General features: G+C 72.4%; 45 protein-coding genes (2 of these 45 cut by a window edge). 22 read left to right on the plus strand and 23 right to left on the minus strand.

Annotation, left to right across the window (positions count from 1 at the left end; genetic code table 11):
• A protein-coding gene (locus tag ABZ930_RS12755) for a regulator (protein WP_361545857.1) crosses the window boundary here: on the minus strand, window positions 1-284 show its beginning. The gene continues 1,153 nt to the left of window position 1, outside the view; the window shows 284 of its 1,437 coding nt (coding positions 1-284); its start codon is at window positions 282-284; its stop codon lies beyond the left edge, outside the window.
• Window positions 285-497: 213 nt separating this feature from the next.
• Between ABZ930_RS12755 and ABZ930_RS12760 the strand changes: the two genes are divergently transcribed.
• The 5 genes from ABZ930_RS12760 (at window position 498) to ABZ930_RS12780 (ending at window position 4,046) form a co-directional block, all read left to right on the plus strand.
• Window positions 498-848 (plus strand): 5-carboxymethyl-2-hydroxymuconate delta isomerase, encoded by a 351-nt coding sequence (locus tag ABZ930_RS12760; protein ID WP_361545860.1) that lies wholly within the window; start codon window positions 498-500, stop codon window positions 846-848.
• A 69-nt stretch (window positions 849-917) separates the two neighbouring features.
• Window positions 918-1,730 carry a lipoyl(octanoyl) transferase LipB gene (lipB, locus tag ABZ930_RS12765; protein ID WP_361545863.1) on the plus strand — a complete coding sequence of 271 codons (813 nt, stop codon included), beginning with the start codon at window positions 918-920 and terminating at the stop codon, window positions 1,728-1,730.
• A 114-nt stretch (window positions 1,731-1,844) separates the two neighbouring features.
• Window positions 1,845-2,810 carry a lipoyl synthase gene (gene lipA, locus ABZ930_RS12770; RefSeq protein ID WP_111661885.1) on the plus strand — a complete coding sequence of 322 codons (966 nt, stop codon included), beginning with the start codon at window positions 1,845-1,847 and terminating at the stop codon, window positions 2,808-2,810.
• A gap of 278 nt (window positions 2,811-3,088) precedes the next feature.
• Window positions 3,089-3,286 carry a hypothetical protein gene (locus tag ABZ930_RS12775; protein ID WP_111661886.1) on the plus strand — a complete coding sequence of 66 codons (198 nt, stop codon included), beginning with the start codon at window positions 3,089-3,091 and terminating at the stop codon, window positions 3,284-3,286.
• A 58-nt stretch (window positions 3,287-3,344) separates the two neighbouring features.
• Complete coding sequence (locus ABZ930_RS12780; protein ID WP_361545867.1) at window positions 3,345-4,046, plus strand: DUF4191 domain-containing protein; 702 nt, start codon at window positions 3,345-3,347, stop codon at window positions 4,044-4,046.
• Between the two features lie 156 nt (window positions 4,047-4,202).
• On the opposite strand, the gene ABZ930_RS12785 is transcribed toward ABZ930_RS12780, so the two are convergent.
• Window positions 4,203-4,670, minus strand: a complete 468-nt coding sequence (locus tag ABZ930_RS12785; RefSeq protein WP_361545870.1) for an RDD family protein — start codon at window positions 4,668-4,670, stop codon at window positions 4,203-4,205.
• 189 nt (window positions 4,671-4,859) lie between these two features.
• Between ABZ930_RS12785 and glnA the strand changes: the two genes are divergently transcribed.
• Both glnA and ABZ930_RS12795 read left to right on the plus strand, forming a co-directional pair.
• Window positions 4,860-6,269 (plus strand): type I glutamate--ammonia ligase, encoded by a 1,410-nt coding sequence (gene glnA / locus ABZ930_RS12790; protein WP_361545873.1) that lies wholly within the window; start codon window positions 4,860-4,862, stop codon window positions 6,267-6,269.
• A gap of 221 nt (window positions 6,270-6,490) precedes the next feature.
• Entirely contained in the window at window positions 6,491-7,048 is a 558-nt protein-coding gene (locus tag ABZ930_RS12795) for a DUF1269 domain-containing protein (RefSeq protein WP_361545876.1), read from the plus strand.
• A 7-nt stretch (window positions 7,049-7,055) separates the two neighbouring features.
• On the opposite strand, the gene ABZ930_RS12800 is transcribed toward ABZ930_RS12795, so the two are convergent.
• From ABZ930_RS12800 to ABZ930_RS12825, 6 genes are read right to left on the minus strand one after another with little or no spacing between them, the layout of a single operon-like run.
• Window positions 7,056-7,781: a GAF and ANTAR domain-containing protein gene (locus ABZ930_RS12800; RefSeq protein ID WP_361545879.1), complete on the minus strand. Its 726-nt coding sequence runs from the start codon at window positions 7,779-7,781 to the stop codon at window positions 7,056-7,058.
• 14 nt (window positions 7,782-7,795) lie between these two features.
• Complete coding sequence (locus ABZ930_RS12805; protein ID WP_361545881.1) at window positions 7,796-8,644, minus strand: GAF and ANTAR domain-containing protein; 849 nt, start codon at window positions 8,642-8,644, stop codon at window positions 7,796-7,798.
• A 5-nt stretch (window positions 8,645-8,649) separates the two neighbouring features.
• The gene (locus ABZ930_RS12810; protein ID WP_361545884.1) at window positions 8,650-10,536 is read right to left on the minus strand and encodes a CheR family methyltransferase; all 1,887 of its coding nucleotides are present in this window, start codon (window positions 10,534-10,536) and stop codon (window positions 8,650-8,652) included.
• A 19-nt stretch (window positions 10,537-10,555) separates the two neighbouring features.
• The gene (locus ABZ930_RS12815; RefSeq protein ID WP_361545887.1) at window positions 10,556-11,149 is read right to left on the minus strand and encodes a chemotaxis protein CheB; all 594 of its coding nucleotides are present in this window, start codon (window positions 11,147-11,149) and stop codon (window positions 10,556-10,558) included.
• Between the two features lie 40 nt (window positions 11,150-11,189).
• Window positions 11,190-12,536 (minus strand): DUF2252 domain-containing protein, encoded by a 1,347-nt coding sequence (locus tag ABZ930_RS12820; RefSeq protein ID WP_361545890.1) that lies wholly within the window; start codon window positions 12,534-12,536, stop codon window positions 11,190-11,192.
• Between the two features lie 17 nt (window positions 12,537-12,553).
• The gene (locus tag ABZ930_RS12825; RefSeq protein WP_361545893.1) at window positions 12,554-13,042 is read right to left on the minus strand and encodes a hypothetical protein; all 489 of its coding nucleotides are present in this window, start codon (window positions 13,040-13,042) and stop codon (window positions 12,554-12,556) included.
• Window positions 13,043-13,156: 114 nt separating this feature from the next.
• On the opposite strand from ABZ930_RS12825, the gene ABZ930_RS12830 reads away from it, so the two are divergent.
• Complete coding sequence (locus ABZ930_RS12830) at window positions 13,157-14,344, plus strand: winged helix DNA-binding domain-containing protein (protein ID WP_361545896.1); 1,188 nt, start codon at window positions 13,157-13,159, stop codon at window positions 14,342-14,344.
• Window positions 14,345-14,588: 244 nt separating this feature from the next.
• Here ABZ930_RS12830 and ABZ930_RS12835 read toward each other — a convergent pair whose 3' ends face one another.
• Window positions 14,589-14,867 (minus strand): hypothetical protein, encoded by a 279-nt coding sequence (locus ABZ930_RS12835; protein ID WP_361545899.1) that lies wholly within the window; start codon window positions 14,865-14,867, stop codon window positions 14,589-14,591.
• 126 nt (window positions 14,868-14,993) lie between these two features.
• Between ABZ930_RS12835 and ABZ930_RS12840 the strand changes: the two genes are divergently transcribed.
• From ABZ930_RS12840 to ABZ930_RS12865, 6 genes are all read left to right on the plus strand, one after another.
• A complete protein-coding gene (locus ABZ930_RS12840) occupies window positions 14,994-15,359 on the plus strand; it encodes an arsenate reductase family protein (protein ID WP_361545902.1) in 366 nt (121 codons plus the stop codon).
• Window positions 15,360-15,530: 171 nt separating this feature from the next.
• Window positions 15,531-16,562, plus strand: coding sequence for a glutamine synthetase (gene glnII, locus ABZ930_RS12845; RefSeq protein ID WP_361545905.1), 1,032 nt, complete (start codon window positions 15,531-15,533; stop codon window positions 16,560-16,562).
• A gap of 303 nt (window positions 16,563-16,865) precedes the next feature.
• On the plus strand, window positions 16,866-17,429 hold the full coding sequence (locus ABZ930_RS12850) for a winged helix-turn-helix domain-containing protein (protein WP_361545908.1): 564 nt from the start codon (window positions 16,866-16,868) through the stop codon (window positions 17,427-17,429).
• A gap of 122 nt (window positions 17,430-17,551) precedes the next feature.
• Entirely contained in the window at window positions 17,552-18,817 is a 1,266-nt protein-coding gene (locus tag ABZ930_RS12855; RefSeq protein ID WP_361545911.1) for a sensor histidine kinase, read from the plus strand.
• Window positions 18,802-19,452, plus strand: a complete 651-nt coding sequence (locus tag ABZ930_RS12860) for a response regulator transcription factor (protein WP_361545914.1) — start codon at window positions 18,802-18,804, stop codon at window positions 19,450-19,452. Before ABZ930_RS12855 ends, ABZ930_RS12860 begins: the two co-directional genes overlap by 16 nt.
• Before the next feature lie 86 nt (window positions 19,453-19,538).
• Window positions 19,539-21,053 carry a DUF1996 domain-containing protein gene (locus ABZ930_RS12865; RefSeq protein WP_361545917.1) on the plus strand — a complete coding sequence of 505 codons (1,515 nt, stop codon included), beginning with the start codon at window positions 19,539-19,541 and terminating at the stop codon, window positions 21,051-21,053.
• A gap of 33 nt (window positions 21,054-21,086) precedes the next feature.
• Here ABZ930_RS12865 and ABZ930_RS12870 read toward each other — a convergent pair whose 3' ends face one another.
• Window positions 21,087-21,536 carry a hypothetical protein gene (locus ABZ930_RS12870; protein WP_361545920.1) on the minus strand — a complete coding sequence of 150 codons (450 nt, stop codon included), beginning with the start codon at window positions 21,534-21,536 and terminating at the stop codon, window positions 21,087-21,089.
• A gap of 130 nt (window positions 21,537-21,666) precedes the next feature.
• Between ABZ930_RS12870 and ABZ930_RS12875 the strand changes: the two genes are divergently transcribed.
• The 5 genes from ABZ930_RS12875 to ABZ930_RS12895 all read left to right on the plus strand — a co-directional run bounded on the left by ABZ930_RS12875 (window position 21,667) and on the right by ABZ930_RS12895 (window position 29,507).
• Window positions 21,667-24,774, plus strand: a complete 3,108-nt coding sequence (locus tag ABZ930_RS12875) for an alpha-N-acetylglucosaminidase (RefSeq protein WP_361545923.1) — start codon at window positions 21,667-21,669, stop codon at window positions 24,772-24,774.
• Window positions 24,775-24,833: 59 nt separating this feature from the next.
• A complete protein-coding gene (locus ABZ930_RS12880) occupies window positions 24,834-26,720 on the plus strand; it encodes a hypothetical protein (protein WP_361545926.1) in 1,887 nt (628 codons plus the stop codon).
• An 87-nt stretch (window positions 26,721-26,807) separates the two neighbouring features.
• Window positions 26,808-27,701 carry a metal-dependent hydrolase gene (locus ABZ930_RS12885; RefSeq protein ID WP_361545929.1) on the plus strand — a complete coding sequence of 298 codons (894 nt, stop codon included), beginning with the start codon at window positions 26,808-26,810 and terminating at the stop codon, window positions 27,699-27,701.
• Window positions 27,698-28,768, plus strand: a complete 1,071-nt coding sequence (locus tag ABZ930_RS12890; RefSeq protein ID WP_361545931.1) for a PDR/VanB family oxidoreductase — start codon at window positions 27,698-27,700, stop codon at window positions 28,766-28,768. The genes ABZ930_RS12885 and ABZ930_RS12890 overlap by 4 nt, the downstream gene beginning before the upstream one ends.
• A 46-nt stretch (window positions 28,769-28,814) precedes the next feature.
• Window positions 28,815-29,507: a TetR/AcrR family transcriptional regulator gene (locus tag ABZ930_RS12895; protein ID WP_361545934.1), complete on the plus strand. Its 693-nt coding sequence runs from the start codon at window positions 28,815-28,817 to the stop codon at window positions 29,505-29,507.
• Between the two features lie 28 nt (window positions 29,508-29,535).
• On the opposite strand, the gene ABZ930_RS12900 is transcribed toward ABZ930_RS12895, so the two are convergent.
• Entirely contained in the window at window positions 29,536-29,886 is a 351-nt protein-coding gene (locus tag ABZ930_RS12900; RefSeq protein WP_361545937.1) for a 5-carboxymethyl-2-hydroxymuconate Delta-isomerase, read from the minus strand.
• A gap of 44 nt (window positions 29,887-29,930) precedes the next feature.
• Entirely contained in the window at window positions 29,931-31,559 is a 1,629-nt protein-coding gene (locus tag ABZ930_RS12905; protein WP_361545940.1) for a SpoIIE family protein phosphatase, read from the minus strand.
• A 216-nt stretch (window positions 31,560-31,775) separates the two neighbouring features.
• Here ABZ930_RS12905 and ABZ930_RS12910 point away from each other — a divergent pair, with 216 nt between their 5' ends.
• Window positions 31,776-32,810, plus strand: coding sequence for a LacI family DNA-binding transcriptional regulator (locus ABZ930_RS12910; protein ID WP_361545943.1), 1,035 nt, complete (start codon window positions 31,776-31,778; stop codon window positions 32,808-32,810).
• A gap of 75 nt (window positions 32,811-32,885) precedes the next feature.
• Window positions 32,886-33,752, plus strand: a complete 867-nt coding sequence (locus ABZ930_RS12915; protein WP_361545946.1) for a phosphatase PAP2 family protein — start codon at window positions 32,886-32,888, stop codon at window positions 33,750-33,752.
• 39 nt (window positions 33,753-33,791) lie between these two features.
• Here the strand turns inward: ABZ930_RS12915 and ABZ930_RS12920 are convergent, their stop codons facing one another.
• Window positions 33,792-35,369 (minus strand): amidohydrolase, encoded by a 1,578-nt coding sequence (locus tag ABZ930_RS12920; RefSeq protein ID WP_361545949.1) that lies wholly within the window; start codon window positions 35,367-35,369, stop codon window positions 33,792-33,794.
• 142 nt (window positions 35,370-35,511) lie between these two features.
• Window positions 35,512-36,966: an APC family permease gene (locus ABZ930_RS12925; protein WP_361545952.1), complete on the minus strand. Its 1,455-nt coding sequence runs from the start codon at window positions 36,964-36,966 to the stop codon at window positions 35,512-35,514.
• A 178-nt stretch (window positions 36,967-37,144) separates the two neighbouring features.
• On the opposite strand from ABZ930_RS12925, the gene ABZ930_RS12930 reads away from it, so the two are divergent.
• Window positions 37,145-37,762 (plus strand): TetR/AcrR family transcriptional regulator C-terminal domain-containing protein, encoded by a 618-nt coding sequence (locus ABZ930_RS12930; RefSeq protein ID WP_361545955.1) that lies wholly within the window; start codon window positions 37,145-37,147, stop codon window positions 37,760-37,762.
• An 83-nt stretch (window positions 37,763-37,845) separates the two neighbouring features.
• On the opposite strand, the gene ABZ930_RS12935 is transcribed toward ABZ930_RS12930, so the two are convergent.
• The 9 genes from ABZ930_RS12935 to ABZ930_RS12975 form a co-directional block, all read right to left on the minus strand.
• Entirely contained in the window at window positions 37,846-38,340 is a 495-nt protein-coding gene (locus tag ABZ930_RS12935; RefSeq protein WP_361545958.1) for a cysteine dioxygenase family protein, read from the minus strand.
• A 241-nt stretch (window positions 38,341-38,581) separates the two neighbouring features.
• Window positions 38,582-39,334 (minus strand): alpha/beta fold hydrolase, encoded by a 753-nt coding sequence (locus ABZ930_RS12940; RefSeq protein WP_361545961.1) that lies wholly within the window; start codon window positions 39,332-39,334, stop codon window positions 38,582-38,584.
• A gap of 57 nt (window positions 39,335-39,391) precedes the next feature.
• Entirely contained in the window at window positions 39,392-40,624 is a 1,233-nt protein-coding gene (locus ABZ930_RS12945) for an aminotransferase class V-fold PLP-dependent enzyme (RefSeq protein WP_361545964.1), read from the minus strand.
• A complete protein-coding gene (locus tag ABZ930_RS12950; RefSeq protein WP_361545967.1) occupies window positions 40,624-41,907 on the minus strand; it encodes a hypothetical protein in 1,284 nt (427 codons plus the stop codon). The genes ABZ930_RS12945 and ABZ930_RS12950 overlap by 1 nt, the downstream gene beginning before the upstream one ends.
• Entirely contained in the window at window positions 41,904-42,920 is a 1,017-nt protein-coding gene (locus ABZ930_RS12955; RefSeq protein ID WP_361545969.1) for a TauD/TfdA family dioxygenase, read from the minus strand. The genes ABZ930_RS12950 and ABZ930_RS12955 overlap by 4 nt, the downstream gene beginning before the upstream one ends.
• Window positions 42,914-46,042 carry an amino acid adenylation domain-containing protein gene (locus ABZ930_RS12960; RefSeq protein ID WP_361545972.1) on the minus strand — a complete coding sequence of 1,043 codons (3,129 nt, stop codon included), beginning with the start codon at window positions 46,040-46,042 and terminating at the stop codon, window positions 42,914-42,916. The genes ABZ930_RS12955 and ABZ930_RS12960 overlap by 7 nt, the downstream gene beginning before the upstream one ends.
• Window positions 46,039-46,632, minus strand: a complete 594-nt coding sequence (locus ABZ930_RS12965; protein ID WP_361545975.1) for a DUF6817 domain-containing protein — start codon at window positions 46,630-46,632, stop codon at window positions 46,039-46,041. The genes ABZ930_RS12960 and ABZ930_RS12965 overlap by 4 nt, the downstream gene beginning before the upstream one ends.
• Before the next feature lie 65 nt (window positions 46,633-46,697).
• Window positions 46,698-54,290, minus strand: a complete 7,593-nt coding sequence (locus ABZ930_RS12970; protein WP_361545977.1) for an amino acid adenylation domain-containing protein — start codon at window positions 54,288-54,290, stop codon at window positions 46,698-46,700.
• A 23-nt stretch (window positions 54,291-54,313) separates the two neighbouring features.
• On the minus strand, window positions 54,314-57,671 hold the 3' portion of the coding sequence (locus tag ABZ930_RS12975; protein WP_361545980.1) for an amino acid adenylation domain-containing protein. 2,366 nt of this gene lie beyond the right edge of the window; the window shows 3,358 of its 5,724 coding nt (coding positions 2,367-5,724); its start codon lies off the right edge, out of view; it ends in the stop codon at window positions 54,314-54,316.

The following is a 57,671-nucleotide window of genomic DNA, read 5'->3' on the forward strand; positions in this document are numbered from 1 at the left end:
CCCGCGTACACGGGCGCGCACGCGTCGAGCCCGAGGTCCTGGGCGGAGAGGCGGCGGCCGAGCCGCCGGGTGAACACCTCGGCGATCAGTGCGGGGGTGGTCCCCCGCGGCTGCTGCCCGCGCAGCCATCTGGTCACCGAGGTCTTGTCGTAGCGCAGGTCGAGACCGTGTTCCAGCCCTAGCTGGTCCACGCGGCGCGCGAGCCCCGCATTGGAGAATCCCGCCTCCGCGATGAGCGCGGCGAGCTGGCGGTTCGGGGTGCGCTGCGGAGGTCGTTCCGTCATCAGCTGTGCGGTCTCCTGCCTTCCGGGCCGGGGTGCAGCCCTCATGGAACGGCGCGACTGTAACGACGAAATTCGGCCTCGACAGGGGCTTCCGGCACCCTTCATCCGATCGTGTGACGAACGGTGGGGAAGGTGGACAGGGGGCCGTGAGCGGCCCGGCCGGAAACAGTCATACGATGCGTGTGCGCTACACCGGAAGGTTCAAGGTTCCCCGTGCCTCATATCGACATCGACTACTCCGACCGTCTCGTCGGCGCGGACGGCGGCCTCGACGTATCCGCCCTGGTGGCGGAGCTGCACCCGCTCGTGGTCGACCGGGTCCGGTCGGTCGGGGTCGGCAAGACGTTCGCACGGCCCTCGGCCTCGTACGTGGACGGGGAGGCGGCTCCCTTCGTCCATGTGTCGGTCGGCCTGCTGCCCGGCCGTCCACAGGCGGTCAAGAACGCGCTCTCCGAGGACGTACTGGCTCTGCTCGACAAGCATCTGTCCCCGGTCCCCGGAGTGACGTACTCGGTCGAGGTTCGCGATCTGGACGCCTCGTACCGCCTCTACCCGACACATTGACGCGCCGTACGCTTGCCGTGGGCGCGACATGTGCACGGTGCAGGTTCTGTTCTTGAGGAGGCGCTTGCCGTGAGTGAGTTCCGGTTCGTCCGGCTGGGGTTCGGTGCGGACATGGTGGATTACCAGGCCGCGTGGGACGAGCAGCGCCGGGTGCACGCCGCCCGCTTCGCCGACGAGATCCCCGACACCTGTCTGCTCCTGGAGCACCCGCCGGTCTACACCGCGGGCCGCCGCACCGCCCCCGAGGAGCGCCCGCTGGACGGCACGCCCGTCATCGACGTGGACCGCGGCGGAAAGATCACCTGGCACGGCCCGGGCCAGCTCGTCGGCTACCCGATCCAGAAGCTGCCGCGCCCGGTGGACGTGGTCGCGCACCTGCGCCGCCTGGAGGACGCGGTGATCGCGGTCTGCGCCGAGTTCGGCATCGAGGCCGCGCGCGTGGAGGGCCGGGCGGGCGTCTGGGTCCTCGGCGACCCGATCGAGCGGCGTACGAACCTGGGCGGTTTGTCGCTGGACTTCAACCCCCGCCTGAGCAGCGAGGACGAGGAGTTCGACCACCGTCTGGTCGGCCCCGAGTACGCGCCCTCGAACGCGGGCCAGCGGCACGAGGACCGCAAGATCTGCGCGATGGGCATCCGGGTCGCCAAGGGCGTCACGATGCACGGCTTCGCGCTGAACGTGAATCCGGACACGTCGAACTTCGACAAGATCATCCCGTGCGGCATCCGGGACGCGGGCGTCACCTCGCTCTCGTACGAGCTGGGCCGCGAGGTCACCATGGACGAGGTGCTGCCGGTGGCGGAGAAGCACCTCCAGCACGTCCTGGGCGGAGCGGATCTCAAGCCGCGCTTCGTAGAGAAGGCCGAGCGGGCCACCGCCTGACCGCCCGGCGGGGAATGCACCCCGTTGGCCAGAGGTTGGCCACCCGTGAGGGCCATGCACATCACGGGCGTACCCTGATGTACGCCGAGGAATCGAAGCTGTAGGGAGCCGGTCGTGTCCGCAGTCGCACCCGACGGACGCAAGATGCTGCGCCTGGAGGTCCGCAACGCCCAGACCCCCATCGAGCGCAAGCCCGAGTGGATCAAGACCCGGGCGAAAATGGGCCCCGAGTACACCAAGATGCAGAACCTCGTGAAGTCCGAGGGTCTGCACACGGTCTGCCAGGAGGCGGGCTGTCCCAACATCTACGAGTGCTGGGAGGACCGCGAGGCCACGTTCCTCATCGGCGGTGACCAGTGCACGCGGCGTTGTGACTTCTGCCAGATCGACACCGGCAAGCCCGAGGCCCTCGACCGCGACGAGCCCCGCCGGGTCGGCGAGTCCGTCGTCACGATGGACCTGAACTACGCCACGATCACCGGCGTCGCCCGCGACGACCTGGAGGACGGCGGCGCCTGGCTGTACGCGGAGACGGTCCGCCAGATCCACGCGCAGACCGCCGAGCGGGCCGAGGGCCGCACCAAGGTCGAGCTGCTCGCCCCGGACTTCAACGCGGTGCCCGAGCAGCTGGCCGAGGTCTTCTCGTCCCGCCCCGAGGTCTTCGCGCACAACGTGGAGACGGTGCCGCGCATCTTCAAGCGCATCCGCCCCGGTTTCCGCTACGAGCGCTCGCTGAAGGTCATCACCGAGGCCCGCGAGTTCGGCCTGGTCACCAAGTCGAACCTGATCCTCGGCATGGGCGAGACCCGCGAGGAGATCTCCGAGGCGCTGCGCCAGCTGCACGACGCCGGCTGCGAGCTGGTCACCATCACGCAGTACCTGCGGCCGTCCGTGCGGCACCACCCCGTGGAGCGGTGGGTCAAGCCGGCCGAGTTCGTGGAGCTGAAGGACGAGGCCGAGCAGATCGGCTTCTCCGGCGTCATGTCGGGCCCGCTGGTCCGCTCCTCGTACCGCGCGGGCCGCCTCTACCAGATGGCGATCGAGAAGCGGGGCGCGTACGTCGCCTCTCAGGCGGTCTGACCGTCCGGTGAGAACGCGGGCCTCCGCCCGTGTGAATTCACGCACAAACCCCTACCGGCCAGTAGTGGCCGGTACGACGCGGCCCGCGCCGTCCTCGCAGATGAGGGCGGACGTCAGGGCCGCGTCAGCGTTTGCGGCGCGGGCGTCAAGGTTTCATGGGTGTTTGACCGTCCGGTCACGCCCTGGTAACACCAATCAGTGACCCTGAAATCACCGCTCGTGCACACCTGGCCGTCGCACCGACCGCACTGAACCGTCTCTGAGGGGGGACCTCAACCATGCAGGCCGCGCCCGTTCGCGCCACCGCCATCCCGACGTTCACCGACGCGCTGCGCGCCGTGGAGTCGCTGCTGATGAGCGGCGGCCAGCGTCACGCCCGCCGCAACGCCTGGACCTCCGTCCTGGAGGACCGCCGCCGCGCCAAGGACCGCGTCGAGGCCCAGCGGGTGCTCGAGGCCGTCTCCGCCCGCGGCTGACACTCGCCGGACCGTACTGCTGTTCATGCCCCGTCCCCGGCCACGTAGACTTCAGCACATGGCGAGGAAGGACACGGCAGCGGACGCTGCGAATCCAGGGCGACTCAAGCAGATCGCTCTGACCTACAAGATGACCAGCAAGGCCGACCCCAAGATCGGTCTTGTACTCGCGGCTGTGGGAATCGTCACCTTCGGTGTCCTTCTCGCGATCGGCTTCTTGATCGGTCACCCCATCTATCTCGGAATTCTCGGGCTCCTGCTCGCCTTCCTCGCGATGGCGATCGTCTTCGGACGCCGGGCCGAGCGAGCGGCCTTCGGCCAGATGGAAGGCCAGCCCGGAGCGGCGGCCGCGGTGCTCGACAACATCGGCCGCGGCTGGACGACGACCCCGGCGGTCGCGATGAACCGGAGCCAGGACGTCGTGCACCGCGCGGTCGGCAAGGCCGGCATCGTGCTCGTCGCGGAGGGCAACCCGAACCGGGTGAAGTCCCTGCTCGCGGCCGAGAAGCGCAAGATGGCCCGCATCGTGGCGGACGTCCCGGTGCACGACATCATGGTGGGCAACGGCGAGGGCCAGACCCCGCTGAAGAAGGTCCGCACCACGATGCTGAAGCTGCCCCGCGTGCTGAACGGCCCGCAGGTGACGTCGACCAACGACCGGCTCCGCGCGATGGGCGACCTGATGTCGAACATGCCGCTGCCGAAGGGTCCGATGCCCAAGGGGATGCGGATGCCGAAGGGTGGCGGCAAGGCTCGGTGACACCGCCGCTGTCTCCACGTGAATAAAGGCGGGCCGGAACCTTCGGGTTCCGGCCCGCCTTGTGTCTTCTGGGCCCCTGGAAGCGAGCGGAGCTCGCTTCCAGGGGCGCGGGGAACTGCGCGAGAAGCCCCACGGCCGTCAGTCGGCCGACAACGCTCAGATACGGACCTCGACGGACCTCGCGAGCCGATCGTGCAGCCCGCGGCCGTCCCGGTCCCAGATCAGCGCGGGGATCGCCACGCACAGGAGCAGCGTCCGCACGACGACCCACCCGATCCCGAGCCGCCCACCCCGCTCGGAGACGACCCGCAACCCGAACAGCCGCTTGCCCGGCGTGCAGCCGATGGTCCCGACGGTGAGCACCCCGAGCGCGAAGAAGATGAGCAGCGCCCAGTTCCCCGTAGCCTGGTTGTAGCCGTGCGTGACAAGGCCGTATGCGATCAGCATGCACAGCGCCCAGTCCACGACGAGCGCTCCGATGCGCCGCCCCGGCCGGGCGATCGAGCCGGGCCCGGACTCCGGGAGCCCGAGCTGTTCACCGCGGTAACCGAAGTCCGCTCCCGCGTTCTCCAACGCCTCACGCGGCCCCGACAGCCACGAACCCATTGCTTCCCTGTTGTCCACGGCTCCACGGTACTGCGCCGCGTCCCTCACCCGGCCTCGGGCCCTGGTCCGGTTAACTTCTGCGAAACAAATGGGTCATGCTTGAGAAATCACGTCTGCCTATGGTCGGGTCCCAGCGTGTGCCACCGCACTGGCCGCACCCCCGAGCAGCAACCCCGCCCCTCCCCGGGTGGGAGTAGGAGGAGTTGGATGTTCCAGAACGCCGATGACGCCAAGAAGTTCCTCGCGGACGAGGACGTCAAGTTCGTCGACGTCCGCTTCTGCGACCTGCCCGGGGTGATGCAGCACTTCACGATCCCGGCGGCGGCGTTCGACCCGACGGAGGAGCTCGCCTTCGACGGCTCGTCGATCCGCGGCTTCCAGGCGATCCACGAGTCGGACATGGCGCTGCGCGCGGACCTGTCGACGGCCCGGGTCGACCCCTTCCGCCGCGACAAGACCGTCAACATCAACTTCTTCATCCACGACCCGATCACGGGCGAGCAGTACAGCCGTGACCCGCGCAACGTGGCGAAGAAGGCCGAGGCCTACCTCGCCTCCACCGGCATCGCCGACACCGCGTACTTCGGCCCCGAGGCCGAGTTCTACGTGTTCGACTCGGTCCGCTTCGAGACCTCCGCGAACCGTTCGGTCTACGAGATCGACTCCGAGGCGGGCGCCTGGAACACCGGCGCCGTCGAGAACAACCGCGGTTACAAGGTCCGCTACAAGGGCGGCTACTTCCCGGCCCCGCCGGTCGACCACTTCGCCGACCTGCGCGCCGAGATCTCCCTGGAGCTGGACAAGAACGGCCTCCAGGTCGAGCGCCAGCACCACGAGGTCGGCACGGCCGGCCAGGCGGAGATCAACTACAAGTTCAACACGCTGCTCGCCGCGGCCGACGACCTGATGCTCTTCAAGTACATCGTGAAGAACGTCGCCTGGCGCAACAACAAGACCGCGACCTTCATGCCGAAGCCGATCTTCGGTGACAACGGCTCGGGCATGCACGTCCACCAGTCGCTGTGGTCCGGCGGCGACCCGCTGTTCTACGACGAGCAGGGCTACGCGGGCCTCTCGGACATCGCCCGCTACTACATCGGCGGCATCCTGAAGCACGCCCCGTCGCTGCTCGCCTTCACGAACCCGACGGTGAACTCGTACCACCGCCTGGTCCCCGGCTTCGAGGCCCCGGTCAACATGGTCTACTCGCAGCGCAACCGCTCCGCGGCCATGCGTATCCCGATCACGGGCTCGAACCCGAAGGCCAAGCGCGTCGAGTTCCGCGCGCCGGACCCGTCCTCGAACCCGTACCTCGCCTTCTCGGCGCTGCTGATGGCGGGCCTCGACGGCGTCAAGAACAAGATCGAGCCGGCCGAGCCGATCGACAAGGACCTGTACGAGCTGGCTCCCGAGGAGCACGCGAACGTCCAGCAGGTCCCGACCTCGCTCCCCGCGGTCCTCGACGCCCTGGAGGCGGACAACGAGTACCTGCAGGCCGGCGGCGTCTTCACGTCCGACCTGATCGAGACGTGGATCGACTACAAGCGCACGAACGAGATCGCCCCGATCCAGCTGCGCCCGCACCCGCACGAGTTCGAGCTGTACTTCGACATCTAGAAAACGCACGGGCCGGAGCAGCTTCACAGCGCTCCGGGCCGCGCAGGGTCCGTGGGCCGTGTCCTTCCCCGTAGAGGAGGAGGACACGGCCCACGGTCGTTGGACACGAGTGCGCTCGGCAGCCGCGGCCCTCTTCCTGAAATCCCGAAAGGCGTAAAACAGGCAAAAGCCTTAAACTCGGGCACGTCGCACACGCTGAAGCAGCCTCGGAGGAGTGCCCCATGAGCAATCTGTTCGTCGTCGCGTACAACGACCTCGCCACCGCCAATCAGGTCCGCGACAAGGTCCTTTCGATGACCCGGGAGCACCTGGTCGAGCTGGAGGACATCGTCGTGGTCGAGCGGCGTGAGAGCGACGGGAAGATCAAGCTGCATCAGGCCGTGAACCACACCGCGACCGGGGCCGCGGGCGGGGCGCTGTGGGGCGGGGTCATCGGGATGCTGTTCCTGGTGCCGTTCCTCGGCGCGGCCGTGGGTGCCGCCGCCGGGGCCGCGGGCGGGGCCGTGACGGACACCGGGATCAACGACGGCTTCATGAAGGAACTCGGGCAGAATCTGCGGCCGGGTGCCGCCGCCGTGTTCGCCCTGGTGAAGCAGGCGGCCCGGGACAAGGTCGTGCCGGAACTCGTGGTGTTCGGCGGCCAGTTGGTGCAGACGTCGCTGAGCACCGAGGAAGAGGAGGCGCTGCGCGAGATGGCGCAGGCGGCTCAGCGCAAGGCCCAGCAGCAGGCGCCGCAGGAGGAGCGGGTTCAGGACAGCGCTCAGGGCGCCGGGGCCTGATCGGCCCTCACTGGAACGGCAGTTCGTCCGGGCGCTCGGTGATCTGCCGGGCCACGTGCGCCACCTTCAGCTGACGGGAACGCGCGTACCTCCTTAACCGCTCGAACGCCTCGTCCAGCGGGATGTCGTGGCGGGCCGAGACGATGCCCTTGGCCTGTTCCACGACGACCCGGCTGGACAGCGCGTGCTCCAACTGGCCTGCCAGTACACGGCTTTCGGTCACTTCGCGCTGGAGCGCGAGAGTGTGCGCGGCGGCCTCGGCGAAGTGGCGGGCCAGGGTCAGGGCCCGCTCGTCCAGGCGGCGCCCCTGGGCGTCGAACAGGACGAGGGCGCCGGTCGGGCCACCCTTCGCGGGCAGCGGCAGCGCGGTGACCCGGCCGTGGCCCAGCGACGTGACGCGCGCGGTCCAGCGCGGCCAGCGGACGCGCGTGGGCGTCGTGGTCACGTCCACGTCGATGAGGGCGCAGCCGGTGGTGCGCGCGTCGTGGCCGGGACCCTCCTGCCAATCGGTGGCGTCTTCCTCCAAACCGCGCAGGGCGACGGCCGTGCCCTCGGTCTGGACGGCCCGGCCGGCCGCGGAGAGGTAGTGGACGCTCGCCCCCCGGGCGCCGAACAGCTTGCTGCCCCCTTCCACCAGGGCGGTCAGCAGATTCTGCGTGTCGAGCGGATCGCGGGCGGCCTCGCCCGTCAAGTGGGCGAAGATCGAAGCGAGTTCCTGCTCATGCAGCGCCACGGTACAAACCCTTCTCAGCCGAGTTCGAGTTGCCGGTCGACGATATCGGTCGCCACATCGCCGATGGGGCGTCCGTCGGCGAACGCCCGTGCTTTGACCAGTTCCAGTGCATCGCCGACGGAGCAGCCGACCTGGACGGCGACCACCCCCGCGGCCTGGTGCACCACCGCCCGGTGGTCGATGCCGCCGAACAGGCCGGGGACGGCGTCTCCGCCGAGCAGCACGCTGCGCGTCAGCGCGTCGGCGATCCGGCCGAAGAGTGCCGTGGACGCGATCTCCGGGAGCGGGTCGAAGACCGCGAGGGCGCCTATGCACTCACCGGGCGCCTGCAGCGGCACGGCCACCACCTTGCGGATGCCGAGGGCGGCGACGGCCGGACCGTATGCGGGCCAGCGGCGGCTGAGCGCGGCACCGGACGCCTCGATCGGAGCGCGGGCCGCCACGGCCTCCTGTGCGGGCCCTTCCCCCATGACGAACTCCAGGTCCTGCGCGTCGTGGGAGGACTGGTCGGACGAGGCGGTGGCGACCTGATTGCGGTCGTCGTCGACGAGGGTCACGGCGACGCTCCGGGTGCCGCACACCTCGGCGACGCCGGTCATGAAAAGGGGTGGCGGCCCCTCACCGACGGTCCACTGGGCGATCCGTCGGGCATGGGCCTCCAGGAGGTCCGCGGCGACCCGGTGGCGGGATGCGGTGCCGTGGTGGATCTCGGCCAGCCGCCGGAAGACGCCGCCGGCGGCACCTCCCGACAGTGACTCATAGCGCTCGGCGAGCAGCGAAGCGCGGTCGGCACGCTCACGCGCGCGAACCGAGCGCTGCCAAGCCAGCGCGGCCTGAGCGGGCGAATCGCCCCCGAGGTCCATGCCCCTCAGCGTACGCCTTCGGACCCCTCCGCACCCGAGGCACGGCCCTCTTCCATCAAAAGGACGACACCCCCGCGGTGGCCGTCGAACGGGCTGCACTGGACGAGGCAATTCATGCTGCGGCCAAGGCGGTTGACCGCGGCGATGTCCACGGGAGCACCGCGCCTGCGGGTCTTGACGCACTCGTCCACCACGGCGCGCAGCGACTGGGTGGGCAGCCCGAAGTCCAGGCCGAAGAAGGGCTCGTCGATCACTTCGTCCTGGCGCAGGCCCCACAGGTCGGCGGCGCCCCGGTTCCAGCTCTTGACGTTGAGTTCCTTGTCGAGGACGACGACGGCGGCGGCGATGGAGGTGAGGACGCCCTCGAGGAAGGCGCGGGTCTCGTCCAGTTCGTCGCTGCGGATCCGCATCTCCTCGTTCATGGTCTCCAGTTCCTCGTTCCCGGACTGGAGTTCCTCGTTCGTCGTCTCCAGTTCCTCGTTGGTCGACTGGAGTTCCTCGTTCGTCGTCTCCAACTCCTCGATGGAGGACTGGAGTTCTTCGTTCGTGGTCTCCAGCTCCTCGTTCGTCGACTGGAGTTCCTCGTACGCCGTCTCCAGGTCCTCGCGTACGCGCTTGACCTCGGCCTTGAGCTGGGTGGCGACGGTGACGTCGGTGAACGTGATGTTGGTGGCGGCGGGGAGTCCGCCGCCGCCGACCAGTGGCTGGACCAGGATGTCGAAGAACTGGACGTCCTCGCCGACCCTGCGCTCCGCCCCGTTGACCCGCAGGGTGCGGCGCTCGTGCGTGGCCTGGTCGATCAGGGAGCGCAGCTCGACCGGGCGGTAGGAGATCTCCAGGTCCTGGAAGGGGCGGCCGATGTCGTTGGCCGTCAGGCCGAACTGGACGCGGGCGTGGTTGTTGATGAGGACCACGATGCCCTCGGAGTCCACCGCGAGGGCGGCGCCGGGCGAGGCGTCGAGGATCAGATCGCGCAGCTGCCGGTTGCGCGCGACGTTCTGCATCTCGCCGGGGGCGCCGGGGCGCAGCTTCAGCGGGGCCGGCTGGTACGGCGTGGTGGCGCCGCCGGGGCGCCGGCGGAAGATGCGCTGGCGCATGCTGATCACGTCGAACCGGTCGGCGTCGTTGAGCAGCATCTCGGCCTTGCCGAGGAACAGGAAGGCGCTCTCGCGCAGCGCGAAGTGGAACCGGTCGATGATCTGGGTCTGCGCCTCCACGTTGAAGTACATCAGCGTGTTGCGGCACACCAGCAGGTCGAGCCGGGAGATCGGGGCGTCGCGGGTGATGTCGTGGCGGCCGAAGATGACCCGGCGGCGCAGGTCGGAGCGGAAGCTGTACTGCGAGCCGTTCTGCTCGAAGTACTTGTCGCGCAGTTCGGACGAGAGCGGTTCCAGGGTCCTGGCCGGGTAGAGGCCGGAGCGGGCGTCGCGCAGCGCCTCGTCGTCGATGTCGGTGCCGTAGATCTTCACCCGGTGCAGGGCTTCCTCGACGCCGAGGGCCTCCGCGAACATGATGGCCAGCGAGTAGGCCTCCTCGCCGCTGGAGCAGCCCGCGCTCCACACCCGGATCTCGTCCTCGGGGGCGAGCGAGGAGAGGATCTCGGGGACCACCTCGCGCTGGAGGTAGGTCCAGGCGTCGGTGTCGCGGAAGATCGAGGTGACGTTGATGAGGATGGTGTTGAAGAGCGCGCCGAACTCGTCGGCGTTCGTCTCCAGTTGGTCGCGGTAGTCCGCGTACGTGCTGATGCCGACGTCGGACATGCGCTTGCGGATCCGGCGGCCCAGGGACGACCGCTTGTACCCGGTGAAATCGAAACCACGGGCGTCCCGCAGAAAGCCGAGCAGCTCCTCGAGCTCCTCGTCCGTCTCCACGTCGCGCGGCGCCTCGCTCATCGTCCTCTACCTACTGCCTTCATCTGTCGACAAGTCCACGGATCACCGCGGGGATCTCCGCCAGAGGTAGCACAAAATCGACTGCTCCAGTGCCCACTGCGGCGTCCGGCATGCCCCCGAATTCGGCCGTTCTCGGATCCTGGACGATCACGGTACCGCCTCGTGACCGCACGGCGTCCACGCCCATCGCGCCGTCGTTTCCGGTGCCGGACAGGACCACCGCGACGGCGCGTGCGCCGTAGGTCCCGGCGACGGACTCGAAGAGCAGGTCGGCGGAGGGGCGCAGGAAATGGACGAGTTCGCTCTGGGAGAGCGAGAGGACGCCGTCGCTGCCGACCAGGAGGTGCCGGTCGGGCGGTGCGATGTAGACGGTGCCGGGGCGGGCCGTGTCGTCCTGCTCGGCGAGTTTGACCTGGAGGACCGTGCGGCGTCCCAGGATCCCGGCGAGCACCGTGCGGTGCCTGGGGTCCAGGTGCTGGACGACGAGGACGGGGACGGGGAAGTCCGCGTCCAGGCCGCCGAGGAACACGGTCAGGGCATGGATGCCGCCGGCCGACGCCGCGACGGCGACCACCTCGAAACTGTCGGAAGTGCGGTGTTCGGACTGCGGCACATCACTCAGGGTAGCGCTCCGGACGTGCCGTACGCAGGCACTACAGGCCGGTGTTCGCGCTCAGCACGCCGTCGGCGATGGCCCGGCGCAGGGCGGTGTGGTCGCGGGCGGTCTGATCCGCGTAGCGCAGGGCGAAGGAGGCGACGGCGCGGTCGAAGGTGTCCGCGCCGCCCAGATAGGCCGCGATGGCGATGCGGTCGCCGGAGCGGGCGTGGGCCCGGGCGAGGGCGGTGCCGCAGAGGCGGGCGTAGGCGAGGAGTTCGTCCGGGGGCATGCCGGCGACGTCGGCCGAGCCCTTCATGTCGCGCAGTTGCCGCCAGTAGAAGGCGCGGCCCTGCGGGCCCGTCATCCAGCCGAGGAAGATGTCGCCCGCGGCCTGCATGAGGCGCTGCCCGGAGACGACGCGGTGGCCGGGGTGGAGGGCGGCGCCGGTCTGCGGGACGTACTCCTCGACGACCGACCGGGTCGCCTCCTTGATCTGGAGGAAGAGCGGGTCGTCGGCGTCGCGTCCGGCGAGGAGGACGATGAAGCAGCGGGTGCCGACGCTGCCGACGCCGACCACTTTGCGGGCGGCGTCCACGAAGCGGTAGCGGTCGAGGAGGCGGCGGCGCTCCTCGGCGAGCGTGGAGCGGTAGTCGCCGAACATCTTGCGGATCGCGGCGGCGTCGGAGATGCCCGCCGGTTCGAGCAGCGGCGGGTCGTGGACGATGCGGCGGCGGCCGTCGGGGGTGGTCTCCGTGAGGCGGGCGAGGGCCTGCAGGCTGGTGCGCCGGGTGGCCTGGGCGAGGGTGCGCTCGGCGCGGGCCCGGTGGCGGGCGGAGCGGACCAGGGGCAGCAGCTCCTGGGCGTCTATTCGCTCGTACCAGACGGCGAGTTCGCCGAGGGCGGCCAGCCGCCGCATGGTGGTGCGGTACGCGGCCGTGCCCGCCCGTGCGGCCTGGTGGGCCTGCTTGTCGCTGTGGCCGTTGTCGCGGGCGGCGACGGCGACCGAGGCGGCGAGCCGTTTGACGTCCCACTCGAAGGGGCCGGGGCAGGTCTCGTCGAAGTCGTTCAGGTCGAAGAGCAGGGCGCGTTCGGGCGAGGCGAACAGGCCGAAGTTCAGCAGGTGGGCGTCGCCGCAGAGCTGGACGGTGAGGCCGGTGTGCGTACCGGTCGCGAGGTCTCCGGCCATGACGGCGGCGGCGCCCCGCAGGAACGCGAACGGGCCGGCCGCCATCCGTCCGTACCGGATGGGCAGCAGGTCGGCGAGGCGGTCGGCGCCCTGGCGTTCCAGGACCACGACGGGGTCGAGGCGGTCGGCGGACGGGATCCAGGGCGCGTGGGAGGAGCGGGGAACGGACTTGCGGGCGCGTCTTCCCTGGGCTGCCCGTTCGGCGGGGCTGCTCACGGCGGGCGCCCGGCCGCTCAGTGCTGCAGCGCGCGGGCGACGTCGGCGCGGACGTCGCCGCCGAGGGAGCGGTTGCTTTGGGCCGTGGCCTTCTCGCTCTTGCCGGCCGCGACATCGCTCACCGTGACCGCGACCGTGTCCAGCCGGTTGCCGCTGCTGTCCTTGAAGTCGACCTGGACCAGGAACGACTTGGTGGACGAGGCCTTGTTGGTGACGTTCACCGGCACCGCGGCGTAGCCGTCCTTGGTCTCCACGCTGCCGAGCGTCACGTCGTCCTTGGCGTTGACGCCGTTCTTGAACTCGTCGAACTTCTTGCCCGCCTCGGCCGTCGCGGACGCCACCGCGTCGCCCGCCCGGGAGGCCGCCGACGAGACGGCGGACGCCGCCTTCGAGGCCGAGCTGGAAGGACTGTTGTTGTCACTGTCGGAGCAGCCCGCCGCGCCGACGGCCAGGGCCGCCGTGAGCAGGGCCGCGCCCGTCGCTCGTACGCCACGCATGCTCGTCATTCCGAACACCTCCGCTCGCCGGTCCACTACCGGTCGACTCAGTCAACGGTGCGCCCGGCGGAGCCCGCATGCCAAGTGCGGCAAACAGGTGACGGCTCCGGCAGGATGAGCAGCATGACCACGAGGCACATCGGCACCGAGGAGCGGCGCGTTCGGCTCGCTCTCGCGCATCGTCTGTCCCCCGCGGCACGGGCCGCCGACGCGGAGGAGGTGGCCCGGTCCCTCGTGGCGCTGCACGGCACGGACCCGGCCACCGTGTATCTCGCGGTCGGCGCGCGGCTCGCGGACGCGGCCGGGACGGTCGCCGGCGTGGAGCGGGCACTGTACGAGAACCGGACGTTGGTGCGGATGCACGGGATGCGGCACACGGTCTTCGTCCTCCCGGCGGAGCTCGCGGCGACGGTCCACGCGTCGACCGGGCTCGCGGTCGCGGCGAAGGCGCGGGCGGCGCTGCACAAGGACATGGTGAGCGGCAGCGACGGACGGCTCACGCCCGAGTGGCTGGCGGAGGTGGAGGAGTCGGCGCTCGTCGCGCTGGCCCGGCGCGGGCAGGCCACGGTCACCGAGCTGGTCGCGGACGAGCCCCGGCTGCGCGAGCGGTTCACGTACGGCGTCGGGACGCGTCACGAGTCGCCGCACACGGTGTCGTCGCGGCTGATGCGGGTGCTCGGGGTGGAGGGGCGGGTGGTGCGGGGGCGGCCGCTCGGCTCCTGGACCTCGACGCAGTTCCGCTGGGCGGTCGCGCCGCCGCATCCCGAACTCCCGGTCGCCGAGGCCCAGTCGGAGCTGCTGCGGCGCTGGCTCGCGGTGTGCGGGCCCGCCACCGAAGCGGATCTGAAGTGGTGGACGGGGTGGAAGGTGACGGAGGTGCGCAGGGCGCTCGCCTCGGTGGGGGCGGTGGTGGTGTCCCTGGACGGGGGCGGTACCGGGTACGTCCTCGCGGAGGGGCTGGAGGCCCCGGCCGAGGCGCCGGAGCCTTGGGCGGCGCTGCTTCCCGGGCTCGATCCGACGGCCATGGGGTGGCAGGAGCGGGACTGGTACTGCCCGCCGGAGATGCGCTCCGCGCTCTTCGACGGCAGCGGGAACATCGGGCCGACCGTGTGGTGGAACGGGCGGATCGTGGGCGGGTGGGGGCAGCGGGACGGGGGTGAGGTGGTGTGGCGGTTGCTGGACGAGTCGGGCGGGACGGGTGCTGCGCGGGCTGTCGCGGAGGAGGCTTCCCGGCTCGGGGCGTGGCTCGGCGGGGTGCGGGTGACTCCGCGATTCCGGACGCCTCTGGAGCGGGAGCTTGCGGCGGGGTGAGGGCGGGTGCGGGTCGAGTGTGGCTGGTCGCGCAGTTCCCCGCGCCCCTGGTGGGTTGTCGTTCGGCTGCGGGCCGGTGGCCGCTTCTCGCGCAGTTCCCCGCGCCCCTGAAGGCATGCGCTGCGCGCAGCCTTCCCTGATGAGATGGCGCACGCAGTGCGCATCTCAGGGGCGCGGGGAACTGCGCGACCAGCCACGACGGTGGCGCGCGTGAGGGGCCCCGCCGGGGGCGGGGCCCGGACGGTCAGCGGCTGTAGCGCATCAGGGCTCGGACCATGTGGCACGTCGTGTCGGACGGCGGATGGATGCCGATGAGGTCGGCCGTGGAGCGGATCCTTCGGTTGTGGGCCTGCTGAGGGAGGTAGACGCCGGAGTCGAGCAGGGCGATCGCCAGGCGCATGGCCTTGAGGCGACGGTTGTGCGTGATGTACCAGTCGCGGGGCTGCCCCGCGGGCAGCGCCTTCTTCGCCATCGGTGTGTACGGAAGGTCGATCAGCACGGGTGCGGCAGCGGGCACGGGCATCCTCCTGTCGCGCATTCTCAAGAGCCCCCGAAGCTCTCGAACACTGCTTCTATTCTACTGCCCACCACTGACAAAAGCCGCTGGCCAAGCCCCAGTTGACGGCTTCCCTCGCGTACCTTTGGCCCCATGGAAATCTGGATCAACCCGGCCTGCTCGAAGTGCCGCAGCGCGCTCTCCCTGCTCGACGCGGAGGGCGCCGACTACACCGTCCGCCGGTACCTGGAGGACGTCCCCGCGCCCGACGAGATCCGGGCCGTGCTGGACCGGCTCGGGCTCGAACCGTGGGACATCACCCGCACCCAGGAGGCCGCCGCGAAGGAGCTGGGCCTCAAGGAGTGGGCGCGCGACGCGGCCGCCCGGGACCGGTGGATCGAGGCGCTCGCCGCGCACCCGAAGCTGATCCAGCGCCCGATCATCACCGCCGACGACGGCACCGCGGTGGTGGCCCGCAGCGAGGACGCGGTACGGGACGCGCTGGGCCGGCACGGCTAGGCACCCGGCACCCGATACCCACGGCGCGCGGGCATCGCATACGAGATCACGGGCAGTCCGGTGCCCCGCGCGACCCCGGTAACACGGGGTTCACAAACGGGCAACGGACGGGAAATCGCCTGTTGACAGGATCCCGGTCAGATAGAGACCCGCTCCTGGAGGATGTGGCCCGTGACGTTCAAGGCTGAGTACATCTGGATCGACGGCACCGAGCCGACGGCCAAGCTCCGTTCGAAGACGAAGATAATCGCCGGCGAACCGCAGGGCCTGGACGCGCTGCCGATCTGGGGCTTCGACGGGTCGTCCACGAACCAGGCCGAGGGCCACGCCTCGGACCGCGTCCTCAAGCCCGTCGCCGTGTACCCGGACCCGATCCGCGGCGGCGCGGACGTCCTCGTCATGTGCGAGGTCCTGAACATCGACATGACCCCGCACGAGTCCAACACGCGTGCCGCGCTCGCCGAGGTCGAGGAGAAGTTCGGCAGCCAGGAGCCGATCTTCGGCATCGAGCAGGAGTACACCTTCTTCGAGGGCGACCGCCCGCTCGGCTTCCCGGTCGGCGGCTTCCCCGCCGCGCAGGGCGGCTACTACTGCGGCGTCGGCACCGACGAGATCCACGGCCGTGACGTCGTCGAGGCGCACCTGGACAACTGCCTGAAGGCGGGCCTGGGCATCTCCGGCATCAACGCCGAGGTCATGCCCGGCCAGTGGGAGTTCCAGGTCGGCCCGCTCGCCCCGCTGGAGGTCTCCGACCAGCTGTGGGTGGCCCGCTGGCTGCTCTACCGCACCGCCGAGGACTTCAAGGTCTCCGCGACCCTCGACCCGAAGCCGGTCAAGGGCGACTGGAACGGCGCGGGCGCCCACACGAACTTCTCGACGAAGGCCATGCGCGAGGGCTACGACGCGATCATCACCGCGTGCGAGTCGCTGGGCGAGGGTTCCAAGCCGATGGACCACGTCAAGCACTACGGCGCCGGCATCGACGACCGCCTCACCGGCCTGCACGAGACCGCCCCGTGGAACGAGTACTCGTACGGCGTCTCGAACCGCGGCGCCTCGGTCCGCATCCCGTGGCAGGTCGAGCAGGACGGCAAGGGCTACATCGAGGACCGCCGTCCGAACGCCAACGTCGACCCCTACGTCGTGACGCGGCTCCTCGTCGACACCTGCTGCTCCGCGCTGGAGAAGGCCGGACAGGTCTGATTCCGGCCATGTCGCACTTGTGGGCGCCCGCACTTTCCGCGGGCGCCCTCTGCTTTACGTACTCCATCTGCTTCAATAAGGGCATGGCCAGCTTCCAGAACATCACCGCGCGGGGTCGTCGTCACGACCTCGAGCCGTTCTGGCCTTCCCGCCAGCACCACGACTTCGACCGGGTGTGTTGCCGCGTGTGAACGCGCAGGCCCTCTAAAGCCGCCGCTCCCTCCGCGAGCAGGACGGCCTTCGGTCCGCGCGCACGACGTACGTCTTCTCCCTGACGGCCTCTCGCGCGAAGGTTGACCACTCATGGCTCACGCCCGCTCCCTCTCCGTTGCCCCCTCTCCCGCCCGTACCCGGCTGCGTGCCGTCGGCAGTGACGAGGTGGACCGCCTGGTCGATGTGTCCGAGTTCCTGCCGCCGGGCGCCACGCTGCTGCCCGCGCCGGCCCACACCCTGCCCAGCCTGCCGGGCAACCCGCCGATGATCGGCTACCTGGTCCTCGTACCGGCCGACCAGCAGCCGCTGCTGCCGCCCGCGCCCGCCGCCGCGGAGCCGCCGGCCGTCCGGCCGGACGGCGACGGTCTCATCGGCATCGACGGCGCGGAGCGCACCGCGAGCGTCGAGGGGCGGCAACTCGACCTGACCTACCTGGAGTTCGAACTCCTCGCGCATCTCGTCGCGCATCCGCACCGGGTGCACTCCCGCGACCAGCTGGTCACCACGGTGTGGGGCTACGGGCACGTCGGCGACGGCCGCACCGTGGACGTGCACGTCGCCCGGCTGCGCCGCAAGCTGGGCGCCGAGCACCGCAAGGTGATCCAGACGGTGCGCCGGGTCGGCTACAAGTACGCGCCGCCCGCCGGCCGCTGAGCCCTCACCCGCCCGGGGGTAGTGCTGGCTACACCCCGGGACGGGTGTCCGTCCCACTGTTCAGGACCACCGCGGCAGCCACACTGTGAGGACAGCGACGGTGGAACGGGACGGGGTGCGGGATGGGTGCGCGGGTGCGGAGTGCCGTCATGGCGGGGGTGCGGGGCCTGGTGCTCGCCGCGGTCGGGCTGGCCGGGTCGATCACGTTGTTCGTGCTGTCCGTCCTGTCGGTCGTCCTCATCGTGCTGGGGATCGGGGCCCTCACCACGCCCTGGGTGCTCGGCCTGGTCCGGCACTGGGCGAACTGGCGGCGGGTGGTCGCCGCCGAGTGGTGCGGGGTGCGGATCCCGGCGACGTACCGGCCGTTCCCCGACGGCCCGCGCGGCGGGATCCTCGGGCAGGCCGAGCGGTGCCGGCTGATGCTCGGCGATCCGGCGACCTGGCGGGATCTGCGGTGGCTGCTCGTCGACATGACGGCAGGATTCGTCACGGCTCTGCTGCCCGCCGCGCTGGTCGTCTATCCGATCGAGGGGTACGCGCTCGCGGCCGGCCTGTGGCGGGTCTTCACGGACGGCTCGCGCGTCGGCTGGTGGTACGGGTTCGTGCCGATCAGCGGCCAGGGCACGGCACTGCTGGCGGCCGTGCTGGCGACGGCACTGCTCGCCACCGGGCTCTGCACCGCCCCCGCGCTGCTGAGAGTGCACTTCCTCCTGACCCGGGCCGTGCTGGCCCCGGCCGACGGCGAACTCGCCGAGCGGGTCAGGGTGCTGACCGAGACGCGGCGCGACGCCGTGGACACCTCAGCGGCCGAGCTGCGCCGCATCGAGCGCGATCTGCACGACGGGGCGCAGGCCAGACTCGTCGCCATGGGCATGGATCTGGGCACCGTCGAGGCGCTGGTCGAGAAGGACCCGGCGCGGGCGAAGGAGCTGCTGGCGAAGGCCCGGCAGTCGTCCGCCGACGCGCTCACCGAGCTGCGCGACCTGGTCCGCGGCATCCATCCGCCGGTGCTCGCCGAGCGCGGACTCGGCGACGCGGTCAAGGCGTTGGCGCTGCGGCTGCCCGTCGCGACGGAGGTGGAGGTGGAGCAGGCCGGGCGGGCCGAGGCGCCCGTGGAGTCGGCGGCGTACTTCGCGGTCAGCGAAGCACTGACGAACGCGGTGAAGCACGCGGACGCGGACCGGATATGGGTCGACATCAGCCACACCGACGGCCATCTGCGGATCGCCGTCACCGACAACGGCAGGGGCGGCGCCGTGCTCCGGGACGGCGGCGGGCTCGGCGGGGTGGAGCGCAGGCTCGCTACATTCGACGGTGTCCTCGCCGTCAGCTCCCCCGCGGGCGGTCCGACCATGGTGACCATGGAGATCCCTTGCGTGTTGTCCTAGCCGAAGACCTGTTCCTGCTGCGGGACGGGCTCGTGCGGATGCTCGAGGCGTACGACTTCGAGATCGCGGCCGCCGTCGAGAGCGGGCCCGAACTGACCAAGGCACTGGCGGAGTTGACGCCGGACGTCGCCGTCGTCGATGTGCGGCTGCCACCCTCGCACACCGACGAGGGGCTGCAGTGCGCGCTCGCCGCGCGGCGGGCGCGGCCCGGGCTGCCGGTGCTCGTGCTGTCCCAGCACGTGGAGCAGTTGTACGCGCGCGAGCTGCTGGCGGACGGGAACGGCGGGGTCGGGTATCTGCTGAAGGACCGGGTGTTCGACGCCGAGCAGTTCGTCGACGCGGTGCGGCGGGTGGCCGCGGGCGGCACGGCGATGGATCCGGTGGTGATTCAGCAGTTGCTCGCGCGGCGGGCGGTGCGGGAGCCGCTCGGGGGGCTCACTCCGCGCGAGCTGGAGGTGCTGGAACTGATGGCGCAGGGCCGGTCGAACGCGGCGATCGCGGCCCAACTGGTCGTCACCGAGCGCGCGATCGCGAAGCACACCTCCAACATCTTCACGAAGCTGGATCTGACGGTCTCGGACGACGACAACCGCCGGGTCCTGGCCGTTCTGGCCTACCTGGACCGAGCCCCGTAAGGAGCGCGGGGAACCGCGCGGGCGGCGCCTCGGCAAAATCCCCGGCCCCGTTGAACACGCGGGCCCACCGTTGCGTACGTAGTCCCATGGGACGCACCTCACGGAAAAGGCGCTCATCGCTGGCGACGCGCATGACCATCGCGTCGGCCGCACTGCTCCTGGGCGGAGGTGGGCTGGTCGCGGTGAACGTGTACGCGCAGGCCCACGAAGAGAACTCCGCGGACACCGGACGGCAGAGCGGCAGCGGCGTCGTAGCGAAGACGACCACCATCGACTGCCCGGACGTCGGCACCGCGCTGCCCGACGTACCGGACGGCGCCCGCGGCCGGGTGGACGGCGAACTGGCCGCCATGGACACCCAGATCACGCAGGCCTACCAGCGCCTCGCGCAGAACCGGGACGCCGCCGCCCAGGACCCCGGCTGGGTCCAGAACAGCGTCCTGGGCCCGCTGAAGGCCAAGCGCGGCGCCGCTCTCGACCGGATCGGGCAGGACATCCGGCGCTCGGGCGGCAGCGCGCCGCAGGGCCTCGGCGGGATGGCGCAGTGCACCCAGCGCGCCACGGACGACAACGGCGGCGACTCCCCCGCACCGCCCGCCGACCCGTCGGCCGACCCGTCCGGCGGCGCCCAGGAGCCGGCCTCCCCCGCGCCGCCCGCCTCGTCGGCGCCGCCCCCGCAGGGCGGGACCAGCGGCGGCCCGGTGGCCGCCGACTTCCAGGACATCACCAAGGTCCGGCCCAACGTCCAGCAGCCGCGCAACGGCCGCGGCGCGTCCACCGGCACCTTCACCACGGCGTGCGGCACCAACGCCAACAAGCTGCGCAACAGCGACAACGTGATCGTCGCCCCCGGTGTCACCAACGGCGCGCACCACATGCACGACTACGTCGGCAACCAGAGCAACAACGCGTTCGCGAGCAACGACACCTTCGCGGGCGCCGCCACCAGCTGCCGCAACCAGGGCGACAAGTCGACGTACTACTGGCCGGTGCTGCGCGTGCAGGACGGCACGCAGGAGGCCGACGCGAACCAGGACGGCGGCGGCAAGGAGGGCAACATCGGCAAGATCCTCCAGGCGCGCACGGCGAGCATCAAGTTCGTCGGCAGCCCGCGCGGCAAGGTCGTCGCGATGCCGAAGTTCCTGCGCATCATCACCGGTGACGCGAAGGCGTTCACCAACGGCACCGCGAACGCCAACGCGCACTGGAGCTGCACCGGCTTCGAGAACCGGCAGCTGACGGACAAGTACCCGATCTGCCCGCGCGGCAGCCAGGTGGTGCGCAGCTTCAAGTTCCAGAGCTGCTGGGACGGCCAGAACACCGACAGCGCCAACCACCGCACACATGTGGCGTTCGCCGACGCGCAGGGCAACTGCCCGGCCAACTTCAAGGCGATCCCGCAGCTGACGATGCGGCTGGTCTACGACGTGCCGGCGCCGCGGATCGCGAACGGCCAGGTGAAGAACCCGTTCGCGGTCGACGGCTTCCCCGAGCAGCTGCACAAGCCGATCACCGACCACGACGACTTCATCAACGTCTTCTCCGACCAGCTGATGCAGCGGGCGACGAACTGCATCAACCGGGGCGACCGGTGTAACTGACCGGCCGCCCCTCCGGGCCGCTGCGCGGCCGGTTCAGTGGTGACCCGTGTGCCCGGAGCCGGGCACCTCCTCGTGACCCCCACCACCGCTACTCCCCGAGTGGTGCGAGGAGACCCGCTCCACGGTCCCGCCGAGCCGGCCGCGCAGCTTCGTCACGACCGCGTCCGGGCCGACCACGATCCACTTGGCGCCCACGAGATAGTCGCCGCCGTAGTCGTCGGCGACGTCCAGCCATTCGGCCTGGCCGCGGTCGGTGGCGAAGGTGGCGAGAACGTAGCGGCCGGTGCCGGAGCCGCAGGTCGCCTGGCGCAGTTCGGCGGCGTCGGTCTGGACCTCGGGGTCGCAGCCCGCCCGGCGGGCGATCTGCTCCAGGGTCCCGGTGGCCGTTCGGGGGATCTTCGCGTCGTCGCCGTGGGCTCCGCCCGTGGTGCATCCGGCCGCGACCGTGGCCAGTACGGCCCCTGCCACCAGCAGCTTCCTCATCGCACTCTCCTGTCCGGTACGTGACGGGCAATCCGCCCGGTTCCCGCCAGCTCCGCGCGCACCGTTGAGCACGGACGTGCACCCGGTTAGCGTGCGCCGCACCATCCGTGACGCACAGGGGGTAGCAGGTATGTCCGCGCCAACGCGACGCACGGTCATCGGCACGGCAGGTGCCATCGGTCTCGGCTCGGCCCTCGGGATGGGCCCCGGCGCACCGGCCGCACTTGCCGCTCAGGCCCTTGATACGTCGGCGGCGCTCGCCGCGCTCAAACGGCGGCTGCCCCACCACGCGGACCAGTTCCGGCTCACCCTGGTCCCGGCGCGGGGCGGCGCGGACCGTTTCCGGGTCTCCGGGACACGGGGCCGCATCGAGGTGTACGGGACGACCCCGGCGGTGCTGCTCGCCGGGGTCCACTGGTACCTGAAGTACACGTGCGGGGCGCAGATCGCCTGGAACGGCAGCCAGCTGGAGCTGCCCCGGCGGCTGCCGGCGCCGGACCGGCCGCTGGAGAGATCGACGTCGCTGCCGCACCGCTTCGCGCTGAACGACACCAACGACGGCTACACGGCACCGTTCGCCGACTGGTCGTACTGGGAGCGCGAGCTGGACATCCTGGCACTGCACGGCTGCAACGAGGTGCTGGTCGTCGCCGGCATGGAAGCCGTCTACCACCGCGTACTGAAGGACTTCGGCTACAGCGACGAGGAGTCGCGGGCCTGGCTGCCCGCGCCCTCGCACCAGCCGTGGTGGCTGCTGCAGAACCTGTACGGGTACGGCGGCCCGCTCTCCCCCGAACTGATCGCCGAGCGCGCCGCGCTGGGCCGGAAGATCGTCGACCGGCTGCGTGAGCTCGGCATGAGGCCGGTCATGCCGGGCTACTACGGGCACGTGCCGAAGGAGTTCGTGGAGCGCAACGGCGGGGACGCGCACGTCGTCCCGCAGGGTGTCTGGCACGGCTTCCAGCGGCCCGACTGGCTCGACCCGCGCACCGAGTCGTTCGGGCAGGTCGCGGCGTCCTTCTACGGGCACCAGAAAGACCTGTTCGGCGACATCGACGCGTTCAAGATGGACCTGCTGCACGAGGGCGGCACCGCGGGCGACGTGCCGGTGCCGGACGCGGCGCGCGGGGTGGAGACGGCGCTGCGCACGCACCGGGCGGACGCGACCTGGGTGATCCTCGGCTGGGAGGCCAACCCGCTGCCCGCGCTGATCGACGCGATCGACAAGAAGAAGATGCTGATCGTCGACGGGGTCTCGGACCGGTACACGTCGGTCACCGACCGCGAGAAGGACTGGGCGGGCACCCCGTACGCGTTCGGCACCATCCCGAACTTCGGCGGCCGCACCACGATCGGGGCCCGCGCGCACATCTGGCAGGAGAAGTTCTTCGCCTGGCGCGACAAGCCCGGCAGCGCGCTCGCGGGCACGGCGTACATGCCCGAGGGCACCGACCGCGACCCGGCCGCCTTCGAGCTGTGGTCCGAACTGGCCTGGACGGACGGCGGCCTGGACCGGGCGCGGTGGTTCGCCGGGTACGCCGACTTCCGGTACGGCGCCCGGGACAGGGACGCCCGCGCCGCGTGGCAGGCGCTGCACGAGACGGCGTACCAGCACAAGGCGGTGGAGCGCTCCGACCCGCACGACTCGCTGTTCGCCGCCCGCCCCGACCTGTCCGCGGACCGCGCCGCCTACTACGCGCCGCGCGCCCTGACCTACGACCCGGCCCGCTTCGACGCCGCGCTGACCGGGCTGCTGGGCGTGGCGGCCGGGCTGCGGGGCAGCTCCGCCTACCGGTACGACCTGGTGGACGTGGCCCGTCAGGCCCTCGCGCACCGCAGCCGCCAGCTCCTGCCCCAGCTCAAGGCGGCGTACGCGGCGAAGGACCTGCCGACGTTCAAGGCGCTCGCCACGCTGTGGCTGAAGCTGATGCGGCTCTCGGACGACGTGACGGGCACCCATCCGGCGTTCCTGCTCGGCCCGTGGATCCAGGACGCCCGCGACCTCGCGACGAACGCCGCCGAGCGCGCCGAGTTCGAGCGCTGCGCGAAGGTGCTCATCACCGTGTGGGGCGACCGGGCCACCTCCGACCCGGGCAATCTGCACGAGTACGGCAACCGCGAATGGCACGGCCTGATGGCCGACTTCTATCTGCCGCGCTGGCAGAAGTGGCTCGACGAACTCCAGGACGCGCTGGCGGCGGGGCGCGAGCCCGCGGCGGTGGACTGGTTCGCGTTCGAGGAGCCGTGGACGCGCGAGACGAAGGACTATCCGCTGCGGCCGTACGGCGACGCGTACCGGACGGCGGCCCGGGTCCGTGACGTGCTGGCGGCCGCCCCCTACCAGGGCTCGGTGACGGTCACGGCGGAGCCGCCGGCGTTCCCGCCGAACGGGCACGCGCGCGTGGCCGCCACTTTCCACAACGTCAACGGGCTGCGCGCCACGGGCCGTGTCGACTTCACCCTGAAGGGCATCGACGCCGAACCGGAGGGCGCCACCCACCTGCGCGCCGTCGCCGCGGGCGGCGAGGGCACGGTGGCCTGGCGGGCGAGCGCCCCGGCCGCCCCGCTCGACAAGCCGCTGCGCCCGCTGCCGTACGAGATCGACGTCGCCTACGGGCCCGCGGGCGCGGACCGGATCACCGCCGTCCACCGGGGCACCCTGTTCGAGGCGGGGCCGCTGGACGCGGGCTGGAGGACGTACACCAACAACGGTGCCTTCTTCGGGCAGTTGGGCGACGCGTTCGCCATCGACGGCGGCGGCGCCGACCTGTGGAAGGGCACGACGGAGTTCGGGACCGTGTACCGGCCGGGCGCTTTCACGGACGGCACGTCGGTGGTGCTGCGCGTCGACAGCCAGGCCGTGACCGGCGCCTGGGCGCGGGCCGGGATCATCGTGCGCAACGCGCTGGCCACGCCCGGGTCCGCGGGCTTCGTCAATCTGTCGGTCACGCCGTCGAACGGTGTCGTGCTGTCCTACGACACCAACGGTGACGGCACGCTGGACACGTACAAGCGCATCACGGGGATCAAGGCCCCGGTGCTGCTGCGGCTGACCCGCTCCGGGGGTTCCGTCACCGGCGCGTGCTCGACCGACGGAGGCGCGACCTGGCGGACCGTGGCCACGGCGGCCGTGCCGGGAGCGGCGGCCGCCCAGGACGTGGGCCTGTTCATGAGCGCGACGAACGGCGGGAACGGAGGTCGCGGCACCGTGGAGTTCAGCGGCTGGCGGCTGACGTAGGGGGCGAACGGCTGTGACCATCCCACGATTCGCTCGTTCAGCTGAACGTGCAGTCAAAGGTGCAGCAGTCCGAGCCCGCGTCCCCCGCCGCACCCGTCCCGGCCGACGTGATCGACGTCGAGCGGGCGGAAGCGGCCCTGGTGGAGCACTATCCGCGCCTGGTCCGTCTCGCCTATCTGGTGCTGCCGCCGGGCCTGGGCCGCAACCGCCGGGTGCTCACCGCCCACTCCGTCGTCCAGCGCGCGCTGCCCCGCGGCCGGACGGCGCCCGCGCCGGCGGCCGGCGGCGATCCGGGCTACGCGTACGTACGGCTGCGGGTGCTGCGCAGCGCGCTGGAGGCCGGGCTTCCGCTGCGCCGCGCGGCCTGGCCCAGGCGCGCCCAGCTGCCGCCGCTGCTGCCGCAGGTGTGGGGGCTCCGGCTGTTCCCCAAGTCCGGCGGCGCCGATGAACTCGCCCTGGACCAAAGGCTGTCGGCGCTCGACGGCCCGGCGCGCGCCGCGTACGTGCTGCGCGGTCTGGAGCGGCTCGACGACGCGGCGATCCGCTCGACGCTGCTGGCCGCGGGCTGCGCTCCCGACGCCGTCGCGACGGCGCTGACCACGGCGGCGACGGTCGAGACGCAACCCGCGCTGCTGGCCTCCCCCGAGTTCGACCCGTGCTCCCTGCACGCCCGCCCCACCGACCTGATGCGCCGCCGCCAGCACGCGAAGGCGGCCGTCGCCGGGCTCGCCGCGCTCGTGGTGTGCGGGGCGCTGCTCGGGCTGCCCGGCGGCGAGAGCTGGGGGCCCGACGGCGCGGCGGCGCCCCCGTACGCGCGCAACCCGGCGGGGCAGGCCGCGCTGGACCCGGCGAAGCTGACGCGGATGGCCCCGACGGCCTGGGAGAGTTCCGCGCGCGTCGACTTCTCGGTGTGGCCCGCGCGCGGGTCGCTCACCGGCGACCAGGACCTGCTGCGCCGGGCCCTCGCGGTGTGGGCGCGGCCCGGTGCGTCCGTGCAGGTCTCGGCGACGCCCGGCACCGCCGCGGGCGCTCCGCCCGGTCCGGCCCAGCTGCTGTACGCGGGCGAGATCGACCAGGCGCGCGTCGTCGTCCTCTACGACGGTCTGCGCGTCGTCCGCTACGCCGAGCCGCGGGACGGGACGAGCGGCGCCGCCCTCGACTTCGCACGGGTCGACGGCGCGGACGCCGCGCAGTCGGGCGCGGTCGTCCTGGACCGCTCCGACGGCAACGTCCGCTATCTGACGGCCCCTTGGGTGACCGGCGCGGCCGTCCACGATCTGCTGAAGCCGGACGCGCCGGCCCAGAAGGTGTCCCGTGCGGCGGACGGCACCACCGCGCCGTTCGCCGGTCCTGCCCTGTCCGGGGCCTGTACGTCGTGGAACGCGCTGGCGCTGACCGACGCCACCGGCACCCGGCTCACCACCGACCTGGGCGAGCTCGTCCCCGCACGGCTCACCTCGGGCAGCCCGGACGCGCCGCACGACTCGGCGCCCGCGGACTGGTCCGCCGGCGCCTGCTCGCTCGCCGCGGCCCGCTCGCACGGGGTGCGCTCGGTCAACTCCTGGCCGTACGCCCGGCAGCCGCTGCCCGAGGCCGACGGCACCGCGGAGTGGGTGTGCACCCGCGCCGAGACCTGGCAGGGCGGCACTCCGCGCACCCTCGCCCTGTTCCGCACCCCGGGCGCGACCGCCGCGGTGGTGGCCGCGAAGTCGCAGACCTCGCCCGCGTGCGGCTCCCGCGATCCGCTGGTCCTGGCCGGGGTCCGCTGGAAGTCGCGGGCGGGGGTCTGGTACCTGGTCGCGGCGGGCAGCAAGAAGGTCGGCTCGGTGACGGCGGCGGGTTCCACGGTGCCGGGGAATCTGCTGGCGGTGAAGGTGGCGCGGGGTGCGAAGGTGTCGCTGACCGGTCGCACCGCCGCCGGCACGAAGGTGACGACGCTTAAGTGAAGGCCGGACCGCCCTTGCTGACGATCAAGTAAAGAAAGTCCCGCAGGGGGCTGTACCCCCGCGTCTACCCGTCAGTACATTGACGCCATGTCTAATACGCGCGTCACGCTGAAGGCACGCCAGGTGTCCTTCGCCTGGGACAAGACCCCGCTGCACTGGCTCCCGGACGACCCGTTCGCCACGCACACCATCAACGTGCTGCACCTGCTGCTTCCGGCCGGTGAGCGCTGGTTCGTGCACGTGTACAAGCAGGTCCTGCCCTACATACGGGACGACCGGCTGCGGGAGGACGTCATCGGGTTCATCGGCCAGGAGGCCATGCACTCGCAGGCCCACGACGAGGTACTGCCGCACCTGCGCGAGCAGGGTCTCGACCCGACGCCGTACACGGCCCAGGTGGACTGGTTCTTCGAGAAGCTGCTCGGCGACCGGACGCTGCCGCCGGGCAGGGCGCGCGAGTGGTGGCTGATGGAGCGGGTCGCGCTGATCGCGGCGATCGAGCACTACACGGCGTTCCTCGGCGACTGGGTGCTGAACGCGGACGAGCTGGACAAGCGGGGCGCCGACCCGACCATGCTCGATCTGCTGCGCTGGCACGGCGCCGAGGAGGTCGAGCACCGCTCGGTGGCCTTCGAGCTGTTCGAGCACGTGGACGGCGGCTACCGGCGCCGGGTGCGCACCTGGGCCACCGCCTTCACGGCGCTGGTCTTCCTGTGGCAGCGCGGGGCGCGGTTCTTCATGGAGAACGATCCGACGCTGGTCGACGGCAAGGCCTCCTTCAAGGACTTCTACCGGGGCGGCAAGCAGGGCGTGCTGCCGTCGACCGGGGCGATGATGCGGTCCATCCCCCGCTATCTGAGCCGGAGTTACCACCCGGAGCAGGAGGGCGACACCGCGCAGGCCGTCGCCTATCTCGCCGCCTCCCCCGCGGCGACCGCCGCCGAGGCCCGTACCGCCGCCCGCACGGGAGCAGCCGGATGAACGCCCGCACGCTGACCAGGGCCGCCGTCGTCGCGGGCGCCGCGCTCGTCGTCCGGCGCGCGCTGCGCCGCCGGGTGCAGGGCTCGCCGCTGTGGCCGATGCCCGCCCTGGAGGAGCCGGTCTCGGGACGGCCGCGGGCCCGCGCGCTGCGGCTGCTCGTCGCCGGGCACGAGGAGATCGCCGACGGCGTGGTGCAGCTCCGCCTGGAGGGGTACGACCTGCCCGCCTGGCGGCCGGGCGCCCACCTCGACCTCGTCCTGCCGTCCGGTCTCGTCCGGCAGTACTCGCTGTGCGGCGACCCGGAGGACTCCTCGTCGTACACCGTCGCCACCCGGCTGATCCCGGAGGGCGAGGGCGGGCGCGGCGGATCGCGCGAGGTGCACGAGCAGTTGCGGGAGGGCGCCGAGGTGGAGGTGCGCGGGCCGCGCAACCGCTTCGCGCTGGACGCGGACGCCCCCGCCTATCTGTTCGTGGCGGGCGGCATCGGCATCACGCCGATCCTGCCGATGCTGCGCGAGGTGGAGGCGCGCGGCGCCGCGTGGCGGCTGCTGTACGGGGGCCGCAGCCGGGCCTCGATGCCGTTCCTGGAGGACGTGGCGAAGCTGGGCGGCGACCGGGTCGACATCGTCGCCCAGGACGAGGCGGGCCCGCCCGACCTCGCCGCCGCGCTCACCGCCACCGCGCCCGGCACCGCCGTCTACTGCTGCGGGCCCGAGGGGCTGATGGCGGCCGTGGAGGCGGCGCTGCCGGAGGGCCGGACCCTGCACCTGGAGCGGTTCGCGCCCCGCAACACGGCCGACGGGAACGGCGCGTTCGAGGTGGAGCTGCGGCGCAGCGGCAAGGTCGTCGACGTCCCCGCCGGGTCGACGGTGCTCGCGGCGGTCCGCGCGGAGGTGCCGAACGTCTCGTACTCCTGCGAGCAGGGCTTCTGCGGGACGTGCCAACAGCGGGTCCTGGGGGGCGAGATCGACCACCGCGACGAGCTGCTCACCGACGCCGAGCGGGACGACTCGATGCTGATCTGCGTGTCGCGGGCGCGCGGTGAACGTCTTGTGCTCGACCTGTAGCGACCACGGCGGCGACCGGCGTGATCCGCTCGGTAGAGTGTTCGGTATGGCTACCGGGGTGCGGCGCAGAATGGGAGTCGAGGAGCGGCGACGGCAGTTGATCGGGGTCGCCCTCGAACTGTTCAGCCACCGCTCCCCCGACGAGGTCTCCATCGACGAGATAGCGGCCGCCGCGGGGATATCGCGGCCGCTCGTCTACCACTACTTCCCGGGCAAACTCAGCCTGTACGAGGCGGCGTTGAAGCGGGCCGCCGAGGATCTGGCGGAACGTTTCGAGGAGCCGCGCGAGGGGCCGCTCGGGGCCCGGCTGCTCCGTGTGATGGGCCGGTTCTTCGAGTTCGTCGACGAGCACGGCCCGGGGTTCTCGGCGCTGATGCGGGGCGGCCCGGCCGTCGGTTCCTCGGCGACGAACGCGCTGATCGACTCCGTGCGGCAGGCCGCCTACGTCCAGATCCTGGCGCACCTCGGGATCGTCTCCCCGTCGCCCCGGCTCGAACTCGTCGTCCGCTCCTGGATCTCGCTGGCCGAGTCGACGGCGCTGATCTGGCTGGACGGGCGCCGGATCCCTCGCGGGGAGCTGGAGCTTCAGCTGGTGCACGATTTCGCGGCGCTGGCCGCTGTCAGCGCCGCGTACGACTCCGAGATGGCGGCGCTGTTGCGCCACCTTCTCTCCGGGGAGCCCGCCGATGGGCCGTTCGCCGAGTTGATCGGGCGGTTGTCCTCGCTGGCCTCAGTCTGAGTCGGCGCCCCTGGCGGGGCGCGTCCGTTCAGCCCCGCGCCGACTTGTAGGCCGGCTCCAGGTCTCGTACCTCCACCGACAGGTGGGCACCCTCCGGGTTCTTGATGTGGGCCGGGAGCAGGGTGAGGACCGCCTCGACCAGGGACGTCTTCGCCTCTTCGGTGCGGCCCGCGAGCAGGGCGATCTCGATGTGGACGAGGTCCGCCGGCTCGGTGCCGTCGCCCACGACGGTCTCGTCGGCCCGGCGGAACCGGGTCTTGCAGGCCGCCGTGCGCGCGGCCACGGTGTCGACGCAGGCCTGGTGGACGGCGCCGGCGAGCCCGGCACGGTCGATCCGGCCGTCGAGGCCGGCGGAGTGGTCGACGGTGATGTTCGGCATGAGGGCTCCGTGGGATCCGCTGCGGATGTGTCGCCCTCACCCTGTCACGCCGTCGCGGGGACCCCGGGGCTGAGGCGGAGCGCGAGCAGGGCGATGTCGTCCGCGCGGTCCCGGCCGAAGCAGGACATCAGGGTGTCGCAGAGGGCGTCCGGCTCGGCCGGGGCGACGGCCGCGGCGCCGCGCAGTTCCTCCATGGAGACGGCCAGGTCGGTGCCGCGGGTCTCGATGAGGCCGTCGGTGACCATGAGCAGCCGGTCGCCGGGCTCGAGGACCAGGTCGGCGGGCTCGGGGTGCGACAGACCGAGCCCCAGCAGCGGGCCCGCGGCCTCGGCGTAGTAGGGCGTGCCGTGCTCGGGGAGGACCAGCGGCGGGATGTGTCCCGCGTTCGCCACCCGGACGCGGCCGGTGGCGGGGTCGACGAGGGTCAGGCACAGGGTCGCCGTGGTGTCCGGGTGGTAGTGCTGGAGCATTCGGTCGATGCGGTCCACGAGGCGGCCGGGCCGTGGGTCCTCGATGCTGTAGGCGCGCAGGGCGTGCCGGATCTCGACCATCACGGTGGCCGCGTCGAGGGAGTGCCCGACGACGTCGCCGATCCCGGCGAGGACTCCGGCGGGGGTGGGCAGCGCGGCGTAGAAGTCGCCGCCGATCTCGGCCTGCTGGGAGGCGGGTTCGTAGCGGAAGGCGACCTGGAGTCCGGGCATGCGGGGCAACTGGGCGGGCAGGAAGCTGCGTTGCAGGGTCAGGGCCACGTGGCGCTCCTGCTCGTACCGGAGGAGGGGTTCGGCGGCGAGCACGGTGGCCCGTGCCAGCTGGGTGACGAGCGGGCCGATCCGCCGGCCCGTGTCGGGGTGGACGGGTGTGACCAGGCAGACCGAGAGGCCGTCGCGGCTGCGGGCGAGCACGAGCCGGACGTCGCCGGGGCCGACGTACGACGCGGGCCAGAGGGCTCCGGGCAGGACCGCCGTGTGGATCCCGCCGCGGGCGCACAGCGCCCGCCGGATCAGGGCGGCGGCCCGCTCCTCGTCGCCGGCGCCGGGCTGTCCGGTGCGTGCGGAGTGCCGGTCGATGCCGACCTGCGCGTCGCTGTCGCCGCCGAGGACGAACGCGGCGGCCGGGTGGCCGGTCAGCCGGGCCGCCGCGTCGGCCGCTGCGGTGGCCAGTTCGGCGAGACAGCGGGCGCCCTGCACCTCGACGACGGCTTCGGAGAGCAGGGCGAGGCGGGTGAACTGGGCCTGCGCGTCGGTGAGTTCGCGGGCGCCGCGCAGCACGGCCCGGATCACGGCGCGGATCTCCTCCGGCTCCGCGGGCACCGTCAGATACGCCTCGCCGCCCGCGTCGAGCCCCTGGCAGCGGTCGACGGGGCCCGAGGGCCGCGCGGAGAAGTGGACGACGGGGATGCCGGCCAGGGACGGCAGGGCCTTGACCCTGCGGCACAGTTCGAAGCCGCTGAGGTCGGGCAGCCCCACGTCGACGAGCGCCACATCGGGCAGGCAGCCGGCCCGCAGCCGCACGTCGAGTTCGAGCAGGGCCTCTCCGGCGGAGGCCACGGGCACGACGCGATGTCCGGCGCGGCTGAGCACGGCGCTCAGCGCGAAGCGGTTCGCGGCGGTGTCGTCGACCACCAGGACCGTACTGCGCTCCCCGGTGCGGGGATCCAGGGCGGTGGCGCTCACATGCAACAGCCCCTCGCGGCGGACCGGTGCGGGCTCCGTCGGCCCGCATCACCAAACTACCGCCGCCCGCAAGAGGCGTGTCGGCCGTTCCCGGGCCTTCACCGTTCCGGGTGGACTATCGCCATGTTCGGCCATCAACCGCCAGCATCCGCACCGCAGTTGTGCGAGGTGGCGTTCGGTGGGCAATACGGCGGGTGACCGGTACAGTCCACTCCCGTGACCGCACGCCTGGCCGACATAGCCGTGCACGCAGGAGTCAGCGAAGCGACCGTCAGCCGCGTGCTCAACGGCAGGCCGGGAGTGGCCGCGGCCACCCGGCAGTCCGTGCTCGCCGCACTGGACGTGCTGGGCTACGAGCGTCCCGTCCGGCTGCGGCAGCGCAGCGCGGGCCTGATCGGGCTGATCACCCCGGAGCTGGAGAACCCGATCTTCCCCGCGCTCGCCCAGGTCGTCGTGCAGGCGCTGACCCGGCAGGGCTACACGCCGGTGCTGGCCACCCAGACGCCCGGCGGCTCCACCGAGGACGAGCTGACCGAGATGCTGGTGGAGCGCGGGGTCGGCGGCATCATCTACGTGTCCGGGCTGCACGCCGACACCACGGCGGACACCGGGCGCTACGAGCGGCTGCACGGCCGGGGCGTCCCGTTCGTGCTCGTCGACGGGTTCTCGCCGGCCGTCTCGGCGCCCTTCATCTCCCCCGACGACCGGGCGGCGGCCGGCCTCGCGGTGACCCATCTCGTGTCGCTCGGCCACACCCGGATCGGCCTGGCGCTCGGGCCGCGCCGCTTCGTGCCGGTGCTGCGCAAGGCCGAGGGCTTCGTGCGGGCGATGTCGCACCTGCTGGGACTGCCGTCCGCGGACGTGGAGCGGGACTTCGTCGAACACTCTCTGTACACGGTGGAGGGCGGTCGGGCGGCGGCCGCGGCGCTCCTCGACCGGGACTGCACGGCCGTGGTCTGCGCGAGCGACATGATGGCGCTCGGGGCGGTCAGGGCGGTGCGCGAGCGCGGCCTGGACGTGCCCGGGGACGTCTCCGTGGTCGGATTCGACGACTCTCCGCTGATCGCGTTCACCGACCCGCCGCTGACCACGATCCGCAAACCGGTGCAGGCCATGGGCCAGGCCGCCGTCAACACGCTGCTCGAAGAGGTGGCCGGGACGCCTGCTCCCCGGAGTGAATTCCTGTTTCTGCCGGAGCTGGTGGTGCGCGGGTCGACGGGCTCGTCCCCTGGGGCCCGGTCTCGTCCGTAGGGCGTAGCGGGTGCGGGCGTGACCCGACCGAGGGATGATCTGGCGGGGGCCGGAAATCTGGCAGACTCGGTGACTATGGGTGAAACGACCGTGACAACACTGGACGGCCGACCAGGACCCGCCGCCTCGCTCGCCGCGGAGAAATCCCGCGCGTCGCAGGGCGCCGGCGGATTCCTGCGCCGCCTGCGTATGCCGCGGCGTCCCCGGCTCTGGTTCGAGATCCTGCTGATCGCGGTGAGCTACTGGACGTACTCCCTGATCCGCAACGCGGTCCCGGAGCAGAAGGCAGAGGCGCTGCGGAACGCGGACTGGATCTGGTCCCTCGAGCAGCACCTCGGCATCGCCGTGGAGCAGAGCGTCAACCACACGGTGAACGCGGTGACTTGGCTCATCATCGGAATGAACTACTACTACGCGACCCTGCACTTCGTGATCACGCTCGGGGTGCTGGTGTGGCTGTTCCGCCGCCATCCGGGCCGCTACGCGGCGACCCGGCTCGTGCTGTTCGCGACGACGGCGGTCGCCCTGGTCGGCTACTACTTCTTCCCGCTCGCCCCGCCGCGCCTGATGACCGGCGGCCACTTCGTGGACACGGTCGCGGTGCACCAGACGTGGGGGTCGATGGCCTCCGGGAACCTGAAGAACATGTCGAACCAGTACGCGGCCATGCCCTCGATGCACATCGGCTGGTCGCTCTGGTGCGGTCTGACGATCTTCGCTCTCGCGTCGGCGCCCTGGGCCAGGATCCTCGGCCTGCTCTACCCCGTGGCGACCCTGACGGTCATCGTGTCGACGGCCAACCACTTCTGGCTGGACGCGGTGGGCGGGATGCTCTGCCTCGCGTTCGGATTCCTGGTGGCGCGGCTCTGGTACGGGACGCTGCCGTACGCGCTGCCGCGCCTCGTGGCGACGCGGCACCCGGGCTTCCCGATCAAGGCCTAGGGCGATTTCTCCACAGATTCGATAGAAAGCGTGTTCTGATCACTGGGTGCGGTGGGTGATCCTGCCGCCCACGGCGGTCAGCAGCACGGGTGCCTCGGCCAGTTCGTCGGCCGGCGCGGTCACCGGGTCCAGGCCGAGCACGGTGAGGTCGGCGCGGAGCCCGACCGCGATCCGGCCCGTCGTGTCCGCCTCCCCTGCGGCGATCGCCGCGTGCGCGGTCACGCCTTCGAGCGCTTCGAGCCCGGTGAGGCCCTGCCCCGGCCCCGCGGCGCCCTCGGGCACCCGGGCCATGGCGAGCACCCGCCGTACGTCGTAGGGGGCGATCGGCCAGTCCGAGCCGAGGGCGAGGGTGGCGCCCGCGGCGCGCAGGTCGCGGGTGCGCCAGGCGCGGGCCGCCCGCTCGTCGCCGAGCCGCTTGGACCACTCGTCGCTGTGGTCACCCTTCGTGTACGCGGTGTGCGGCGGCTGCATGGACGCGGTGACGCCGAGCGCGGCGAACCGCGGGAGGGTGTCGTCGGGCACGGACTCGATGTGCTCGATCCGGTGGGCGCCGCGGCCGCTCGCGCCGAGCGCCTCGACGGTGTCCAGGACGTGCCGCACGGCGGCGTCGCCGATGGCGTGGGTGGTGGTCCGCACCCCGGCGGCGTGCAGGTGCCGTACGGCGGCGCTGTACGCGGCCGGGTCCGGCCAGAACGCCTCGGTCCCCTGCCCGTGGCAGTCGGGGTGCTCCAGCCAGGCGGTGCCGCCCTCGACGGTGCCGTCCATGAAGAACTTGACGCCGCCGACCCGCCAGTTCCGGCCGCGCTCGCGCTGGAGCGCGACCAGTTCGTCGAGGCCCGCCGTGTCCACGCCCGGCATGCACCAGGGCGCGATCGTCAGGCGCAGCGGGAGGTCGGTCTCCTCCTCGACGGCGGCGAGCAGATCGAGGCCGGAGCCGTCCATGACGTGGGCGCCGGTGAGGCCGGTGGCGGCCATGGCGGTGAGCAGGTCGACGAGTCCCGTGCGGCGTTCCTCGTAGGAGGGCGCGGGCACGACCGCGTCGACCAGGTCCATGGCGGCGTGCTCGATCAGGTGCCCGGTGGGGCGGCCGTCGGGGGCGCAGACGATCTCGGAGCGCTGGGCGAAGGCGCGCGGGCCCGTGACGCCCGCGGCGGTGAGGGCGGCGCCGCTGACGAGGGCGGAGTGGCCGTCGTAGAGGCGCAGGAACGCCGGGGCGCCGTCGAGGACGTCCTCGACGAGGTCGCGGTGGAGGGGGCGGCCGCCGAACGCGTTGTGGTCGAGGCCCCAGCCGATGACCCAGCCGTCGATCCGGTCGGCGCGGCGCAGGGCGGCGCGGAGTCCGTCGAGGTCCCGTACGCCGCTGAGGTCGGCGCCGGTCGCCATGCGCAGGCCCCACACCGGGTGGCTGTGGGAGTCGACGAGGCCCGGGGTGACGGTCGCTCCCGCGAGGTCGATCCGCTCCGTGCGGGGGCCTGTGCAGTCCTGGAGCAGGGTGGCGGTGTCGCCGATCGCGGTGATGACGCCGTCGGTGACGGCCAGCGCGGTGGCCTCCGGCTCGGGGCTGGTCATGGTGCGGAGGTGGGTGTTGGTGAGGAGGAGGTCGGCCTGGGGTGCCATGTGCGGGCTCCTTTTCGGCGGATCGTCTGGCGGGTTGCTCGTTCGTCGGCGGGTGCGGGTGGTGGGTGGTTGCTCGCGCAGTTCCCCGCGCCCCTGCGGGGCGCTTGTTCGGCCGGTCGGAGGGAATTCTCGCGGGGCATCTCTACGACTGGCCGAACCTTTCGTAGACCTCCGGGCGGGTGCGCTTGAGGCGCAGGGCCAGGGGGAAGCCCAGGACGAAGACCGCGGGGGCCACCGCCACCATCACCGCGTTCGCCGGCGGGGACGCCCCGGTGAAGAGGTCGATGTGGGTGATGACCAGGGCTGTCGCGGCGCCGAGCAGGAGCGTCGCCGCCGCGGGGGCCACGATCGTGCGCAGGACGCCCTCCTCGTGGGTGATGCGGCGGAAGAAGAACGGGACGGCGATCGCCGCGAGGAGTTGCAGGGCCATCAGGCCCAGCATGCCCGGGGTGTTCACCCACAGCAGGAGCTGCGCGTACGGGTCGAGGCCCGCGCCCCAGAAGACGAGGACGACGACCGCGCCGAGGGCGCTCTGCGCGAGCCCCGCGACGTACGGGGAGCCGTGCCGGGGGTGGATGCGGCCGAAGGCGCGCGGCAGGACGCCCTCGTCGGCGAGGGCCAGCCCGTAGCGGTTGATCGCGTTGTGGAAGGCGAGGAGGGAGGCGATGACGCTGGTGACGATGAGGACGTGCATCACGTCGGCCGCCCAGCCGCCGACGAAGGTGGTGATCGCGGTGAAGAAGAGGTCGGCCGGGTTGCTGCCGGCCTCCTGCACCACCCGTGCGTCGCCGAAGGACTGGATGGCGATCCAGACCGTGAACGCGTAGAAGAGGCCGAGGAAGGCGACCGCGATGTACGTGGCGCGGGGCACCGTGCGGTCCGGTTCGCGGGCCTCGCGGCGGTAGATGACGGTCGACTCGAAGCCGGTGAACGCGGCGAAGGCGAAGGCCAGCACGGCCGCGGTGCCGGGCACGAGGACGTTGCCGGGGGCGAAGGAGGCCAGGGAGAGGCCGTGGGCGCCGCCCTTGAGGAGGACTCCGGCCGCGAGGAGTACGAGGATGCCGGTCTCGGCGACGAGCAGGACGCCGAGCAGCTTCGCGCCGAAGTCGATCGAGCGGAAGCCGCCGTACCAGATGACGGCCAGGCCGATCAGGGAGACCGGGAGCCAGGGGATGTCGGTGCCGAACAGGGCGTGGACGGTGTCCTGGGTGGCGGAGCCGAGCAGGCCGTAGACGCCGATCTCCATGCCGTTGTAGCCGATCATGGCGAGCAGCGCGGCGCCGATGCCGGCCGGGCGGCCGAGGCCCTGGGTGATGTACGCGTAGAAGGCGCCGCCGCCGGTGACATGGCGGCTCATCGCGGTGAAGCCGATGGCGAAGACCGCGAGGGTGAGGCCGGCCAGGAGGTAGCCGGCCGGGGCGCCGATGCCGCCGAGGGCGATGGCGAGCGGGGCGACGCCCGCCATGACGGTGAGCGGGGCGGCGGCGGAGACGACGAAGAACGCGATGTCGGCGGTGCCGAGGGATCCCGTGCGCAGACCGGGCTCGGCCGGGGCGGGGACGGCGGCCGGCACGGTCTTCGGGGAGGTTGCGGGCATGCGGAAGGAGGCCCTTCTGGTGGCAGGCAGCAGAGGACGGGAACGACGGGAAGGACAGGAACGGGTGCGAGCGGGTAAACCTAAAGCCTTTCGGTTTCCGCAATGTAACCTCCCGTTGGGGATACGGGAAGACCCGTCTTCACGGGCGGGACGGGGAACTGACGGAGGAGCGGAACGGATGGGGCGGCCGAGCAAGCCACTTCTCGACCGGGAGCGCATCGGCGCGACGGCCTTGGCCCTGGTCGACGAGCAGGGCGATTTCAGCGTGCCGCAGATCGCGCGGCGGCTCGGGGTGCAGACCGGTTCGGTGTACCACCACGTGGACGGCCGGGACGGCATCGTGGAGCTGCTCCGGGACCGGGTGGCGGGCGGGATCGACGCGACGTCGCTCCGCTCGGGGCTGCCGTGGGACGAGGCGCTGACGGAGTGGGCGCGGGCCTATCGGGCCGCGTTCGCCGCGCATCCGAAGGCGATCCCGCTGCTGACCACGAATCCGGTGCGGGCGCCTCGGGTGCTGGCGCAGTACGAGCTGGCGGTGGGGCTGTTGCTGGACGCGGGGTTCGCGCTGGGCGATGTCATGACGGTGATCATCGGCCTTGACAACGTCGTGCTCGGGTCGGCGCTGGACATGGCGGCGCCGGAGGCGATGTGGGAGCTGACGGACGAGGTCCCGATGCCGTTGCTGGGGCGGGCGCTTGCCGCGATGGCCGGGAGCCGGTCCGACGCGGCGTTCGAGCTGGCGCTCGGGGCGTTCGTGGGGGGCGTACGGGAGTTGCTCGGGGCTCGCGACGGCTGACCGCCCCGATGAGGAGATGCCCCGGCGGAGTCCCTGGAGCGGGTCCGGCCGGGGCGGTTCCTGGAGGCGGGCGGGAAGGGGTGTCAGACGGTCGGCCGGGAGCGCGTCCCGTGGCGGGTGGTGGCGTGCTTCGCCGTCCCGGTCAACCCCGGGAAGTAGATGTGCAGGCTGACCGCCGGATCCACCGCGTCGTTGGCGACCCGGTGCACGTACCCCGGCGCGAACACCCGCTGAGCGCCGGTCTCCAGCACGCGTCTTCCTGTGTCCGTCCGCTCGGTCAGCGTGCCCTCCAGGACGGTCAGTACCCCGCAGGACCGACCGTGCTGGTGCGGACCGCCGGCCTGGCCGGGCACCCAGGACAGCAGCCACACGTCGTAGCCCGGGGCGGATCGCAGCCGGTGGTACCGGAGCGTCGTCGCGTCGTACGCCACCAGAGGCGCCCACTGCGCGCGGTCGGCCGCGATGGCGCGGGCCAGTCCGCCGAAGTCGGCGACGGTGGTCGGATGCTCCGGCAGAGGCTGTAAAAGGTGGGCGACTTCGAGGATGTCGCCGGCGATCTGGAGGTCGCTGCTGCTCATGAACCGGCCGCCCGGGGCGCGGGCGACGGGGCCTCGGCGGGCAGACCGGCGGGAGCGGGACCGGACGGAGTGCGTGCTGCGACCGGGCGCTCCGAGCGGGACATGAGGTGGGCACAGCACAGGGGAAGGGCCGGGCCGGGGGCTTCCGTCGGATGCATTACCGCTCCTTCTTCTCGTTCTGCGGATCGCTTCTGCGGATCGGTTCGTCGGGTCGGTTCGTCGGGTCGGTTCGTCGGGTCGGTCAGGCCGGGGTCGCGGAGTCCAGGGCCGGGCCCCTCGTGCACGCGGCCAGGTCCCGGCGGAGCACGTCCCACCACAGGTCCTCGCCGTCCGGCCCGGTCAGGAAGTGCGCGGTCGGCAGGCTCCGCGACGCGAGACGGTCGGTCTCGTCGCTCCAGGCGAGGGTCGAGGACACCGGGATCGCGGCGTCCTCGGTGCCGTGGTAGAGGAAGACCGGGCATCGCAGGCGAGCGTGGGAGGCGGGCCTGAGATAGCTCTCGCTCGCGTGGAGTTCAGCCCGGATGGTGGGGAGGAAGAGCTCCAGGAACTCCTCCTCGGCATCCAGGTCCGGGCTGAGCCCGCCGATCCCGGCCAGCTCGGTGAGGAGTTCCGCGTCGGCCATCGAACGCCAGTTGTTCGGCGGCAGGGGCGTGGCGGGGGCCCGCTGGCTCGCCGCGAAGACGGCCTCGACGCGCTTCCCCGACGCCTCCAGACGTGCGGCGGCGTCGTACGCCACGAGCGCTCCGTAGCTGAGTCCGGCGAAGGCCACGCGCTCGCTGCTCGCGAGTTCCGCGGCCAGGGACCGCAGCGTGTACGTGCTGACGGCGGCGACGTCGGGGAAGGGCGTGTCGAAGAGCCGGCCCTCCCGGCCCGGCAGATCGGGCAGGAGGATCCTGACACCGTCGGGCAGATCGTCCCGCCAGCTCCGGTAACGCCCCAGCCCGCCTCCGGCGTGCGGGAAGCACACCAGAGTCAAAGGGTGCAGGCCAGACATGTGACACCTCTGTTGTTCGTGATGGACCGATTCGGTGCGGCACCGGCACGGGTGCCGTCAGCGGCGCGCGCCGACGGGCGCCGCGGTGCCGATGCAGCTGAGCAGTTCGTCCAGCGCCTCGTAGAAGCCCTCGATCTCGGCGACCTGGTTGTACAGGTACGCGGAGACCCGGAGGATCTCGCCGCCGGCCAGGCCGGTGACCAGGGGCTGCGAGCACATGTGGCCGCTGCGCACCATGAAGCCGTAGGAGTCGCTCAGCATGCGGGCGACGTCGCCGGTCGGGACGCCGTCGGTCAGCCGGAGGCTGACGAGCCCGATCCGGTCGGTCAGGTCCGGCGGTCCGACGAGGCGGATCCCGGGGCGGGCGAGCGCCCCGCCGACGAGCGCGGCCGTCAGGTCGCGCTCGTGCTGGTCGAGGTCCTCGCGGTCCAGCGCCTCCAGGTAGCGGATCGCCGCGCCCGATCCGATGACGGACGCGATGGCCGGGGTGCCCGCCTCGAACGTGTAAGGCGTGCGCCGGTCGACGCTGCCGTCGAGGTCGACCCAGTCGACCATGCCGCCGCCCACCGACAGCGGGCGCAGCCCCGCCAGCAGCGCGCTCCGGCCGAAGAGCACTCCGACGCCGGTCGGGCCCAGCATCTTGTGCAGCGAGAAGGCGACGAAGTCGACGTCCAGCTCACGTACGTTGAGGCGCTGGTGGGGGATGGACTGCGCGGCGTCGAGGACGATGACGGCGTCGGTGACGGAGCGGATCTCGGCGATCAGCTCGGCCACCGGGTGGACCACTCCGGTGACGTTGGAGCAGTGGGTGAGCGCGACCACCTGGGGCCGGTCGCGCAGGAGCTCCCGGAAGTGCTCGCGGTCGAGCCTGCCGTCGGCGTCCACCCGGGTCAGGGAGAGCCGGCCGGCCCGTCGCCACGGCAGCATCTGCGAGTGGTGCGCGTCCATGCAGCCGACGATGTGCGCGTCGGGGTCGAGGCCCAGTCCCTGGGCGACGAGGTTGAGCGCCTCCGTGGTGTTCCGGGTCAGGACGACCTCGTTGGCCGCGGCACCGATGTGGCTCGCGATCCGTACCCGGGACGCCTCGTAGCCGTCGGACGCCTCCTCGGACAGCCGGTGCTTGCCGCGGTGGATGTTGGCGCCGTTGGTCTCGTAGTACTCGGTGACGGCCCGGATGACGGGGTCCGGCTTCAGGGTCGTGGCGGCGTTGTCCAGGTAGGAGATCCGCTGTCCGTCGATCTCCCGGCGCAGGGCGGGGAAGTCGTCCCGGTGGCTGTGTCGCACGGTCATCACGCGCCTTCCGCGGATATCTGGGAGACGCAGGGCTGGAACTTGCCGCTGCGCTCGCCGGCGATGTAGTCGACGGCCTCGGCCCGGACCGGGTTCGGGGCCAGCGCCTCGGTGAGGCGGTGCATGAGCGCGGTGGACTCCTCGGGCCGCGCCTCGGCGTTGGGGACGTACCGGAAGGTGCAGGCGCCGGTCCGGTCCTGCTCCAGCTTGTAGAGGTCGATGCCAGGAGCGTCGCCGACCAGGGCGTCCACGGCGCCGGGGGTGACGGTCCGGCCGTCCGTGAGCCGGATCATGTGGGTGGCCCTGCCCTCGACGCGCACCATCGGCAGGTCGCTGCCGCAGTCGCAGCGGCCGCCCAGCGGGGTGAAGTGGTCCCCGGTGGCGTAGCGGATGCGCGGCACGAGGCTGTCGTCCACCGTCGTGACGTACAGCTCGCCCGTCTCGCCGTCCGCCACGGGCCGGCCGTCCCGGATGAACTCCATGTGGAAGTCACGGTTGTTGATGTGGCGGTTGCCGAGGTGGCACTCGAACCCGAGGTACCCGAGCTCGGACATGCCGATCATGTCGCCGATCGGCAGCTCCGGCCCCATGAACTCCTCGATCTGGCGCCGGGCCACCCGGGTCATGAGGGTGTACCCGCACACCATGTGCAGGCGGCGCGGCGAGGTGATGACGCGTCCCAGCCGGCGGGCCCACCGGGTCAGGAACGCGAAGTGGGTGGGGTCGACGACCAGCAGGTCGGGTTCGTACAGCTCGATCTCGTCGAGGGCCTTGACGATCTGCCACTCCGGGGTGGCCAGCAGGTCGTGGGCGACGGCCAGTACGAGGGTGCCGTCGGCGAGCGTCCGGTCCTCCATGGTCGAGAAGCCCGTCGCGCACTCGACGTCCGAGCAGTTCGGCGGTGCGAAGCGGCAGATCTTCGGCCGGCTGCCGGGGCGCCAGAGCCCGTCGAAGCGGCGGTTGACGCCGATGGCGGTGGCCTGCCGCCGCGCCAGGTCGTAACTGAGGACGGCGCTGTTCAGCCGCTCGCCGGAGGTTCCGGAACTCTGGAAGCGCATCACGTGCGGCGAGTTGAGGGTGTAGCCCTTGGCGAGGACTCCCGCGGGGAAGTTGCGCCGGTAGTGCGGCTTCGAGGTCGGCGGCAGCCGCAGGAAGTCCCCGGGCTCCCGGATGTCCGCGGGCAGCAGGCCGCTGGCCTCCATGTGCTTGCGGAAGAAGACGGTGTTGTCGAAGGCGTACGCGATCTCCTCGCGGACGGCTTCGAAGGCGGTCGGATCGGTCATGCCATCGCCACCAGGACGGAGCGGTCGCCGGAGTACGGGTTCCTGCCGTGGGAGAACTGCTCGTTGTCGACGATCATGACGTCGCCGGCCTGCCAGGGCAGGGCGATCTCCTCGGCCGCGTAGGCGGCCCGGACCTCGGCCAGGTCCTCCGGGGCGAGCGGCGTGCCGTCGCCGTACAGCGCGTTGCGGGGCAGCTCGTGCTCGGCGAACTCCGCGCGCAGCTCGCGCTCGACGTGCTCGGGCAGGGAGCTGACGTGGAAGAGGTGCGCCTGGTTGAACCAGACCCGCTCCCCGGTCGCCCGCGCGGTGAGGGTCGCCTGCACCACGTGGCGGGTGCGCAGCCGCTCGCCGCCCAGCCACTCGGCCTCGATGCCGTGCCGGGCGCAGTAGGCGTCGGCCTCGGCGCGGTCCTGCGTCTGGAAGACCTCCTGCCAGCTGAGGTCCATGCCGTGGCCGAAGTTCCGTACGTACATGACGCCGTGCCGCTCGAAGCGCTCGCGGGTGGCCTCGGACAGCCGGGCGAGTACCCGGGCGCTGTCCGCGACGGGCGTCTCGCCGCCGGTGGCGGCCGGGACGACGCAGGTGAGGAAGAGCGTCGCGGGCCAGGCGTCGGTGTACGACATCTCGTTGTGCTGGGGGATGGTCTGGTCGGCCGGGTACTCGGTCGACGTGAAGACGTTGCCGTCGACACGGCGCCGGGGGGTGGAGCGGTTGTCGTAGTCGCGCAGGCCTCCGTCGAGGCCCGTGGCGAGTTCCCCGAGGCCCGCGGCGTCGAGGGGGGCGAAGTCGCGCAGCAGCACGGCGCCGTGCCGGTCGCGCAGCCGGGCCAGGGCGTCGCCGGAGTTCGACAGCCACTCCCGCGCGTCGAGCCCGGGGACGGTCGGGGTGCAGCACACCGCCCGGCTGCCCTCGATGAGCGGGGTGGTGCGGACCAGCGCCTCGCCGCTGACCGCGACGGACCGCCGCGCCCGGTTGAAACGGCCGCCGGGGCCGCTGCCGGTCTGGGTCAACATGATTCGGTCTCCTTCTTCTCCTGGAGCTGGTCGATGAACTCGGCGAGTTCCGACACCACGGGGTATTCGAAGAGGTTGCGCAGCTTGAAGCCGACCTTGAACTCGTCGCGCAGGCGGGCGATCAGCTGGGTGGCGAGCAGCGAGTGGCCGCCGATCTCGAAGAAGTCGTCGTCGGCGCCGACCTGTCCCAGCAGCAGCAGTTGCGCCACGATGTCGGCGACCGTCTTCTCGGTGGGGGTGCTGGGCGCGACGTACGAGGTCGAGCCCTGGGTGTAGAAGCCCGGCTCGGGGAGCATCGAGGCGTCGATCTTGCCGCTGCTGGTGAGCGGGAAGGCGTCCAGGGCCACGAGGTGGGCGGGCAGCATGAAGTCCGGGAGGCGCTCGGTGAGGAACTCGCGGAGCCACTCGGCGGAGCCGCGCTCGCCCTCGGCATCGATCAGATAGCCCACGAGGTGGGCGCCCGTGCTCTCGCCGGCCTCCACGACGAGGCTGCCGGTCACCCGCGGGTGGCGGCGCATGACGGCCTCGATCTCGCCGAGTTCCACCCGGAAGCCGCGCAGCTTGATCTGGCGGTCGATGCGGCCGAGGAACTCCACGGTGCGGTCGGGCAGCAGGCGTGCCTTGTCGCCGGTGCGGTACATCCGTGCCGCCGGGCCGGGGCCGAAGGGGTCGGCGACGAACCTCTCCCGCTGCTCCTCGGTCGGGTTCAGGTAGCCCTGGGCCACCGAGGCGCCGCCGATCCAGAGTTCGCCGGGGACGCCGACCGGCAGCGGGCGCCGCTGCGGGTCGAGGACGTAGGCCCGCGCGTGCCCCATCGGCGTGCCGAGCGGGACGCTGGACGCCAGTGCGGTCAGGTCGTGGTCGGCGGCAGCGGGCCCGCAGAGCACGCCGACCGTCGTCTCGGTCGGGCCGTAGTGGTTGTACAGCCGGCAGTCGCCGAGGTAGCCCTTGAACAGGTTGTACCAGCCCCAGCCGAAGGGCTCGCCGCCCGCGACCAGCGCCTGGCGCGGCATCAGCCGCTCCGGCGTCTCGGCCACGGTGAAGAGGGACTCCAGGTACGAGGGCGTGATCTTGAGGAGGTCGTACTCCTCCGCGGACAGCAGTTCGGCGAGCGCCTGCGCGTCCGCGGAGACCTCCGGTGCGACGACAAGGAGTTCACCGCCACTGATCAGTGGCGGGAACAGCGCGGTGTGCCCCAGGTCGGTTCCGAGGGTGCCGATCGCGACGGAGTCGACGGGGCCGGTCAGCCGCAGCCGGTCGAGGACGCCGTCGAGGTAGGCGGCGAACTGCCCGTGCCCGATCAGCACCCCCTTCGGCGTGCCGGTGGAGCCCGACGTGAAGATCACGTATGCGGGGTCCTCGTCGGAGGTCGTGACGTCGGGCCGCTCGCCGGTGCGCCCGGCGCAGACCGTCAGTTCCGCGTCCAGGACCACCGTGTCGCACTCCTGCGGGAGGGCCGAGGCCGTGTCCCGGGTCGCCACGACGTGGCCGAAGCCGACCGCGTCCAGGACGGCGGCGCGGCGCCCGGCCGGCAGGTTCGGGTCGATCGGCACATAGCCGGCACCGGCCTTGGCGATCGCGAGCATCGCGACGACCGCCAGGTCCGAGCGCTCCAGGCAGAGACCGACCAGCGCACCGGGGCGGACCCCGCGCGCGGCCAGCTCCTCGGCCAGCCGGTCGGCCGCCCGGTCGAACTCGCCGTAGCTCCAGGTACGGGTGGCCGTCCGCAGGGCCGGGGCGTCCGGGACCCGTGCCGCGGCCCGCTCGACCCGCCGGTGCCAGTGCTCGGCCGGCCCCTTGGGCGGCTGCGCCGGGTTGGTGGCCTCGACCAGCTCACGGGCGGCGGTCTCGTCCAGCATGGCCAGGGCGGGAACGGCGGCCCGCAGGTCGCCGCCCAGTGCCTCCAGGACCGCCCGCAGGCACAGGAGCAGAGCCTCGGCGCCCCCCTCGGCCATGCCCCGGGCCTGATGCCGCAGGGCGATGTGGAGTTCGCCGTCCGCGGCGCGGGCCGCGAGGGCGACCTTGCGGTCGTCGTCGGCGGGCTCGATCCACAAGCCGGTGAAGGCCGGTGCCGGGCCGGCGGTGAACCGCGCGGCGTCGTGGAAGGAGAAGCCCGGAAGGCCGGCGACGTGCTGCCCGGCCGGGTCCATGGCGCTCTCGTCGGCCTGCTCGAAGGTGTCGAGTTCCAGGTCGACCGCGCCCAGCAGCTCCCGCAGCGTCGTCGTGTCGGAGACCGCGGCGAGGACCGGGACGGGCGTCTCGAAGAGGCCTATCGAACCGTGCATCTCCTCGAACGGGCGGCGGGCGAGCTGCGCCTGGACCGCCAGCCGCTCCGGCCGGCCGGCGGCGTGCCAGAGCGCGCCGAACCAGCCGGTCAGCAGGACGCTGCGGAGACCGCCCGCGCAGTCCTCGCCGAGCCGGCGCAGCCGCTCGGCCAGGGGCGCGGGGACCGTCCACTCCAGGACGGCCCGCTCGGTGTCGTCGGAGAGCAGCTCCAGCGGCAGGTTCAGGGCCGGCAGGTCCGACAGCTCGGCCGCGCGGTCGGCGGCCAGTTCGCGCTGGCGCGGGCTCTGCGCGCCCTCCTCGGTCTGCCACTGGGCGTAGTCGGCGTACTGGACGACGCCCTCGCGGCTCCACGGGGATCCGGTGAGACGCGTGTCGTAGGCCGCGCGCAGGTCCTGGAGGAAGACCTCGGCCGAGACCGTGTCCGTGCTCATCCGGGGCGCCGACACCAGCAGCGAACGCTGCCCGTCGGTGTGGCGGAAGACGGTCAGGTGCACGGCGTCCGCCGTGTCCTGCGCACCGCCGGCCGCACGGGCCTCCTCGCGGACGAGGGCGGTGAGCGCGGCGGAGTCGCCGGAGCGCTCGGCGACGCGGACCCTCGGCTCGTCCTCGATGACCATCAGGACGGCGCTGTTGCCGCCGAGCACCTTGCGGTAGGCGGTGCGCAGGCTCTCGTGCGCCGTGACGACGTCGCGTGCCGCCTCCGCCAGGACGTCGAGGTCCGGGGCGGCGTCCAGGGCGACCCCGGCGACCCTGCGGCCGGACTGCCCGTCGACGGCGAGGCCGAGGGCGTGCTGCTGCTGCTTCGACAGACGGAAGCCTTCCCAGTTCTGTGTCATCGGCTCGGCTCCGGTTCGATCCACAACTGCCCCTTGGTGTAGGTGTTCCAGGTGTTGACTGCGTCCTGGCCGAGGTACTCGGCGGCGATCTGCCAGAAGCCCGCGTACTCCGCCGGGAGGTTGAGATGGGAGTGGCTGACCTGCTGCGGCATGTGGGCCAGGACGTCGCCGAGCTTCATGCGCAGCAGGTCGAGGAACTGCTCCCGGTCCAGCGGGATGTCCTCGCCGGTCCGCCGGTCCTTCAGGGCCGGCTGCCCCTTCGGCCGCATGATGTTGCGGAAGCTCTTGCCGAGCGACGCGTAGTTCATGACGGAGAAGTGGTGGATCATCTCCTCCACGCGGGGCCCGACGAACGCGCGGACCTCGACGCGCTTGTCCTCCGGGATGGACTCGACGTTGTCGTTGTGCAGTCCCTCGGTTCCGTAGACGCCGTGGAACAGCCCCGCGAGGCAGACGTGTTCCCCCGCCTTCATGGCCTGGAGGATCTCGCACGCCCGGAACATGTGGTCCAGGAGCGTCTCGTCCTGGTGCGCCACCTTGTGCAGCCCCAGCCGCACCAGGTCGTCTCGGTATCGCTCTGCGTCAAGCATTCATTCTTCCTCGGCTGTCTCGGGCCGCCGGCGCCCCGGGCGGGGCGCCGGCGGACGGGTCGGACTCATCCCTCGCGCACCGACACACGCTGCGCTCGGACGTGCTTCCAGGACCGCTGTCCGCGTGCCTCGTCCCGGCCCTCCCAGAGGTCCTCCAGGGTCCGGTTGATCCGGCTGACCGGGGTGTCGGGCTCGGTGGACAGCAGCGTCACCAGCGCGCGCAGGCAGCGCGTGAGACGGCGGACGGTGGTGTCGGAGAAGAGGCCGGCGCGGTAGTCGATCCCGCCCTCCATGCCGCCGTCCGCGGTGGCCACCAGCGTGAGCTTGATGTCGTGCACGGAGAGCAGGAACTCCGCCTCCAGCTCCTCGGCGCGCACGCCGGGCACGTCCCACTCGGGCAGCGGGACGTCCTCCAGCAGGAACCAGGTGCGGTACACCGGTGCCGACTCGCCCGCGCGGCGCTCGGGCCGTACGGCCTGCACGACGTGGTCGAACGGCACGTCCTGGTGGGCGTAGGCCTCCAGGGCCCGCTCGCGGACCTCCTTCAGCACCTCGGTGAACGTGGGGTCGCCGGTGAACCGGGTGCGGATGGCCAGGCTGTTGACCAGGAACCCGATGGTGTTCTCCAGCTGCGGATGGGCGCGGTGGCCGGCCGGCACGCCGACGACGATGTCCTGCTGGCGGCACCACCACTGGAGCAGCACCTGCCAGGCGGCCAGGTATCCCATGAAGGTGGTCGCGCGCTCGGCGGTGCAGACCTCACGGAACGCCGTGGCCTGTGCGGGGTCGAGCGTGAGCGGCGCACGGGCGCCCTCGATCACCCCGGTCTCCTCGATCTCCCCCTCGGTGGGCAGGGCCAGCACGGGAAGCGGAGCGGCCAGCTGCCGGCGCCAGAAGTCGATCTGCTCCTTGAACGCGCCCGACTCGGCCTGTCCGGCCTCCCAGACCGCGACGTCGGCGTAGCCGACCTCGGGCTCGGGCAGCACGGACCCGTCGCCGCTCCGGTACAGCGCGCTGATCTCACGGACCATGATCGAGGTGGACCAGGCGTCCCAGACGATGTGGTGCACGGAGACGACCAGCACGTGCTCCTGCGGGCCGACCCGCAGCAGCCGGACCCGGAAGTGCGGGCCGCCGGACAGGCCGAAGGGGGTACGGGTCTCCTCCGCGATCACCCGCTCCGGTGCCAGCATCACCGGGTCGTCGGCCACCTCGGCCAGCTGGAAGTCCAGCCGCTTCCCGGAGTCCGGGACCTGGCGCGGGGCGTCGCCGGTCGCCTCGAACGACAGCGACAGGACGTCGTGCCGCTCCACGAAGATCTCGAACGCCCGGCGCAGGGCCTCGACATCGAGCGGACCGGTGAGGCGGAACGGCTGGACCAGGTTGTACGTGGTGCTGCCGGGCGAGAGCTGCTCGTGGAACCAGAGGCGGGACTGCGCGGCCGTGAGCGGGACCGGCGCCCCGGCGTCGGCGCGGCGGCCGGGACCGGCCGGCGTGACGGCCGCGGCACCGTCGCGCACGGCGTCGATCGCGGTCGCGATCCCCGCCAGTGTCGGGTTGTCGAAGATGACCCGGATCGGGATCTCGACGCCGAGCGCCTTGCGCAGGTGGACGACGGTGCGCATCGCGGTCAGCGAGTCACCGCCCAGCTCGAAGAAGTGGTCCTGCCTGCCGACCCGTTCGACCTGGAGCATCTGCGCCCACACCGCGGCGACGTTCTTCTCGATCTCCGTCACCGGCGGCTGGTACGCGACGGCCTCGGCCGGCTCGTCCGGCACGACCAGGGCCTTGCGGTCGACCTTGCCGTTGGCGGTGAGAGGCAGCTCGGGGATCCCGACGACGGTCTCGGGCACCATGTAGCCCGGCAGCTTGCCGCCGAGGAACTCCCGTACGTCCGCGGGGACCGGGCGGCCCTCCTCGGCGACCACGAACGCGACCAGCCGCCTGGCGCCCTGGGGTCTGCCGTGCACCACGGCCGCGGCGCCCCGGACGTCGGGGTGCTGGAGCAGCGCCGTCTCGATCTCGCCCAGCTCGATCCGGTAGCCCTGGATCTTGACCTGGAAGTCCTCCCGCCCGAGGAACTCGATCTCGCCACTGGGCAGGAACCGGCCCAGGTCGCCCGTCCGGTACAGGCGTTCGCCCGTCACCGGGTGCCGCACGAAGCTCGCGGCGGTCTTCACCTCGTCGCGCAGATAGCCCTCGGCCAGCCCGACGCCGCCGATGTACAGCTCGCCCGGCACGCCGGTCGGGCGCGGCCGGAAGTTCTCGTCGAGGACGTGGAAGGTCTGGTTGCGCATCGGGGAGCCGTACGGGATGGACGGCCAGTCGGCCGGCACCTCCCCGACCGGGAAGAGGATGGACCAGATGGACGCCTCCGTCGCACCGCCGAGGCTGACGATCTCCGGCGTGCCCAGGACCCGTCGGGCGCGCTCGGGAAGGGTGACCGGGAACCAGTCGCCGCTGAGCATCACCAGCCGCAGCGCGTCGCTGCGCGCCCCGGTCACGGTCATGTGCTCGACCAGCAGCTCCATCAGCGCCGGTACGGAGTTCCACAGCGTGACACCGGACTGTTCGGCCAGCTCCAGCCAGACGGCCGGGTCGCGGTGCGAGCCCGGGTCGGGGACCACGACGGCGCCGCCGACGGCCAGCGGACCGAATATGTCGTACACCGAGAGGTCGAAGCTCAGCGACGACAGGGCCAGCGTCCTGTCGTCCGCGCCCACCGCGAAGCGGTCGTTGACGTCGACCACCGTGTTGAGGGCGCCCCGGTGACTGATCATCACGCCCTTGGGCACACCGGTCGAACCGGAGGTGAAGATCACGTAGGCCAGGTCGCCGGGCTCCGTCGCGGGCCGGCCGGACGTGGCCGGGTCCGGGGTGGACGGCAGCGCGTCCACCACGAACACCGTGCCGTCGGGACCCAGCGGGCCGGACATCCGCGCGGCGACCCACGACTGGGTCAGCACCGCGCGGACCTGCCCCTGTTCGAGCAGGAAGCGGATGCGCTCCTCGGGGAGTTCCGCGTCGACCGGCAGGTACGCGGCGCCCGAGGCCAGGATGCCGAGCACCGCGGCGCTCTGCTCCCAGCCCTTCTCCATGACCACGGCGACCAGATCGTTCGGCCGGACGTCCAGCGCGGTCAGCCGGGCGGCGAGCACCCGGGCCCGGCCGGCCAGTTCGCCGTAGCTCAGCGTCCGGCTCCGGGTGATCACGGCCGGGCGCTCGGGGGCGCGCTCGGCGAGCGCGAAGAACGGTTCGTGGAGCAGGCCCGCCGGCCGACGGCCCTCGGTCCGGTTGTACGTCTCGCGCCGCCGGGCGTCCTCCTCGGACAGCGGCGACGGCAGCGGCAGGCCCCACCGCTCGTCGTCCTCGGCCAGCCACCGCAGCAGGTCCAGCGTGGCTCCGTGGATCGAGGCGACCAGCCCCTCGGGGAACAGCTCGTCGACCGCGTCGATGTCCAGGACCAGGGAGCCGTCCGACTCGAAGACCTGGGCGTCGATCCAGACCTGCGGAGTCTGGGAGATGCTGAACACCTCCTCGCCCAGCCCGGTGTCCTGGCCGTGGTCGAGGAAGAGGCTGGTGAAGACCGCCGGCATCGCCGCCTCGGGGCGCACCCGCTTCATCTCGCGCAGCACGCGGACGCCGCTGAACAGACGGTGGTCGATGTCGGTGAGCAGCTGGTCGCGCACCGCGCGGGCCCGCCCGGCGAACGTGTCGGTGGCGGCCGCGTCGACCTCCAGCAGGGTCACCGAGGTGAAGTCGCCGACCACGGCGTCCACGCCCGGGTGCAGCGGCAGCCGGTTGGCCATGGGCAGGTTGAGGGCGAACCTGCGGTGGGCGGACCAGGTCGCCAGCGCCTCGCTGTACGCGGCGAGGAGCAGCGCGGTGGGGGTGATGCCGCGTCGGGCGGCGGCCGCCTTGACCAGGTCCCAGCGCTCCTTGCCCAGGGTTCCGCTGACCCGGCTGAAGCGGGGCACGTCGATGGTGCGCGGGTCGCGGGCGAGCGGCAGTTCCGGCGCCGGGGCGAAGTCCGGGATCCGCTCCCGCCAGTACGCCTCCGCACGGCGGTACAGCTCGGTCTCCTCCAGGCCCCGCTCGGCGAGGACGTAGTCCCGGAAGGAGAGTTCGGGCTCGGGCAGCTCGAGGTCCGGGTCCCGGTAGAGCGCCGCGAGTTCGCCGAGCAGCAGGTTCGAGCTGCGCGCGTCGGTGATCAGACCGTCGATGCTGTAGTGGAGCCGGGTGCGGTCGCCGTCCACGCGGCTGGCCCGCAGTTCGAACAGCGGCCACCGCTCGGGGACGAAGACCTGGTGGGACATGGCGTCGCGGGTGGCTTCCAGGGCCGCCCGCGCCTCGTCCTCGGGCAGTCCGCGCAGATCCTGGGTGGCGATGACGTAGTCGGGGACCTCGGGGAGGATCCGCTGCTCGCCCTGCGGCAGCACGACCGCCCGGAGCATGCCGTGACGCCGGATCAGCCGCCGGAACGCCCGTTCCAGCCGGGGCAGGTCGAGGCCGGTGGCCTCGAACTCCTCGTAGCCGTGCATGCCGACGTTGCCGATGTCGAAGACTCCGGTGCGGCCGATCCAGTAGGCCTGCTGCACGTCGGTCAGCGGGAAGAGGTCCGCCTCGGCGCCGGGGTCGGGCGTGATGACCGGCAGCTTCTCGGGTCCGCCGTCCGGCGTCGCGCCCCGCGCGGCGTCCACCGCGCGCGCCAGACCGCGGACGGTCGGCTGCTCGATGAAGGTGCGCAGCGAGACCTCGACGCCGAACAGGCCGCGCACCCGGGACACCAGCTGGGTGGCGAGCAGCGAGTGGCCGCCGAGTTCGAAGAACCCGTCGTCCGCGCCGACGGCGGGCGTGCCGAGCAGGTCGGCGAAGAGCGCGGCGACCTCCCGCTCGGTCGGGTCCGCGTACGCCGGTGCGGCCCGCGGTGTCCGCTCGGGCTCGGCGGCTGCCGGCCGCGGGTCCGCCGGCTGCGTCGCCGCGGTCCGCCCGGTGCCGCAGCCGCAGCCGCCGGCGGCCGGGCGCGGCGGATCGACCCAGCAGCGTTCGCGTTCGAAGGGGTAGGTGGGCAGGACGGTGAGCCGCGCCGGGTCCGCGCCGGCCAGGGCCGCCCAGTCCACCGGGACGCCCTCGCACCAGAGTTCGCCGAGGGCGCGCTCCAGACCGGCCTCGTCCGTCTCCGCCGGTGCGGGCAGCGTGGCGACCGCGTCGATCCCGGCGGCGCGGGCCAGCCGGGTGAGCACCTGTCCCGGTCCGGCCTCCAGCAGTGCCGCTCCGGTGTCGCGGACGGCGGCCAGGGCGTCGTCGAAGCGGACCGTGGCGCGGATCTGGCGGGCCCAGTACGCCGGGCTCGTGGCCTCCTCGTCGGTGATCCAGGTGCCGGTCACGTTCGACACGAACGGGATGCGCGGCGGCGACAGCGTGATCCGGGCGGCCTCGTCGGCGAAGGCGGCCGCCGCCTCGTCCATGAGCCGGGAGTGGAAGGCGTGCGAGGTGCGCAGGCGCTTGGAGACGACCGCGCGTTCGGCGAGCCGGGCCTCGAAGGCCGCGACGGCCTCGTCCGGGCCCGCGACCACGCACTCGCGCGGTCCGTTGACGGCCGCGAGGTCGACGCCGTCGTCGAGCAGCCCCACGACCTCGCTCCGAGGCAGCGGCACGGCGGTCATCGCCCCGGCCGGCGCGGCCTGCATGAGACGGCCGCGCGCGGCGACCAGACAGAGTGCGTCCTCCAGGGACATCACACCGGCGAGGCAGGCCGCGACCAGTTCGCCCAGGCTGTGGCCGACCATCGCGACGGGGCGGACACCCCAGGACTCCCAGAGCCGGGCGAGCGCGTGCTCCAGGACGAACAGCGCGGGCTGCGCCAGCGCGGTCCGGTGGATCGCCGCCTCGTCCTCGGGCGGCCGCCCGTCGAGGCCGAGCACCGGCGTGACGTCGACGCCGGTCAGCGAGAGCAGCAGGGACGCGGCCCGGTCGGCCTCCGCCCGGAACACCGCCTCCCGCGCGTACGGGGCCCGGCCCATGCCCGGGCGCTGGGCGCCCTGGCCTGGGAAGGCGAGGACGGTCCCGCGGTCCCGGGGCGTGTCGGTCCCGGCGCGGCGGGTCCGGACCCCGGCGGCCAGCGACGCGACGGCCTCGGCGACGGTGCCGGCGACGACGAAACCGCGCCGCGGGAGCTCCCAGCGGCCGTGCCGCAGGGTGTGCGCGACGTCCGCGAGGCGCTCGTGCGGGTGCGCCCGGAGGTGCTGGGCGAGCCGGTCGGCGGCCGTCGCGAGCGCGGTGGGGGTCGCGGCGGACAGCGGGAGGACGGTCTGCCGGGCGTCGCCGGCCGGGAGCGGGGCGGGCGCGGGCGCCTCTTCGAGGATGACGTGGGCGTTGGTGCCGCCGATGCCGAAGGAGCTGACGCCCGCGCGCAGCCGCTCGCCCGGCCACGGCGCCAGCTCCGTGTTGACGTAGAACGGGCTTTCTTCCAGGCCGAGTTCGGGGTTCGGCCGGGTGAAGTGCAGTGAGGGCGGCAGTTGCCTGGCCTTGAGCGCGAGGACCACCTTGACGAGGCCGATCACGCCGGCCGCGGTGTCCAGGTGCCCGACGTTGGTCTTGACCGAGCCGAGGGCGCAGCCCTTGGCGGGCCCGTCGCCGAAGACGCTCCTGAGGGCGGCGACCTCGATGGGGTCGCCCAGCGAGGTGCCGGTGCCGTGGGCCTCGATGTAGGAGACGGTGGAGGGATCCACGTCGGCGACGGCGAGCGCCTCCGCGATGACGTCGGCCTGGCCCTCGACGCTCGGCGCGGTGAAACCGACCTTGCGCGCCCCGTCGTTGTTGACGGCGGAGCCGCGGATCACCGCGTGGATCACGTCGCCGTCGGCGAGGGCGTCGTCGAGCCGCTTGAGCACCACGACGGCCGCCCCGCTGCCGGCCACCGTGCCGTCGGCGGCGGCGTCGAAGGCACGGCAGTGGCCGTCGGACGACCTGATGCCGCCCTGCTCGTGGACATGGCCCCGCCGCTGCGGAACGACCGTGGCGCCGCCGGCCAGCGCCACGTCGCACTCGGCGCTGTTCAGGGCCTGGCACGCCGTGTGGATGGCGACGAGCGAGGTCGAACAGCCGGTCTGGACGCTGACGCTCGGTCCGCGCAGGTCGAGCTTGAAGGAGATCCGCGTCGGCACGAAGTCCTTGTCGTTGCCGAGCGAGGTCTGGAACTCGCCCACCCGGGCGACCAGATCGCCGTTCGGCAGCAGATTGCGGTGCAGGTAGGCGCTCTCGCCGACGCCCGCGTAGACACCGGTCACCTTGTCCGTCGCGTCCGAGGGGCTGCCGGCGTGTTCGAGGGCCTCCCAGGCGCATTCGAGGAGCAGCCGGTGCTGCGGGTCGAGCAGTTGGGCCTCGCGCGGGGAGAACCCGAAGAAGGCCGCGTCGAAGCCCTCCATGTCCGCGAGCACGCCGAGCCTGCGCACGTAGTCGGGCCGGGCGGCCTCGTCGGGCGTGACGCCGGCGGCGAGCAGTTCCTCGTCCGTCAGCGTGCTGATCGACTCGACGCCGGCGGCCAGGTTGCGCCAGAAGCCGTCCGGGGTGTCCGCGCCGGGACATCGCAGGGCCATTCCGACGACGGCGACCGCGCCAGCGGGCAGCGCGCCGTCGTCCGTGAACTCGTTCGTCATTCCTGTCTCCCAAATTTCGGACGTCACCGTGCGCTCCGCCGCGGTGACCGTGTACGCGATTGCGCCTTGCGCGCGGCCGCCCGGCGGCGTCCCGCGTCTCCGTTCGTGGTGGGGCCCTCCTCATCGGCGGCGAGGTGCCGGGCCAGACTCCGGACGGTGGGGAACGCGAACAGGGTCACCACGGGGATCTGCCGCCCGAGCAGTTCGGTCAGCCGGGCCTGCACCCGCAGCAGCAGCAGCGAATGCCCGCCGGCCTCGAAGAAGTTGTCCTCCGCGCCCACCTCGTCGACCCCCAGGACCTCGGCCCACACGGCGGCGACGAGCCGTTCCGTCCCGCCCCGCAGCGGCACCCGTGCACCGGCGGCGGCCTCCCGGACCGGCGCGGGCAGGGCGTGCCGGTCCGTCTTGCCGCGCTCGCCGCGCGGCAGGGCGCCCATCAGGACGAGCGAGGCGGGCACCATGTACTCCGGCAGCCTCCTGGCCAGGTGTGCGCGCAGTCCGTCGACGGTGACGGGGCCGCAGGCCGCGGCGTACCCGACCAGGACGGGCCCGCCCGGCACGTCCTCGCGCAGCACCGCCGCCGCGTCCGTGACGTCCGGGTGGGAGGTCAGGGCCGCCTCGATCTCGCCGAGTTCGATCCGGAAGCCGCGGAGCTTCACCTGGTGGTCGTCGCGGCCGAGGAACTCCAGCGTCCCGTCGGCGGCCGCACGTGCCCGGTCGCCCGTGGCGTACATGCGCTCGCCCGGCGCCCCCCAGGGGTCGGGCAGGAAGACCGCGGCGGTCCTGCCCGGGTCTCCCAGGTAGCCCTGGGAGACCCCGGGTCCGGCGAGGTACAGGTCGCCGTGCACGCCTCGCGGCACCGGCCGCAGCCGGTCGTCGAGCACATAGGCGCGGCCACCGGGGAGCGGCCTGCCGATCGGCACGGTCGCTCCGCCCCGCGGCCGTCCGGGCGGCGGCTCGTACAGCGTGGCCGTGATGGTGGTCTCCGTCGGGCCGTACGCGTTGAGCCAGCGCACCGGGACGGGCGCCGCGGACTGCCACTCGGCGAGCCGTCCGGCGTCGACCCGCTCGCTGCCCACCACGACGAGCCGCAGGTCGGGGCAGTCCGTCACCGGATGCCGGTCGAGCACCGCGACCCATTCGTGCCAGTACGAGGCGGGGAGGTTGAGCACGGTCAGCCGCTCGCCGCGGGCCAGCCCGGTCAGCTCCGCCGGCCCGGGCGCGGGCCCGGCCGGGAGCAGCACGACGTGGCCGCCGCGGATCAGGGTGGCGAACAGTTCCTCGGCCGCCACGTCGAAGGCGGGCGAGGCGAACTGCAGCACCCGGTCGTCCGGGTGCAGGCCGTAGCCGTCGGCGACGGCCCGCAGCGTGTGGGCGAGGTTGGCCTGGCTGACGCAGACGCCCTTGGGGGCGCCGGTGGTCCCCGAGGTGTACAGCACGTAGGCCGTGGCCGACGGCGGTACGGCACGGTGACCGCCGCCCTCCCCGACGTGCGGCCCGGCGTCCTCGGCCCACGGGGTGTCCCCGAGGACCTCCTCGACGGTGCTGCAGGGGACGCCCTCGACGATGCGGACGCCGGTCGCGGCGGAACTCAGGACCAGGACCGCCCCCGAGTCGGCCGCCACCCGGTCGAGCCGGTCCTGCGGGGCGCCGACGTCGACCGGGACGTAGGCGGCGCCGGTCTTCATGATCCCGATCAGCGCGGCCGGCCAGTCGAGCGAGCGGCCCGAGCACAGGACGACGCGGCTGCCGGCACGGACGCCGAGGGCGCGCAGCCGGGACGCGATCCGGTCGGAGCGCACGGCCAGTTCGGCGTGGGTCAGCGACCGGCCGTCCAGGCTGACGGCGGTCCGTCCGCCCCAGCGCGCGCAGGACTCGGAGAGCAGCCCCAGCAGGGTGTCCGGGGTTCCGGCCGCGCCCGCCGCGGGTGCCCCGACCAGGGCCTCCAGCTCGGCCTCGTCGAGCATCGAGAGCTCGTGCAGCGGGGTTTCGGGCGCGGCCAGGGCGGCTTCCAGCAGGGTGCCGAAGTGGCCCGCGAGCCGCTCCACGGTCGCCCGGTCGAACAGGTCGACGTCGTACTCGATCGCGCCGCGCAGCGCCCCCGACTCGAGCGAGGACTCCTCCCAGACCAGGGTGAGGTCGAACTTCGCGACCGGGCCCGCGGATTCGCGGACCGCCATGGCGAGGCCCGGCGCGAGCGGCATCTCCTGGGGCACGTCCTGCATCGCCATCATCACCTGGAACAGGGGTGTCCAGCTGGGGTCGCGAGGCGGCCGGACGCCCTCCACCACCTGCTCGAACGGCACGTCCTGGTGCTCGAAGGCGCTCAGGGCGCCCTCGCGGACCGTGCCGAGGAACTCCGCGAAGGTCTGCCCCTCGTCCCAGCGGGAGCGGAGCACCAGGGTGTTGACGAAGAAGCCGATCAGGTCGTCGAGTTCGGGGCGGACCCGGCCCGACACCGGGGTGCCGATGCTGACGTCCCGCACCCCGGCGTACCGGCCGAGGAGCAGCGAGAAGACCGCGAGCAGGGTCATGAACCGGGTCGCTCCCAGCCGGGCGCTCACCTCTCCGAGCCGGGCGGTCAGCCCGGCGGGCAGCAGCACCGGGACGGTGTCGCCGACGTGCCGCGGGGAGGCCGGGCGCGGCCGGTCGGTGGGCAGGTCGAGCACCGGACGCGCGTCGGCCAGGCAGTCGAGCCAGTACCCGAGCTGTGCGTCGCGGAGCGGACCGTCCAGGAGGGCGCGTTGCCAGACGGCGTAGTCCCGGTACTGCACCGGCAGCGGCGGCAGGGCGGCGGCCCCGCCGTCGAGCGCGGCCCGGTACAGCGCGCCGAGGTCGCGCAGCAGGACGCCCACGGACCAGCCGTCGGAGACGGCGTGGTGCATCGTCACCATGAGCACCGAGCACCGCTCGTCCAGGCGGAGCAGCCGGAAGCGGGTGAGCGGCCCGGCCGCGAGGTCGAAGGGCAGCACCGCCTCGGCCCGTGCGCGCTCCGCGGCGGCCGCCGTCCGCTCGGACGCGGGCAGGTGGCCGAGGTCCTCGGTCGCCAGGGCGGGTTCACCGGCCGGGTCGACGCTCTGCACGGGTTCGCCGTCGGCCGTGGCCGTCAGCCGGGTGCGCAACGAGGCGTGCCGGCGCACCAGTTCCCGCAGCGCGGTACGCAGGGCGTCCGGGTCGAGGTCGCCGGTCAGGGGCAGTACCAGGGGGACGTTGTACAGCGAACCGCCCGGTGCCAGCCGGTCGAGGAACCACAGGCGCTGCTGGGCGAAGGACAGCGGTTGGGGCGCGGGGCCCGCCGGGAGCAGTGGCGCCGCGGTCCGGGCGGCGCCGGCCGCCGCCGCGCGCCGTGCGAAGGCGGACACCGTGGCCGCCTCGAACATG

The sequence above is a fragment of the Streptomyces sp. NPDC046716 genome, assembly GCF_040645755.1.
In the GTDB taxonomy this organism is placed as follows: Bacteria; Actinomycetota; Actinomycetes; order Streptomycetales; family Streptomycetaceae; genus Streptomyces.

What these genes read in the sequence shown, in the direction of transcription:
- ABZ930_RS12810 (WP_361545884.1), bottom strand. Translation starts at nt 10,536, where the DNA reads ATGAGCGAGGCGCCGCGCGACGTGGAGACGGACGAGGAGCTCGAGGAG.
- ABZ930_RS12965 (WP_361545975.1), bottom strand. Translation starts at nt 46,632, where the DNA reads ATGCTTGACGCAGAGCGATACCGAGACGACCTGGTGCGGCTGGGGCTG.
- ABZ930_RS12960 (WP_361545972.1), bottom strand. Translation starts at nt 46,042, where the DNA reads ATGACACAGAACTGGGAAGGCTTCCGTCTGTCGAAGCAGCAGCAGCAC.
- ABZ930_RS12970 (WP_361545977.1), bottom strand. Translation starts at nt 54,290, where the DNA reads ATGACGAACGAGTTCACGGACGACGGCGCGCTGCCCGCTGGCGCGGTC.
- ABZ930_RS12830 (WP_361545896.1), top strand. Translation starts at nt 13,157, where the DNA reads ATGACCACGAGGCACATCGGCACCGAGGAGCGGCGCGTTCGGCTCGCT.
- glnA (WP_361545873.1), top strand. Translation starts at nt 4,860, where the DNA reads ATGTTCCAGAACGCCGATGACGCCAAGAAGTTCCTCGCGGACGAGGAC.
- ABZ930_RS12870 (WP_361545920.1), bottom strand. Translation starts at nt 21,536, where the DNA reads ATGAGGAAGCTGCTGGTGGCAGGGGCCGTACTGGCCACGGTCGCGGCC.
- ABZ930_RS12900 (WP_361545937.1), bottom strand. Translation starts at nt 29,886, where the DNA reads ATGCCGAACATCACCGTCGACCACTCCGCCGGCCTCGACGGCCGGATC.
- ABZ930_RS12840 (WP_361545902.1), top strand. Translation starts at nt 14,994, where the DNA reads ATGGAAATCTGGATCAACCCGGCCTGCTCGAAGTGCCGCAGCGCGCTC.
- ABZ930_RS12955 (WP_361545969.1), bottom strand. Translation starts at nt 42,920, where the DNA reads ATGTTGACCCAGACCGGCAGCGGCCCCGGCGGCCGTTTCAACCGGGCG.
- ABZ930_RS12930 (WP_361545955.1), top strand. Translation starts at nt 37,145, where the DNA reads ATGGGGCGGCCGAGCAAGCCACTTCTCGACCGGGAGCGCATCGGCGCG.
- ABZ930_RS12940 (WP_361545961.1), bottom strand. Translation starts at nt 39,334, where the DNA reads ATGTCTGGCCTGCACCCTTTGACTCTGGTGTGCTTCCCGCACGCCGGA.
- ABZ930_RS12780 (WP_361545867.1), top strand. Translation starts at nt 3,345, where the DNA reads ATGGCGAGGAAGGACACGGCAGCGGACGCTGCGAATCCAGGGCGACTC.
- ABZ930_RS12825 (WP_361545893.1), bottom strand. Translation starts at nt 13,042, where the DNA reads ATGACGAGCATGCGTGGCGTACGAGCGACGGGCGCGGCCCTGCTCACG.
- ABZ930_RS12795 (WP_361545876.1), top strand. Translation starts at nt 6,491, where the DNA reads ATGAGCAATCTGTTCGTCGTCGCGTACAACGACCTCGCCACCGCCAAT.
- ABZ930_RS12945 (WP_361545964.1), bottom strand. Translation starts at nt 40,624, where the DNA reads ATGACCGTGCGACACAGCCACCGGGACGACTTCCCCGCCCTGCGCCGG.
- ABZ930_RS12950 (WP_361545967.1), bottom strand. Translation starts at nt 41,907, where the DNA reads ATGACCGATCCGACCGCCTTCGAAGCCGTCCGCGAGGAGATCGCGTAC.
- ABZ930_RS12895 (WP_361545934.1), top strand. Translation starts at nt 28,815, where the DNA reads ATGGCTACCGGGGTGCGGCGCAGAATGGGAGTCGAGGAGCGGCGACGG.
- ABZ930_RS12885 (WP_361545929.1), top strand. Translation starts at nt 26,808, where the DNA reads ATGTCTAATACGCGCGTCACGCTGAAGGCACGCCAGGTGTCCTTCGCC.
- ABZ930_RS12925 (WP_361545952.1), bottom strand. Translation starts at nt 36,966, where the DNA reads ATGCCCGCAACCTCCCCGAAGACCGTGCCGGCCGCCGTCCCCGCCCCG.
- ABZ930_RS12890 (WP_361545931.1), top strand. Translation starts at nt 27,698, where the DNA reads ATGAACGCCCGCACGCTGACCAGGGCCGCCGTCGTCGCGGGCGCCGCG.
- ABZ930_RS12775 (WP_111661886.1), top strand. Translation starts at nt 3,089, where the DNA reads ATGCAGGCCGCGCCCGTTCGCGCCACCGCCATCCCGACGTTCACCGAC.
- ABZ930_RS12935 (WP_361545958.1), bottom strand. Translation starts at nt 38,340, where the DNA reads ATGAGCAGCAGCGACCTCCAGATCGCCGGCGACATCCTCGAAGTCGCC.
- ABZ930_RS12865 (WP_361545917.1), top strand. Translation starts at nt 19,539, where the DNA reads ATGGGACGCACCTCACGGAAAAGGCGCTCATCGCTGGCGACGCGCATG.
- ABZ930_RS12850 (WP_361545908.1), top strand. Translation starts at nt 16,866, where the DNA reads ATGGCTCACGCCCGCTCCCTCTCCGTTGCCCCCTCTCCCGCCCGTACC.
- ABZ930_RS12805 (WP_361545881.1), bottom strand. Translation starts at nt 8,644, where the DNA reads ATGGACCTCGGGGGCGATTCGCCCGCTCAGGCCGCGCTGGCTTGGCAG.
- ABZ930_RS12915 (WP_361545946.1), top strand. Translation starts at nt 32,886, where the DNA reads ATGGGTGAAACGACCGTGACAACACTGGACGGCCGACCAGGACCCGCC.
- ABZ930_RS12855 (WP_361545911.1), top strand. Translation starts at nt 17,552, where the DNA reads ATGGGTGCGCGGGTGCGGAGTGCCGTCATGGCGGGGGTGCGGGGCCTG.
- ABZ930_RS12835 (WP_361545899.1), bottom strand. Translation starts at nt 14,867, where the DNA reads ATGCCCGTGCCCGCTGCCGCACCCGTGCTGATCGACCTTCCGTACACA.
- ABZ930_RS12875 (WP_361545923.1), top strand. Translation starts at nt 21,667, where the DNA reads ATGTCCGCGCCAACGCGACGCACGGTCATCGGCACGGCAGGTGCCATC.
- ABZ930_RS12920 (WP_361545949.1), bottom strand. Translation starts at nt 35,369, where the DNA reads ATGGCACCCCAGGCCGACCTCCTCCTCACCAACACCCACCTCCGCACC.